This is a genomic window from Blautia sp. TM10-2, assembly GCF_003480845.1.
In the GTDB taxonomy this organism is placed as follows: Bacteria; Bacillota; Clostridia; order Lachnospirales; family Lachnospiraceae; genus Fusicatenibacter; species Fusicatenibacter saccharivorans.
Map to the genome: position 1 here is coordinate 63,210 of NZ_QUJZ01000003.1, position 57,671 is coordinate 120,880.

Here is a 57,671-nt window from a genome sequence, read left to right on the forward strand (position 1 = left end):
TCTGCCTTGCCATTGGAATTGTAATTACGGTGGGCAGTCTGTTTTGGATGCGCCGTCTGTTTGTCTTTCTCCAGACACCGGAGGATATGATGACAGACACTCTGGTTTATTTTGGAACCATTCTGGCGGGCAGTACCGTTACCATTTTTAATAACTTTGCCATGACGCTGCTCCGGTCCGTCGGAAACAGTAAAGTGCCGCTGGCTTCTATGATCGTTTCGTCGGTGGTCAATATTGTGCTGGATCTTCTATTTGTATTTCCGTTTGGCATGGGCGTGTTTGGAGCGGCGCTTGCAACGGTCCTGGCGCAGGTAGTTTCTGCCCTTTACTGTCTGGTATATATCCGGCGCGCCGCAGAACTGCTTCCGCGGAAAACAGACTGGAGGGCAGATGGTGTACTTCTTGGCGCACTCGTTGGAAAAGGCCTGCCGGTAGCTGTGATGAATTCTGTAACTGCGGTGGGCGGTATGGTCCTTCAGGTTTTTGTCAATCAGATGGGAACGGCTTATGTCGCAGCTTATGCTGCATGTATGAAGGTGTGCGGTCTGTTCGAGCAGCCGGGTATAACACTTGGACTTGCACTTCTGACTTTTACAGGACAAAATTATGGAGCCGGAAAATACGACCGGATCAAACAGGGAGTCAGGGCAGGTGTCGTGCTTTCTGTCCTTGTCAATCTTCCTTTTGCAGCACTGGAAATTTTCTGCCCGAAGTTTCTGGCATCCCTGATGCTGAATGATGCGACAGTCATTTCCTATACCTGTATCTTTCTGCCGGTTACCGGAGTTGCCCTGTTCGCCCTTGGCTGGCTGTTTGTCTTCCGAAACGCCTGCCAGGGAATGGGAAAAACAGTTCTGCCGATGGTGTCCGGGATTGTGGAGGTTGCCATGCGTGTCATGGTTGTGCTGCTTTTAGCACCGCGCCTTGCGTTCCGCGGAGTGGCATTCGCAGAAATTTCCGCATGGGTCGGAGCTGGAGTTATGCTTATGATTACCTACTTTTTTTATCAGAGGCGGCTCTCCGGGAAAACTCCAGATGTGAGAGGATAAAAGGAGAAGTTATATATAAAAACCCTGCCTGCACAGCTTTGTAACATAGTCTTTTCAAAGACTGAAAAACTGTGCGGGCAGGGTCTTTTGGTTAAACAAGCGTTCCCATATAGTAGAAGCCGCGGCATTCGTCCAGGGAAACGTTCTGCAGCGTTCCGATCATCGAAGCATCTCCCGGGAAATGAACCAGCGTATTGTTGCTCATACGGCCGGTGACAAGAGAAGCGTCCTGCTCATTGATACTTTCCACCAGAACTTCCTGTACGGTATGAAGATGTCTTGCGGTTACCTCGCGGGAAATTTCCTGAACCTCGGCAAGAAGACGGTCAAAACGGTCTTTTACAACATCCGCCGGGATCTGGTCTTCCATGGCAGCTGCCGGTGTTCCGGTTCTTCTGGAATACTGGAAGGTAAACGCGCTGTCGTAACGAACGCGGCGGACCACATCCAGTGTTTCCAGAAAATCTTCTTCGGTCTCACCAGGGAAACCAACGATAATATCTGTTGTCAGAGAAATATCCGGCACTTTTGCGCGGATTCGGTCTACCAGGTCGAGATACTGCTCTTTGGTATAACGGCGGTTCATCAGTTTTAAGATACGGCTGCTTCCGGACTGGAGCGGAAGATGAAGATGGAGGCAGACCTTCTCACAGTCGCGCATTGCATCGATCAGTTCTTCCGAAAGATCCTTCGGATGTGAGGTCATGAAACGGATGCGTTTCAGCCCTTCAATCTGATTTGCCTTGCGCAGAAGCTGTGCAAACGTCATCGGCTCCTCGAGATTCTTTCCGTAGGAATTGACATTTTGACCAAGCAGCATAATTTCAACAACGCCGTCTGCAACGAGGCGTTTGATCTCTGCGATGATTTCCTCCGGCTTCCGGCTGCGTTCGCGGCCGCGCACATACGGTACGATACAGTAGCTGCAGAAGTTATTGCAGCCGAACATAATATTAACACCCGACTTGAACGGATATTTGCGGTCAACCGGGAGATTTTCCACGATTTTATCGGTATCTTTCCAGATATCGATCACCATGCGGTCCTCTGTCATGCAGCGGACAAGATACTCGGCAAAGCGGTAGATATTATGCGTTCCGAAAATCAGGTTGACGAAATGGTAGCTTTTTTTGAGTTTTTCGACAACAAGCGGCTCCTGCATCATGCATCCGCAGAGGGAAATAATCATGCCCGGATTTTTCTTTTTGTACTTGCCAAGCTGTCCAAGACGACCGTAGACACGCAGATTTGCGTTTTCACGGACGGTACAGGTGTTGTAAACAACAAAATCGGCATCTTCGGTCTCCACAATGTGGTAGCCGACGGTTTCCAGAATTCCCTCCAGTTTTTCGGAATCACGGGCGTTCATCTGGCAGCCGAAGGTTGTGATGCAGGCAGTCAGATACTCTTTTCCGTTTTGTTTTGCACGCTCCGGTACGAGCTGCTGTTTTAAAAGTGCCATAAAGTAATACTGACGCTGCGGTTCTGTCTCCGGTGCCGGAACAGTAATGTCAACATTTGCAAGATCAATGCCGGAAACCTCGGCATCCGGAACGTTTCTGAGATCTATCTTCATAAATGAAACCCTTTCTTTTTCAATATAAAATGCTAAGTACAGTAATAATGAGACGGTATAAAATGCCGTGAAAAAAGACCCGTACAGCCGGATCTTCTTTTTATTTTAGCGTATCTGATACAAAATAGCAAGAAAAACAAGATTGAAAACAGTAAAAATCAGGATATATTTTTTGCGGCAGGAAGCGTCTGCGGCCGTAATCTGGCGATAGGAGATCAGGCTTGCCATAGATGCAATTAAAGTCCCGAGGCCGCCGAGGTTGGTTCCTACAATCAGTTCCGGGATTTCTTTTGTATATCCGGAAAGCAGCATGGCGGCAGGAACATTGCTGATGATCTGGCTTGTGAGGACGGAAAGAAGCCGTTCGTGTCCGGTAATCATCTGTTCCAGATAAATACGAAGCGCTGCCATTTGTTTCATGTTTCCAATAAAAAGAAAGAAAAACACAAAAGTGAACAAAAGGGAGTAGTCTGCTCTGCGGTAAAGGCTGCGGTTCACCAGGCAGATCCCGGCAATCGTGATCAGAAGCAGAATACTATGCGGGAGAAGTTTGGCAACCGTAAGAATACAGCAGAAAAAAAGAGCTGCAAAAACTACGATTTGCCGCGGATGAGTAATCGCTTTTTTCTCCAGGGAAACGGAAATTTTCTTTCCGGAGAAAAACAGAAAAATGCAGATCAGAAAAAGAACTGCAGCACCCAGAGTATAAGGCAGCATCATAAGCAGAAACTGCAAAAGGGAAAGTCCGGAAAGCGAATACAGATAAAGGTTCTGCGGATTGCCGATAGGAGTAAACATACTGCCAAGGTTTGCAGCCATGGTCATAAAGGTGACAAGAAGTATTTTTTTCTGCTCCATATGGCACATTCGCAGAAGCAGAATGCCAAACGGAACAAAGGTAATCAGAGCGACATCATTGGTAATCAGCATGCTGCAGAAAAAGCACAGGGAAATCAGAAGCAGAGCAACCATCCGTTCTGAGTTTACATGCCGGAGAAGACTGGTGCCAAGCCAGTCAAATACGCCACATTCCCGCAGACCCGCGACAATCAGCATCAGACAGAACAGCAGGATCAGAGTATGAAAATCCAGATAGCCAAGATACTGTGGACCGGGAGGACAGAAAAAGCAGGAAAGCACTGCAAGAAAAAAAGAGACGGTAAGCACTGCATCTTTTTGAAAAAAGGAAATCAGTTTTTTTATCATAAAAATCATCCTTTCATGAATAAGCAGGACTGATGTTGGAAGATCGAGATGAAAAATCAGGCTGCATATTTCGGATACCGCAGATTATTATATAAAAGATATGGAAAAGATGCAAGAAAAAGGTCAGAAACCGAAAAAAATGCGGTTTTTCAAAAAATCGACAAATTTTTCCAGCCAATTCTTGACAATCAACAAAAATCGCGTTAAAATTGCTTCTGTCGTGTAAAAGCAAATTCTGAGAAAAGAAAAAGTAAATGCAGACAAATCGTTTTCAGAGAGCTGCCGGAAAGATGCGAGACAGCAACGAATCTGGATTGAAAATCATCTTGGAGAAGGAAAGCCCAACGAATCGGCCGTGTATCGTACTATGTGCCGGAATTCCAGTAGGTTTTCACGGGAGTTTCCCGTTACAGAAACCGCGTATGCTTGTGCGTTGTATTCGTGCTTGTTTCAAAGAAGAGACAAGGGTGGTTGCGGGAAAAGAACAGTTCCGTCCCTCGTTGAGGGGCGGATTTTTTTGTTTGTCAGCTGCAAATTCACCCCGGTAATACAGCCTGGCAAAGAATAGATCCTGCTGGAACATTGTACCCGACAGCGGGAAAAGGGAGGAAACATATGAAAGTGTACAAAAAAATCATGAATGGACTGGCATTTGTTGAGAAACTGGTTCTCGTGCTGTCCACGATCCTGATTGTTGTGCTTACGGTCGGAAATGTCCTGTCCCGTAAGATTCTGCATCAATCCTGGTCATTTACCGAGGAACTCGTTGTTGCGGTATTTGTCCTGATTACACTTCTCGCTGCAGCGCTCGCTGCCCGTGACGGAGAGCTGGTCAATCTTTCTTTACTGCCGGACCGTCTTTCTGCGAAGGCGAGAAGAATCCTGCTGGTTGTCAACACAGTATTTAGTGTTGCCTTTACCGTAGTTCTGTTTAAATACGGCATGGACAAGGTACTGACCCAGCTTGCCAACGGAAAGAGAACGTTCGTTTTAAACTGGCCGGAATGGATTTTCTGGTCTTTCGTACCGATCGGCGCAGCCTGCATGACGCTGCACATGATCGAATATTTGATTGATACATTCGTAAAAGCAAAAGAGGAGGGACAGAAAAAATGATCAGTGCAATTCTTTTTCTTTCATTCTTTGTTTTTCTGATCCTTGGTATCCCGATTGGCATCTGCCTTGGTCTGTCTTCGATCTGCGCGATCCTGTACTCCGGTACATCCCTGACCATCGTAGCAACCAATATGTATTCCGGTATCAGTAAATTTTTGCTCCTTGCCATTCCGTTCTTTGTACTGTCCGGAAACATTATGGCAAAAGCGGGCATTTCCAAACGACTGATTCGTTTCGTCGACACCTGCGTCGGCCATAAAAAGGGCGGTATCGCGATCGTATGCGTTATCGTAGCCTGCTTCTTTGGCGCGATTTCCGGTTCCGGTCCGGCAACCGTAGCAGCACTTGGCATGGTTCTGATCCCTGCCATGATTGAGCGCGGCGGATTTTCTGCTCCGTTTTCCACGGCCCTGATGGCGACGTCGAGTTCGATTGCGATCGTCATACCGCCGAGTATTGCATTCGTTGTTTATGCATCCATCACAGGCGTATCCATTGCCGATATGTTCACAGCAGGTATCGTTCCTGGTATTCTGATGGGTGTGGCCCTTGTCATCGTTGTTCTTCTGGAGGCAAAGAAACACAACATTCAGCCGACCCAGAAAAAAGCAACAGCCAAAGAAAGATGGGATGCTTTTAAAGATGCTTTCTGGGGATTCTTAATGCCGGTCATCATCCTTGGCGGTATCTATGGAAGTGTTTTCACCCCGACCGAGGCAGCTGCCGTTTCCGTTGTATACGGTCTGTTTGTCGGAATCTTTATTTATAAAGAGATCAAACTGAAAGACCTGTGGGATCTGATGGTAGATTCTGCCAAAACAACCGGTGGAATTATGCTGATCGTCGCAAGTGCTTCTCTGTTCTCCTTTGTCTGCACAAAGTTTGGTATTGCGCAGGCAGCATCGGATCTTCTTGGAAGCGTTGCTCATAACCAGTTTGTATTCCTTCTGATTGTCAATATCATTTTCCTGATTGCAGGATGCTTTATCGATGCAAACTCTGCGATGTACATTTTCATCCCGATTATGCTTCCGGTCTGCAAAGCCCTTGGCTATGACCTGGTAGCATTCGGTATCGTGGCAACCGTCAACCTGGCCATCGGACAGGTAACTCCACCGGTTGGTGTCAACCTGTTTGTTGCCATTTCCGTAAAACTGAAAAAAGGAATGGAAGTTACCATTCAGCAGATTTCCAAAGCCGTTATGCCAATGATCGCGGCATCGGTAGCGGTTCTGCTTCTGATTACGTATGTTCCGCAGATTTCCACGTTCCTTCCAAAAGCGCTGGCAAAAGACGGAGCTTATACCGGAACCGTAGCTGCAGCAACGAATTCCGATACTTCCAGTGGCGATGCTGCGGATGGCAGCACAGCAGGAAATTCCTCCGGCAATGAGGATTACAATGATATCGCTGATTACAGTGACCTTGGATGGGCAGAGCAGACCTGGAACTTTACCTGCTCCACCACCGAGACCAGTACCTGGGCAGAAGGCGGACGCAAGTTCGGCGAGCTCATGGAAAAAGCAACCGGCGGCAAGATCAAAGTCAATGTATACGCCGCAGACCAGCTGACCAACGGAAACCAGTCCGAGGGAATCCAGGCACTGATGAACGGGGACCCGGTACAGATTTCGATGCACAGCAACCTGATTTACTCTGCGTTTGACCCGAGATTTAACGTCGTATCTCTTCCGTTCCTGTTTGATTCGGTAGAAGATGCGGATGCAAAACTGGACGGCAAAGCAGGCGAAAAATTAAAAGCAATCCTCGATGAGTACGGCCTGCACTGTATGGGAATCGCCGAGAACGGTTTCCGCCAGCTGACCAACAGCAAGCAGGAAGTCAAAACTGTCGATGACATGAAAAACCTGAAAATCCGTGTCGCAGGAAGTAACCTGCTGATGGAGTGCTACAAACGCTGGGGCGCCGATGCGACCAACATGAACTGGTCCGAGACCTACACCGCCCTGCAGCAGAAAACCGTAGAGGGTCAGGAAAATCCGCTCCCGGCTATCGATGCAGCCAGCGTACAGGAAGTACAGCCGTACTGCTCGATGTGGAATGCGATTTATGACTGCCTGTTCTTCTGTATTAACGGAGATATCTATAACAATCTGACCCCGGAGCAGCAGAAAGTTGTCGATGAGGCCGGACAGAAAGCAGTCGATTACGAACGTGCCATCAACCGTGCCGGTGATGATGAGATTATGGACCGCTGGCAGAACGAGAACGGTGTCAAGATCACAAAATACGAAGATATGGACATCGATTCCTTCAAACAGGCGGTAGATGGCGTGGATGAGTGGTATCAGAAGGAACTGGAAAGCGCAGGTTATGACGATGCCAAAGATCTGATCGAAGCCTTTACAAAGAAAGATACATCTTCTGCAAGCACCTACGATGTAGAAGACAGAAGCGATCTCGACTGGCCGGAGCAGACCTGGAACTTCACCTGCTCCACGACAGAAACCAGTACATGGGCAGAAGGCGGCCGAAAGTTCGGAGAACTGATCGAAAAAGCAACCGGCGGCAAGATCAAAGTCAACGTATATGCCGCAGATCAGCTGACCAACGGAAACCAGTCCGAAGGTATCCAGGCACTGATCGATGGAGATCCGGTACAGATTTCAATGCACAGCAACCTGATTTACTCTGCATTTGATCCGAGATTTAACGTCGTATCCCTTCCGTTCCTGTTTGATTCCGTAGAAGATGCGGATGCAAAACTGGACGGCGAGGCAGGCGAAAAATTGAAAGAGATCCTTGATGAGTACGGCCTGCACTGTATGGGAATCGCCGAGAATGGTTTCCGTCAGCTGACCAACAGCAAGCAGGAAGTAAAAACCGTCGATGACATGAAAAACCTGAAAATCCGTGTGGCAGGAAGCAACCTGCTGATGGAATGCTACAAACGCTGGGGCGCCGATGCGACCAACATGAACTGGTCCGAGACCTATACGGCCCTGCAGCAGAAAACCGTAGAAGGCCAGGAAAATCCGCTTCCGGCTATCGATGCAGCCAGCGTACAGGAAGTACAGCCGTACTGCTCGATGTGGAATGCAATTTATGACTGTCTGTTCTTCTGCATCAACGGGGACATTTACGACAGTATGACTCCGGAGCAGCAGGAAGTAATCGATGAGTGCGGACGTCTGGCAACACAGTACGAGCGTGAAATCAACCGCGCCGGTGATGATGAAATCATGAACCGCTGGCAGAATGAAAATGGTGTTACCATTACCAATTATGAGGATATGGACATCGATTCGTTCAAACAGGCTGTAGACGGCGTGGACGAGTGGTATCAGAAAGAACTGGAAGGACAGGGATATGATGATGCCAAAGAGCTGATTGAGACGTTTACAAAATAATGATAAAAATCCATCCATGACTTGGAGGTCTCCGATGAGACTGTTTCCGGGTATGGATGGATTTTTTATTTGAGTTTTCCAGGAAAACAGGTATACTGGATGGTATCAGGAAACGGGAGATTTGAATTAATGAAACAGAAAAAAGAACGGGAAAAAGAAATCAGCCAATGGCCATGGATTTCCATGCTGCCGTTTGGAATCCTGGCGGGATACTGGGGAGATAAGGAAGTGCGGATCACGGCAATTTCAGAATATGGCTTTCAGACCCGTCTTGCGACACCGACTACAGTTGAGCAGAAAAATGCGCCGTGGGAACTGGCATTTTACGATCAGAAAACAGCAGCCTACCAGCGGATTCTTCTTCGTGATGCGGCTCTGCTACAGGAAAAAGAAGAGGATTTTGATACGGTTTATACATTTGTGACAGACCAGGAAGACTACCGAAATGCGGTACAGCGCCTTGCCCTGCAATACAGCCAGTATATCCGGTGGAAAATGGAAGACGATGATGCCGCGCTTGCAGAAGAGATGACAGGATATCCTGCGGAGCAGGATGCGTTTCATCTGGAAAGCTTGGAAGAGCAGAAAAAGGTATGGTTTTCCGGGATCGGGAAGGAAACATTTACGGCATTGCAAAATGGCTTTGCAGGATCCGGGCAGCCGGTCGAGCTGGCGCTCGAACTGGACCGGCCGGAATGGTATAAGGCGTATCTTTCGATGGAAAGTGCGGTGTTTTTTGATGCTTATTTTCGGAAAAACCAGATTCCGGATCCGCCGGTTTTTCACCCGGATCGGCTCTATATAGGAAATGCTTTCTGTCCACATCTGGCGCCGAAAGAAGAGGAACTGTTTGCACTGCTGAACAAAGCCTGCCGGGAGTCGTTTGCGGTTACGCTGGTCTTTCCTTTCCTGCTGGAAGAAAATCTGTCGGAAACACAAGCACGTCTGCAGCATCTTGCCAGATGGTGTGAACAAAAGAACAAAACCATCGAGCTTGTCGTAAATGACTGGGGAACGGCTCATCTGGCAGCTCAGTTTCCGGTGTTTTCCCTCGGCCTTGGCGTGCTGCTCAACAAGCGGAAAAAAGATCCGCGGATGGCCTATAAGCTGGGGGACAGCACGCTGTTTGAACAAAACAGCGTTCATGCGGCATTTTACCGGGAGTATTTAAAAGAAGAATTTCGGATGGAACGGTATGAATGGGAGAGCTGCGGCGATACCAGTACCGGGAAGTTTCCAAAAGGGAAAAACAGTCTTCATCTTCCCTTTTATCAGACCAATACTTCGCAGTACTGTCCGATGTATGCAGCATGTACTAAAGGAAGCCGCGGCGCCCAGGTGCCGATACGCGAGTGCCCAGAGTTTTGTGAAAGGCAGGCGTTTTTGTATCCGGAGCATTTGCGGATGGTAGGAAGATACAATTCGTTGTTTGGGGTGGTTTTGACTGTTTTGCAGGAACCAGAGGCGATGGGGAAGATGTATGGGTTGTGTGAAATGGACCGGATTGTAGTGAACTTGTTATAGTAACATTATAAGAAGCATGTTCATACATGCCCGAAATAAACAACTTCCAGGGGTGAAAAACGTAGTGCACGCATGTTAATCCGTTTCCCGGGATATTTCTCGAGATTCATTTTGGGTTGCTCTTCGGAATTTGTTTCCGACTTGATAGAGCTATCAAGTCGTGATAAGATGAAAAATAATAAGAAAAAACTATCAGAAATTTTACAAGATAACCCACGTATGATGCTCGACTGGGAGGCAGCGGTGGTTATCAAGAACATTACTAACACACCCATAGAAATTCCAGAAGAGATGGATGTGATTGATGTGTGCAAAGCTGTGGAAGATATGTTGAAAGAAAGCAGAGAGGAAGGTATCGAGATCGGTGAAATTCAGATGCTTGTGAAACTTGTAAAGGAAGGTGATTTAAAGATAGAATGTGCCGCTGTCAAAGCCAAAATGACGGTTGATCAGTTTCAGAAAATGATGGAGAATGCGCCGGCATAATACGAATGTATCAAATGCTACGAGAATTCATTCGCAAGAGTGGGATCTTTTTTATGTTGTGCCGAGTCCATTTTTTAAAGAAAAGAAGGTTATGATCATGAGAATACTATTTTGCAATATCGCATGGATGAATTATTATAAAGGAATTATATGGGGAAAAGATGAACCACAAAATGGTGGATCCTATGTAAAAGAAACTCTGGATGCACATGAAAAATACAATTTTGAAGCGGTAACGCTTACAGAAGAATCCGGATATCCAAAAGGGGAATATTGTCTTGGCTTCGTGGAGACAAAATCAACCAATAAATAAATGCGAAATCAGTTAAGAATTGAGAAGATTTATGGCTGTGAGGGAATGAATGAAGAAACTTCTGTAGATGATGTGCTTGTCGTATATTGTGCACTGTATCCGGATGCAATAGAAAAAGAAACATATGTAGTTGGCTGGTACAAACATGCAACCGTATATCGCAATTGCAAAGTGATGCGTTTTTCATCGGATGCAGAGGAAGAACATTATGACCAGGCATATAATGCTATTGCTAAAAAAGAAGATTGCGTGCTGCTGCCAAGAGGGGCAAGGCGAAAAGCAAACACATGGAAAGTGTCAAGAAGATCAAAAGGTGTGGCGTATGGATTTGGACAGTCTAATGTATGGTATGCACAGGGAAGAGAACAGAATAATTTATTAGATCAGTTCCTTGATAGAATTGTAAGTCAGATAGAGGATTATGATGGGGAAAACTGGATTGATAAATATGCAGAGGGAATGGAGTGAGCAAGACCATTACGAACACATTCATAGAATTTGTTCCTCTGAATTTATTTATGACACAAGAAAAGACGGAACAACTTGATTTTCCGCGAGGTTTGGAGTACAATTATTATGAATACATGTAGAATTTGCTCGGATTAGATCGGAGAATTGTATGGGCTATTTATCAATCAGACAGACAGCGGAAAAATGGGACCTTTCGGCAAGGTGGATCAGTGATCTTTGTAAAGCCGGACGAATCCCCGGAGCAACGAAAATCGGTTCATACTGGGCGATTCCAGCGGATGCGGAAAAGCCAGCTGACGCAAGAATTAAGAGTGGTCGCTACGTGAAGACAAAAGAAAACCAAGAAAGGGGTCGTACCAATGGCTGCAATCAATGATTTAATTAGCCAGATCCAAGATGAGACGCTTCGAAATAGAATCCAGGAAGAAGTGAGCAAAATGGCCAAGCAGAAGAAATTCGGCTTGGTTTTTGAAGAACATATGCCAGAAAGCACGCCTCTCTATGATATGCCTATCAAAAGAGGATGTAATGTTATGCGTCGTGACAGCAAGGACGACAAATCCATCTATGTTGTGCTGAAGGTTGAAGGCGATACTGCTGTGTGCGTTAAACCGGAACAAAAAGATGAAGCAGTCACCTTTGAACTGAAGGATATCGTTCGTGTTGCAGAATTCGGAGAATCCATCTATCCCTATTTGAAGCCAGTGGATTCAGTTTGCAATGCGCCGGATAGCGATCTGTGGCATACACTGATCGAGGCAGACAACTATCATGCCCTGCAACTGTTGGAATACCTGTACGCAGGCAAGGTGGACTGCATCTACATCGACCCGCCCTACAATACCGGCGCTAAGGACTGGAAATATAACAATGACTATGTGGACGGTAATGATGCTTATCGCCACAGCAAGTGGTTATCGTTTATAGAGAGGAGACTTCGTATTGCAAAGCGTTTATTGAATCCTAAAACGGGTGTCCTTATTGTTACGATTGATGAGCATGAGGTGCATCATCTTCGAGTCCTATTGGAAGAGCTTTTTGCCGAGTACTATATTCAAATGACTACAGATGTCATTAATCCTAAGGGGGTTACTCAGGGACGGTTTTCTCGTGTTGAAGAATACAATATTTTTTGCTTTGCGCCAGATGCATATGTTGCCGATAGTGAAGACAACTTGTTAAATCTACCAGATAAGAAAAAGGTTCCACGGTGGAAAGGACTTTTGAGATCTGGAACAGACGCACAAAGAGAAGATAGAGAGAATATGTTCTATCCGGTTCTCATAGATGCTGAATTAGGAAAGGTTGTAGGAGTAGGGCAATCACTGCCACTACCTCTAATTCCTAATCTCGACGAAAAGATTGCCGGGTATTCTGTAGCTTGGCCAATTAGAAACGATGGCTCCTATGGGAGATGGAGCGTAGGTGCTGAAACCCTGCGTGATCTCATTGCCAAGGGCTATGTCTCTTGTGGAAAGTTTGATTCTCTACGAAAAACATGGGGGATTTCTTATATAAGTCAACCTAACCAAAAACTGATTGACGAGGGACGAATTATCATTGTTGGTAGAGACCCAAAGACAAATGTCGTTTCAGTAGAATATGCCAGTGATAATAACAGGGTTATCAAGACAGTGTGGCATCGGACATCACATGATGCTGGCGCATATGGCACAGACCTCATTAGCGAGATAATAGGACAGACGAATGCATTCTCTTTTCCAAAATCTCTTTACGCAACACACGATTCGATTGCATCAGTTGTTCGCGGAAAGAAGAAGGCATTAATTTTAGATTTCTTTGCAGGTAGTGGTACAACCCTAAATGCTGTTAATTTACTTAATTACGAAGATGGTGGTTCGAGGAGATGCATTCTCGTAACCAATAATGAGGTATCCGATTCAGATGCCGAAGCGTTAACTGAAGCTGGCGATACCCCAGGAACGCAAACGTGGGAAAACCATGGAATTTGCAGAGCGGTTACGTGGCCAAGAACGAAGTATAGCATTTTAGGCTTTCACAGTGACGGTAGTCCTTTGCAAAAGGACTATACTACTACGCGAACCGTTGAGAAAGAAACTGAAAGAACCATTAAACAGATAAGATTAAATCCAGAATATATTTCTGACATCAAAGTGCGCAAAGATATTGTTGCGTTGATTGGAAAAGATAAGTTGCCACAGAGCCTAGTTAAGCCTGATATAGACTATTTAGTGTCCGAGAAACATTGTGCATCTATTTTGTTTTCACCATCTGCTTATGGTGATTGGATTGCGGCTTTGGATGGGCAGGATCATGTGTCGGAGTTATATGTGGTTACTTCCAATAATAAAGAGTTTAAGATGATAAAAGAATTACTCATCGATTCTATGGGTGCAATGAGTGTGTCAAAGGCAGAGAAAATACCAATGTCGGATGGATTCAAAGCAAATGCTGCATTCTTCAAACTTGGCTTCTTAGATCCGACGGCGGTTTCTCTCGGTATGCGTTTTTCGGAAATGCTGCCTACGTTGTGGTTGAAGACTGGAGCAAAAGGAAAATGCCCACAATTGGTCGGAGAGCAAGTCCCGGACATGCTGATCTTACCGGAAAATCAATTTGCAGTTTTGATCAACGAAAATACCTTTGCCGATTTCGCGGAAAAGCTTGCAGAACATCCTGAAATCCAAACGGTATTCTTGGCAACTGATTATGAAGTGAATTATCAATCTATGGTAAAAAATCTGAATGTTGTAAATGCGTATCAGCTTTACCGGGATTACTTAGATCACTTCCGTGTGAACAGAGGGAGAAACTAAGAATGATTTGTGAATTATTCCCATTTCAAAAACAGGCGGTCAATGAAATGCGCCTCCGCGTGGCGATGGCGCTGAATAACTATCGTATGCTGAAGATCCCTCAGGTGGTTTCGCTCCAGGCACCAACGGGTTCCGGCAAGACAATTATCATGTCTGCCCTGATCGAAGATATCTTTTACGGCTCAGAGCAGTTTACTGAACAGCCGGAGGCCATTTTTGTATGGCTTTCGGATTCTCCGCAGCTGAATGAGCAGTCCAAGCAGAAAATCGAGCTAAAGGCGGATAAGGTCCGCATGGATCAGTGTGTAGTGATTTCAGATGAATCTTTCGACCGCGAGATTCTGGAGGACGGTCATATCTATTTTCTGAATACGCAGAAGCTTGGCAAGGCTGGTAATCTGAGCCGCCATTCGGATACGCGACAGTATACGATTTGGGAGACCATTGAAAATACAGCAAGAGAAAAAGCTGACCGGCTGTATTTCATTATTGATGAGGCACACCGCGGTATGCAGGGACGCCAAGCGGGAACGGCAACCACCATCATGCAGCGATTTATCAAGGGCAGCAGCGAGCAGAATCTGTCGCCCATTCCGGTTGTTATCGGAATGAGTGCAACTGCCGAGCGTTTTAATTCCCTTGTCGGGCAGGCAACAAACTCTACACTGCATAAGGTTGTTATTTCCCCGGCCCAGGTTCGCCAATCTGGATTGCTCAAAGATCGTATTGTAATCACTTATCCGGAAGATCCAATCAAACACGGTGACATGGCCGTTCTCCAGGCTGCAACAGACGAATGGCAGGATAAGTGCAAGCACTGGTATCAGTATACCTATGAGCAGCATTACACCAATGTAAATCCGGTGTTCGTTATTCAAGTCTGCGCTGGTTCCGATACGAAAGTATCTGACACCGATCTGGACGATGTAATTGCGAAAATCGAAGAGCGTATGGGCGATAGCTTCAAAGAAAATGAAGTTGTGCATACTTTCGGTTCTACGGGCACATTGTCGATTCACGGATTGACCGTGCCACATATCGAGCCATCCGAGATCGCAGAAGATCGCCGCATTCGTGTTGTCTTATTTAAGGAAAATCTGTCCACTGGCTGGGACTGCCCTCGTGCAGAAACTATGATGTCCTTCCGGCGTGCGGAAGACGCAACCTATATTGCGCAGCTGCTCGGACGTATGGTTCGCACACCGCTTCAGTGTCATGTTCTCGTGGATGATTCCTTAAATGATGTGCGGCTATTCCTTCCGTATTTCAACCAGGATACCGTTCAAAAGGTCATTGATGAATTGCAGGCAACCGAAGGCGGAGAAATCCCGACAGTTGTCGATGGTGAATCTCTGGAAGATCAGACCTATGATACATGGTCGGTTCACAACCAGCGAAAGAAAACGCAAAAACAGACGGTTGGTCAGCTGAGTATTTTTGATTACCCGAATGGCTTCCAAGAAGAGCCTGCTGCGGCACCTTCCACAGCAGTTGGAGATATGTCAAATTCTGGAGCTGTGGCAGCGAATCAAGGTGGAGCAGATTCAGAAATTCCTGCAGAAGGACAACACCAGACGATTCCGCTGGAAACAGTGTCTGGAAACGATGTACATACAGGTCAAGAAACGGAGAGAACCAGTGGAGGCAACCAATCTGTGAATAAAGAGCAGCCAGTGCTGACACCGGCTGTATCGCAGATGTCGATGCTTCCAACAATAGATCGTGAAGGAATCACAAAGTTCATCAATGAACAGGGATATCTGACTTATATCGTCCGTGCGGTAAAAATCAACAGCTATTTGAAGTCTTTGATGAGCTTGGCAGGGCTGTTATCGCAGTTCAATATCTGTATTACGGCGGCTGAGGATGTGAAAAACGATGTTGCTGAACTTATCCGCAACTATGTGAACGGTCTGCATGATGCTGGAAAATATGACGAGCTTACAAAGCAAGTCATGGAGATGAAACTGTCTGTTCAGATATTCGATGTTTTCGGTGAGAAAATACAAAGCGATAACCAGATAGATATGTTTACTGCATCCGAGTCTGACCTCGATCGTCAGCTAAGAGTAGCAGACGCAAAAATGGGTGGATGCGGTTTCCACTTGGCATATGGGCGTAAATATATCGACTTCGACAATCCGAACGCCTTTAAGGTGGATTGTATTCTGTTCGCATTCGACAGCGAGTGTATTGCGGAATTAAATAAATACGCTGAGAAGAAGTTTCATGAATTGAACGACCAGTATCGTAAATATATTGTGGTCAAACCGGAGAAGTGTCAAAAGCAGTATAGCGATATTGTTGCTAACGGCGATGAAATCAGTAAGCACAACTTTACTCTTCCGGAGACAATCAGTGCCAAGGTCGAAGCAGATGGAATAAAGTACACGGATCATCTTTTTGCCAATGCAGATGGAATAGCAAAAATTAAGTTGAATGGCTGGGAACAGACTGTTTTGGCAGAAGAGCAAAAACGAGAGGATTATGTTTGCTGGCTGCGGAATCCGTCCCGACAGTCATGGTCACTGCGGATGCCTTATGAAATGGACGGGAAATGCAAGGAGCTTTATCCGGATTTCATCATTGTTCGCCAAGATCCAATTCTCAAGTATATCGTTGATATTTTGGAGCCGCACAATCCGGATTTCAAGGATAACTTGGGCAAAGCTAAGGGACTTGCAAACTATGCTGCAAATGAACCAAGAATTGGCAGAGTGCAGCTGATACGTATTGGAAAAGACGCAGCAGGAAAAAATCGCTTTAAGCGGCTGGATCTTGCAAAAGGCAGTATCCGCAATAAGGTGCTTGCCGCAATCAATACGGATGAGTTAGACCATATTTTTGACACAGACGGTGTGTTTGAAGACTAAATTAATTATACAGATAGGGGTTTATCATGGAACGTATCAACGCCACAACAGGCTCTTACAATTTTATAGATTTATTTGCAGGAGCTGGTGGATTGTCCGAAGGCTTCATCCAAGCGGGCTTTTCACCTGTAGCGCATGTGGAGATGAACCCATATGCTGCTCAAACATTGGAAACGCGAACGGGATACTATTATCTCAAAGCACAAGGGAAGCTTGATATCTACAAGGATTATATTAGCGGAAAAATCACCCGCGACGAATTTCTGCAACATATTCCAGAGGAGCAGCTACAATCCGTATTTTGCGAAACGATGTCAAATGAAACTCTTCCAAGGTTATTTGAAAATATAGATAGGATCCTTACGCAAGGAGGCATCAAGCAAGTAGATGTCATTATTGGTGGACCGCCTTGCCAAGCATATTCTTTGGTGGGAAGGGCGCAAAGCAAGCATATGGAAACGCCGATGTCGGCGGATCCTAGAAATGATCTCTATAAGCTGTATGCGAGATTCCTTCAGAAATATCAGCCAAAGATGTTCGTTTTTGAGAATGTTATGGGAATCAAGTCAGCAAACGGTGGTGCAACCTGGCTGAAAGTCCAAGAAGCGTTGCGTTCCGTTGGCTATGAGATTGAATGTCATGAGCAAAATGCAAAGAATTTTGGTGTGCTGCAAAACCGAAGAAGAATGATCATTGTCGGGTGGCTGAAGAATAGTGGGCTTTCTTATCCGCAGTTTGAGCAGACAATAGCAGATGCTACGGTTAACGATATTCTCAGTGATCTGCCAGCGTTGCAGCCAGGAGGAAAATCGGGTGAATACAGATCAAATGATTTCAGCGATTATTTAAGAAGCACTGGAATCCGCAAGGATTCTGACATTCTGACGCATCATTGCGCAAGACCCAATAAAGACAGGGATATTGAGATTTATCGGCGTACAATTGAACTCTGGAATGATGGGCACAAACGGCTGAACTATAATGATCTGCCAGATGAGCTGAAGACACATAAAAACCGGAAGTCATTTCTGGATCGATTTAAAGTTGTAGAGGGCGACGAGGCGTACTGCCACACCATGCTGGCTCATATCTCAAAAGATGGACATTACTTTATTCATCCGGATATTGAGCAACACCGTTCGATTACTGTCCGGGAGGCCGCTCGCATCCAATCGTTTCCGGATGATTATTTCTTTGAAGGCCCGAAAACGGCTCAATTTGTACAGATAGGCAATGCCGTTCCTACGTTAATGGCTAAAGGCATCGCAGAAGGAATCGCCAATGAATTAAGTAAGGAGGGTATCGATGGAAAGCAATCTCCTACTTGAACAATATAGCTGGTATAAGAAGCAACAATTGGCCAAGGCTCCATTTGAATGTCTACTGAATGCGGATATTGAACCGAATCCCCATCAGGTCAATGCTTTTTGCGCGGCCATTCAAGCATTAAAGACAGGCGGTATCATTCTGGCAGATGAAGTTGGTCTGGGCAAAACAATCGAAGCTGGATTAGTGCTTAACTATGTTCTGGATAACGGAGCAAAAAAAGTACTGATTTCTCTTCCTGCTACTTTGAGAAAACAATGGGAAGTAGAGCTTTTGGAGAAGTTTAGTCGCCAAGCTGTTATTCTGGATCGGTACACGGTTGAGCATGATCTTGCCAATGTGCGAACGCACCTTGGAAATGCAGATGAGGTTAGTATTGTCATTGCTTCCTATGATTATTCATCGAAACTAATTAAGCGTTTTCCTCATGTCAAATGGGACTTCCTGATTATTGATGAGGCTCATAATCTGCGGAATGTTTTTCATGGCACAAAGCGGGCAAAAAATCTATATGATTTGACACATGGGATTCCTAAAATTCTTTTGACTGCTACGCCGTTACAGAATTCCCTTACAGATCTTCATGGACTGGTTTCCTTTATCGATCCACGTATTTTCGGGTCAGAAAAGGTTTTCAACCGTCGATTTGTGGATGGCTGTGATTATGAGGAATTGAAACAGGAACTTCTTCCAGTGTTATATCGCACCCTTCGACGCGATGTCGGAAAATACATGGCCTTCAGCAAGAGAATCTGTATTACGGTCGATTTCCATTTGAGTGCAGAAGAAAAAGAACTCTATGATGTGACCAATGATTTTCTGCGTCGTGATCCGCTGTATTCTATTCCGAATGCGAATCGTGGGCTGATTATTCTTGTTATTCGAAAGTTGCTTGCATCTTCTAGCTTTGCTTTGATAGAGACCTTTGAAGTATTAGAAAAACGTCTTGAAAAACTCTATGAAGGCACTAAATCTGCTTATGCCCAGGAGGGATTCGATTTATTCTGGGGGTTTGTAGAAGATGAAATCGATGAGGATGGTTTCAACGAATACGATGATGAAGAAACAGCAGAGAAGAAACAGGCTATTCAGGCTGAGCTCAAGATTGTAAGACATATTCTTGAAATGGCAAGGGCTATAAAGACGAATGCAAAGATCGCCGCGTTGAGGGAAGCACTGAAATATGCATTTGACCACCAGATTTCTGAGGAATTGAATCAGAAGGCTGTTGTCTTTACAGAGTCTAAGCGAACACAGAAATATATAGCTGCAGAACTAAGAAGATCTGGCTATAGCGAGGAAGATATCCTTCTCTTTAATGGTGACTTTGATGATGCTATGACGAAGGAAATCTTTCGAACATGGCAGGTCAAGAATTTTGGTAAAACAAACTATGGCAGAAGTGTGGAATATAAGCACGCAATTGTCGATTATTTCAAGAGTCATGCCAAGATTTTGATTGTTACAGATGCTGGTTCAGAAGGTCTAAATCTACAATTTTGCAATACAATCATTAACTATGACTTGCCTTGGAATCCGCAGAAAATTGAGCAGAGAATTGGACGTTGTCATCGCTATGGACAAACTCACGATGTGGTAGCAATCAATCTGTTGAATACGGACAATGAAGCAGATCGCAGAGTATATGATATTCTTTCTAAGAAGTTTGAACTGTTCGAGGGCGTGTTTGGTGCATCGGATATTGCGCTAGGCGCACTTGAATCTGGTGTGAGTTTTGAAAAGCGTATTCTGGAGATTTACCAGAATTGTAAGAATATCACTGCGGTAAGGAAAGCATTTGCAGCTTTGAACAGGCAGCTAGATGCAAGGAAGAATGCTCATGCAGCAGAACTTCGCTCAATTCTGCTTACAGAAAGTAGAGAGGCGAAGGGGCAAGCGTTGGAAAAGACCAAGGCTGATATTGATAAATATCTACGTGATGTTGAATATTGGAACCAGTTTGAAGAACCAGAAGTAGATCACAAGCTACATTACTGGAAAATCGACAACTGGGGTGAAAAGATATTTGGTTCACATGGCGTTTTGTTTCTTGGAGCATTCATGGACAATACAAAACTCCTCTTCCCAGTTTTACTACTTTGTGATGAAAATGGTGAGTATATCAATTTTACTGAAGATGAGATTGTTTCCGCATTGGAGGAGGCTAATGATTCGGATGTTCGCTATTTTAAACCGACAGAAGAAGAACAATCTTATTTTCACCGGATTTATGCTCGCTTGATTTCAGAAGTTCAGGATCAGCATGATAAAACTGTAGCCCCTACTATCGCATATAACAAGAAGAAGATTGAAAACTGGGTCAATGTCCAACAAGAACAGCTTCATGTTCAGCTTACTGATGCTCAAAAAGAAGTTGAGGAGTACATACTTGCTGAAATGGCGGCTACTGACACGCTGGAAAAAAAGGATATCCGAAAAAAAGCGGCTGAAGCGAAGAAAAAAATGGATAAGCTGCAACACGACCTGCCTAAGCGCAGAAAAGAGATTCAAGACGAGGCGCAGGCTGAAATTGATCGATTTAATCAGTCTCAGGAAATCAATCCATTGCTTCTGATTAACATTGTCCTTAAATTTTAACAGGAGGCACCACATGGCAGATAGATTTAAGTTTGCTGAGGTTCGCCAAGAAGTCATAGAAATGTTAAAGAAAGACTTGTTGGGACCGAGTAGTGAAAATGAAATACTGAATCAAAACCCGCGCTTTGAATATATCGTGGGTATGCTTGCGCCACAAACCAGTGAAAATGATTCGAATGAGCAGGAAGTCGATGGAGATGCTTCTTTCGAAGGGGATGCAGATTATACTGTGGGCGAAGACGATGATAATGAGCCGGTCTTTACAAATCGATTTAAAACACCGTCTTCCATTGGCATCAGCTTTTACCTAGAAAGTAGTACAAAATCTTTCAATGTGGATGTGACTTGGGGCGATTACACCAAAGCTTCTGATAAAACCACTAACAAAGAGGGAAAAAAAGTTGATGTAAGCACGTATACACGTCATCCGCAGAAAGAGACAGTTGTTATTGATCTGCAAGAGTTTAGTAAGAACAAAGAATACCCTTTGGTTTGTGATTCAAATGTAATTTTATATATTTCTAAAATCAGCCTCAAGCAGGGGTATACCTTGGTAACAGCATATGTTATCAACAAGCGCAAAAATCCTGAGAGTGATATTGCTGGAATGATGTTCCAAGTCAACTTGTGTGCCTATTCCCAAGAAAAAATGGATATCTTCGTGGCAGAACACATATGCAGAAAAATCCTTGCCGTCGATGAATTTTACTTTGCCCAGCGACCTATTTTAGGAAGGGGACGTGGTTGCGCAGCAACTTGGAAAGCCAATAAAAATGGACGTGCTTCTGAAATTGTATCGACATTTATTCCAGAGTACGAATTTCCAGGTGTTAGTGCTGCTTTGGAAGGATTTGACCCGTTCTTCTTCTCTATGAGAACTCTTTCTGTTGCAAAGAAAAAAGATGACATCATTAACCGGCTGAATGTCTTGGCGGACTCCTATGAGGATTGGATTCAGAAAAAATTGGTTCATGACTCAAAAATGGATGATGCTAAGTTCAAGAAAGAAATTGGCGACACAGTAGTAAATAAATGTATAGAAGCTCTTGGAAGAATCCGCGCGGGCATTCAGCTACTTGTAGAGGATGATATTTCGTTTGATGCCTTTTGCTTTATGAATCGTTCCATGATTCTTCAGAGAAATATTATGAATTTCTCTAAGAAGCATGGAGCCGGTATCGAGTGTGCCTTTAGGGATTTTGTAGATCCTCGCAATCCTTCCAATAATTTTGGCTGGAGACCTTTCCAGATTGCTTTTATTCTCATGAATCTGAAAGGTATTGTAGATCCGGAGCATGATAACCGTGAAGTCGTGGATCTTCTCTACTTTCCCACTGGTGGAGGCAAGACCGAGGCATATCTGGGCCTTATGGCATTTGTTATTGCTAATAGAAGACTGCGCACTAACGAGAGCGATGAATACAATCGTGACGGCGGTGTAACTGCAATTTTGCGATATACTTTGCGCCTGCTTACTACACAGCAGAGAGACCGTATCACCAAGATGATTTTGGCCGCGGAACTGATCCGGCAAAAAGAATATCCGAAATACGGAAAAGAACCCATCAGTATTGGTTTCTGGGTTGGTGGTACTGTGACTCCGAATACCTTTAAAGAATTGGAAGAAGATCCGGAGGATCCAGCTAAAACAAGAACAGCAAGAAGCAAGAAAAACTCTATCTACAAACAGCTGCTTACATGTCCATTCTGTGGGAAGCCACTTACAGAGGAAAATTTTTATATAGATATTCCTACAAAATCGGTTAGCATCTATTGTTCGGATGATAAATGCATGTTCTATAGGTATAAACCCAGCAATAAGATGAAAATCCCGGTTTATCTGGTAGATGAAGAAATTTATGCTAAGTGCCCGACCATTATTCTGTCAACAGTTGATAAGTTTGCCCGCCTTCCGTGGGATGTGAATACAAATGCTCTGTTTGGTCGTGTTGATAGAATTTGCAGTCGCGATGGCTATGTTGCTATTGGAGCGGACCATGCTCGGCATACTCGTACAGAAGAGTTATCCACAGCTACGCTTAGATCGATTAAACCATTCCTTCCGCCGGAGCTGATTATCCAAGATGAGCTGCATCTTATCACAGGACCTCTGGGAACCGTATACGGTGCATATGAAACGGTTATTGAAGATCTGTGTTCCTACACGATTGGAGGTAAGAAAATCAAGCCAAAGTATGTTGTTTCTACGGCAACTATCAAAAATGCTGCTGAGCAGACAAAATGCTTATATGGCAGAAAAGTAACTGCGCAATTTCCACCAAATGGGTTTGAAATCGGTGACAGTTTCTATATTCGTGAGGTACCGGTTGAACAAGATCCGTTTAGAAGATACGTTGGTGTCTGCGCACCAGGCCAGTCTGTAAAGACAGCTTTGCTGCGTGTATATTCGATTATCCTTCAAAGTGCTTATAATCTTTCGCTGGATGATGAGTACAAGGATGTTATTGACCCTTACTATACCCTTGTTGGGTATTATAACAGTATTCGAGAACTCGGCGGTGCCGTTCGATTGTTACAGGATGATATTCCTGACAGAATTCAACGTATTAAGAAAAAATATGGAATGAGTAGGCAGCGTTTCCTTAATCATAAGGTTGAAATTACTTCTCGCATGGCTTCTTATGACATTCCGAAGAAACTAAGTCAGTTGGAAACTCCATATACAGATAGAAATTGCCTAGATACGGCAATTGCAACTAATATGATTGCTGTTGGTATGGATGTGGATCGGCTTGGTCTCATGGTGGTAACTGGTCAACCGAAGCAGAACTCCGAATATATTCAGGCAACTAGCCGTATTGGACGTTCCTATCCAGGCTTAGTAGTTACTTTATATAACCCTTATCGCCCCCGCGACTTGTCGCATTATGAGAATTTTACCGGTTATCATGCTCAGCTATATCGTTTTGTTGAAGGCACAACAGCGACACCGTTTTCTGCACGTGCAAGAGATCGCGTGCTGCATGCGCTGGTTATTTCTGCAATTCGTTTGCATTATCCGGAATTTGCAAGCAATGATGGAGCAGCAGCTATTGATAAGCTAACCGATGAGCAGCTTAATGAAGTGAAGGCTCTTATCATGAATCGATTGAACATCATCAAGCCTTCTGCTAAGGCAGATGCCGAACATGAGATTGATGATTTTATAAGTAATTGGAAACTGCTGGCAACTCAATCCAAGGAACTTAGATACTATGTATATACAACTAAAACGTATAATCGCCTAATGAACACTTATGGCGAAGTTTGTACTGATCTTGAAAAGCCAACTCTTCGTTCTATGCGTGATGTTGAGAGTGCAGCAAATATGTTCTATTACACGGAGGACTAAAAGCCTATGTTTGATAATAATAAATTAGGTGAGATTCGTCCTAATCAGTTGATAACTACATTTGGTCCAGGTTCTATTGTGGATGCCGTGAAAGATTCCGTCACGGTTCTGGATTTGAACTATTGGAAGGAAAAAGGAAAGAAAATTATAGATGGCAGATTGGCCTCATATCTTGGCGTTGACTGCTTTTATATGCCACGGACTTCTTATAGCGGAGATATTCCTGTGGTCTCATTCCCTTATATGCATGTTTGTTCCAATGTGAAATGTGGGAGAATATTTGATTTAAGAGAGAATTTTGACCTGGATCGATATCTGAAGTTTGGTGTAACTTGTCCAGAATGTCATAGACAGGCTTATCCTTCTCGTTTTATTACTATTTGTGAGAACGGCCATATGGATGATTTCCCTTGGAGCTGGTGGGTTCACGGTGGCAATACAACCTGCAAAGGTACGATGAGGATGTATTCAACTGGCAATACATCAACGCTTGCAGATATGTGGGTTGAATGTTCCTGTGGGGCACGACGGAGTATGAGCGGCGCAACGCAGCATGAGAATTTTGAAGGTATGAAATGTTCCGGACATCATCCGTTCCGGCCAAATCATAAAAATGAAAAATGCGATAAGGAAATGATTCCTTCTCAGCGTGGCGCGTCGAATGTGTATTTTCCAGTAATGAGAAGTGCCATATCCATTCCACCTTGGATCAATCCGCTTTATAACTTGATTGATGAGCATTTGCGCTTAATTGACAGCTATGAAGAAGATTTTGGAGAGATGGGATTAGACAAAGTGTATCAAAAATATTTCTCTGCATTTACAAGAGAAGAATTTGATGCAGCTTTATTGCGCAGAAGACAAAACATCAAAGAGTTCACAGAGATTAAGCAGATGGAATACAACGCCATTACGCATCACGCAGATCCTGTGTACGCCTCCAACAAAAAACATTTTAAAGCTGAGGAGGATCCGCTTCCGGATTATCTGCTCCCGTATTTTAAGAGAGTCATTCGCATTACACGATTAAGAGAAGTGAGAGTGCTGCTTGGCTTCACCCGTGTAGATGCTCCGGATCCAGATGCCGATGAGCAGACAAATATCGTTTATCTAAATAAGGGTAAGACTGAAAAATGGCTTCCTGCTGCAGAAGTGCACGGTGAAGGTGTCTTTATTGAGTTTAATAGGGATAGTATTGATGCGTGGTTGAGAGATCCAGAACTGGGAGCACTTTCTCAGAAATATGCACAGTGTTATAAGGAATTCTGTGAATCTAAAGAATGGACTGTTACCACATTACGAGATGCAAGGTATGTCCTGATGCATACATTCGCACATTTGTTGATTAAGCAGATGTCAATGTCCTCGGGGTACTCTTCATCCGCTATTCGTGAGCGTATTTATTTTGGGGATGATATGTCTGGTGTGTTGCTCTATACCGGAAGTGCCGATAAAGAAGGCTCACTTGGTGGACTTGTAGAATTAGGAAATATTGATCAGCTTATTGTTTTGATGAAAGACGCTTTCCAGGAAGCACTGGTTTGCACAAATGATCCGGAATGCCTTAACAATGTGCCTGCTGGTAATAATTCAAATGGTGCGGCGTGCCATTCCTGCTGTATGATCTCAGAAACAGCTTGCGAGAATGGAAATCGCATGTTGGATCGCGGATTAATTGTGCCTATTGACGGAAGAGAAAATCAGTCTTATTTTAAAACTTTGGTGGAAGAACTATGTCAACTGGAAGTATAAGCTTAGATATTTTGTTAAACAAAATTCTCACAGATGCTATATCTGGTGGAAATGAGTCTATTAGAGCCATTCAGAAGAGATATCCATCCCTTTCTGAAAAAGAAGCTCATGAAATTCTTGCTATGGTTTCAGCGACTGCCCAAAGTAACGATGATAGCGCTGAATTAGTTGTTACAGCGCCACCTTCTTTTGCGTTGAAAACAAAACCGACAAAGGTTACCGTAAGAGAAATGCTTATGGGAGCTAGGAAGAGCATTCTAATTACCGGGTACTCCCTCTCGGATTATTTTGCCGAGTTAGTTGATTGTGTAATTCAAAAGAGCCAAGAAGGCGTTCTCGTGAAATTTTTTGTGAATGACATTGAGAGTCAGAAGGCCTTTGACCGTTTATGCTGCTATAAGGGAAAATTTCTGCGAATTTATAACTATCCAAAACAGGAAGATAAAATGTCTGCTCTTCATGCAAAGGTAATTTCTGTTGATCAAACAGATACGCTGATTACATCCGCAAATCTTTCATATCATGGACAGGAAGGAAATATCGAGCTGGGGGCACGAATCCATTCGAAAGAATTGGCTAAACAAGTAGAGGATATATTTACTTCACTGGTATTCAAAAGGATATTTGTTGAACTGTAAGCTTTATGGAGGTGTGTCAATGAATTTAAGCTTGAAACATAAGCTAATGCTGCAATCATTGAGTCCATTGGCTTTTTTGACTATTGTACGCAATTTCAAATTTACCCCCGTCACTAAACTTGTTGAAAATCAGTCATATTGGGGAGAATTTGTCCGCCTTAACAATGTGCTGATTGTTGTGTTTTTGTTATGTGCTACATGGATTTTAGCAGCAGTCAATACGTACATTGAACGCGCGTAATAAATATTATGAGTGGATATTCTGACAGCTACTTTTACGTATTCTCCATTTATGTAGTATTCTTTTGTGAATTCTATAGAATCATCTTTAGCGCTTTTTTCAACATAATCAGGATTGGCAATGATATTACTTAATTCGCTACCGTATTGTGCGAAATTATCAGGATGGGAAGTTTTAATATGTTCTATATTGGAATCTGCTATATAAATAGGTGTTCCAGCTGGAATGTTCAATTCAAGTATTTCTATGAGTTGCGCTGAAAAAACGCCGATTTTCTTTCGCATGTTTTTCGAAACACCTCTTTTCGATATTATGCTTACTGCGGAATAAGGAAGATCTGACTTATTTTATATATCAGTTGTTTTCAGTTTTTTCTCTTTTATTCAACATCTTAAGGATATCATGAAAATAAAAAAATGAGCAAGTTCTGTCAGGTATGAGCCCTACCCAGTGAAAACTCATTTCTTAATTTGTATGATAAGTCACACAGAAAAAGTCAAGATAAAAGTATGAACAAATAACGTGAGTGTTTAACGAAAGGAATTCAGTCGGTAAAAGATACAAATAATGGTGATAAAAAGTTTTCTGAAATAATAAAAAGAGATCGGCTTGCGATTTGATCTGCCAAATGTTAAAATTAAAATGCATTGTGGTAGATGAAAGAAAACAGACAGTTTACTCCAGAGATTAGCTTCGGAGAGGAGCATGTAGATATGGCAGAATGGAAGAAATTGCCGGTTGGACTTGAAAATTTTCAGGAAATTCAAAAATCCGGGTTCTACTATGTAGATAAAACAAAATTAATTGAACAGCTTCTTGAAAACTGGAGCAAGGTGAATCTTTTTACCAGACCACGCCGATTTGGAAAAACCTTAAATATGAGTATGCTTAAGAGTTTTTTTGAAATTGGAGCAGATCGAACGCTGTTTGATGGTCTCTATATTTCCCGGAACCAAAAGCTGTGTGAGGAATATATGGGAAAGTACCCTGTTATTTTCCTGTCGCTCAAAGGAATTGACGGCTTATCCTTTGAAGCCGAAAAATACCGTTTAACGGAGTTGATCGGGGTGGAAGCAGAGCGATTTGCATTTTTAGCGGACAGTGAAAATTGACGGAAAATGAGCGGAGCAAATATCGGGCGATCATCCATTTAGTGAATGGTAAATATTCCATGGATGAGGATATGCTTGTCTCCAGCCTGCAGACATTATCACAGCTGTTATGCCGACATTATGGTCAGAAGGCCATAATTCTGATTGATGAGTATGATGTTCCTCTCGACAAAGCGTTTCAGCATGGATACTATAAAGAAATGGTTTCACTGATTCGGGGATTGTTCGGCCAAGCGCTGAAGACGAATGATGATCTGCAATTTGCTGTACTGACAGGATGTCTCCGGGTTTCCAAAGAAAGTATCTTTACAGGATTGAACAACTTCAAAGTTTATGCAGCAGACGACGTTCGCTATGATGAAGAGTTCGGCTTTACGAATGAAGAGGTAAAAAAACTTCTTGCAAATTACAATCTGCAGGAACATTTCGAGAAAGTGAAAGAGTGGTATGACGGTTATCATTTCGGCGACGCAGATATCTATTGTCCCTGGGATGTGATCAACTATGTGGACGATTTATTGAGTGATCCAAATGTACAGCCTAAGTCCTATTGGATCAACAGCAGCGGAAATGATCTTGTGAAACGCTTTATTGAACAGGCTGATATCACGACAAAAGACGAAATCGAACAGTTGATTGCGGGAAATGCAGTTGAAAAGAGAATTCGTTCGGATTTGACGTATGACGAAATTGATAACAGCATCGACAACATATGGAGTGTGCTTTTCACAACCGGATATCTCACACGGCTTGGAAAAGCTGACAATGGCGTGTACAAGCTGATCATTCCGAATCAGGAAATCCGCGAATGGTTTAATCAGATCGTTGCGAACAACAGAGCATCTATAGATAAAATTAATCAGGGATTTCTGGAAGGAAAGGCGGAGACGATCCAGCGGGAACTGACGATGTTTCTTGGAGAAACGATTCGTGTTTTCGATACAAAGGCACGGAACGAAGAAAAGGAAATTTTTTATCACGACATTTTGCTTGGTATTTTGAAAAATTATCCTGGCTGGGTTGTGAAATCAAACAGGGAATCTGGAGATGGTTTTGCGGATATTCTGCTTAAACCGAAAAATCCGGATGCGGGAATCATCGTGGAATTGAAAGATGTCCGCTCCCTGCATGATCTCGATCAGGCGTGTGAAAGAGCGCTGGAGCAGATCAAGGACCGCAGATATGATACAGAACTTCGCGAGGATGGACGAAATGATATTCTTGCATATGGAATTGCATTCTGCAGAAAACGGTGTAAAGTGGTGGTGGAAAAACTATGAAAATCACAGCAGGCCTAGGCTCCATTGATGACTATCCCCGTTACGTCCGCGCCGGAGCAGACGAGCTGTTCTGCGGTTACGTTCCGTTTTCCTGGTCAGAAAAATACGGAACGGTTCTGCCGCTGAATCGGAGAGAGGTCTTAAACTATAATGTACAAATCGGATCGTTCAGCGAACTGGAAATTCTGGCCAATATGGTGCAGAAATACCAGAAGCCAGTGCACCTGACGTTCAATTCATTGTATTATCGGCCGGAGCAGTATGAAGAAATTGCACGGATCATCCAACAGTGCCGCAGCATAGGGTTTGAAAGTTATATTCTTGCGGATCCCGCGCTGCTTGTGTACCTGCGAAAAGAAAAGATTGACTGTGAGGTACATCTGAGCGGGGATTTGGGAACGGTGAATTCTGCGATGACAGAGGTTTTTGCGAAAGAATACCCGAAGAGGATCATTTTCCAGCGCAAAAATACGATTTCGGAAATGCGTGCAGTGATCCAGCATATAACTGCGCAGAAAGAAGCCACTCGAAAAGAATGGACTTATCCAACGGAGTTCGAGGCATTTGCTTTGAATGAACTGTGCCAGTTCAGTGGTGCTTTCTGCAATTCCCTGCACTGCGATGAAATGGGATATCTTTGCCGGGTTCCTTACTGGAAGAAACCGGTGTCGCTTTCAGAATCTAAATTAGAAAAACAAGAAAAAAATCGTCCAGGAGAAAATATTTCTATATCCGAATGGGATTCTGCATCAGAACTGACGAATCCTGTATCGGAAGATGGTTACCTCTGCGGCGCAACCGGCTGCGGCCTGTGTACATTAAAACAGCTTTCCGATGCCGGAATCACTCATCTGAAGCTGGTAGGCCGAGGAAATTATACCAATTTTATGGAGCGTGATATCCGAAATCTGCGCCGCATGCTGGAGATTCTGGAGGATTCTTCTACGGAAGAAGAATATATCCGAGCGATGAAAGCAGAGCTTTTTCCAAATGGATGCAGTCACATGTGCTATGCCAGATAAAATATGTCAACTCTTTCTGAAGTAATGCATTTGGAATTGACATATTTTCGTATCACATATAATATAATGTTAAAGACAGGCAACTTGAGTGTCTGCCAAGCGGTAAAGTAAGATGTTGTGCCAGAAAGCAGTGTCTTATGAGCTTTATAAGGGTTTAACACAATCTGGCTATAGGTTAGTCCTCGAAAGAAAATGTAAGAAAGGCTCTGCGTATGCAGGGTCTTTCTTAATCTAAAGAAATAGTGGAGAACGTAATAAGAAGTGTTTTCCCAGCACGCTTTAATAATTAACATAATGATGAATCGTCTTCTGCGCCAGATGATACTGCTCCAGCGTCATGGCGATTTTTCCTTTTTTTAGGGAAATTAGCTTTGCAGCATTTCTGATTTCCGGCATTCTAGGATCGGTAAATTATTATAAGAGCGGGAACCTTGACCTGAAAACGGCAGGTGTGCTTTCGGCCGGAAGTTTTGTCGGCACGCTTGCCGGTGTCAAGATCAACCTTCTGATTCCGGCGGACACGATGAAAATAATTCTATATCTCGTTGTTCTGCTCTCCGGAATTTCCATCCTGATTCGGAAAGACAAGCCGGGAAATACAGAGAAAAAAGCAGTCCAGAGCGTTCCGTTTTACCTGGTACTTGGTGCTGTAACCGGTGCTGTCTGTGCCGCCTCCGGTGCAGGCGGGCCGGTGCTTGTAATGCCGATTCTGACACTGCTCGGTATTCCGGCGCACACCGCGGTCGGTATTTCCTTGTTTGATTCGATTTTCATCGCCGTACCGTCTGCGGCAGGCTATCTGATCGCGGCCGCCGGAAACAAAGAAGTCTTTTTGCTTTTACCGGTACTTCTGGTCGCACATGGCATCGGTGTCTTTGCCGGAAGCAAAAATGCAACGAAAATCAACCAGACGCTGCTGAAACGGATCGTGGCTGTGGCTTCGATTGCGATCGCGTGCATCAAACTCTTTCTCTGATTGAAAAACTAGAGTGTGTTTGAAAAACCATTTCCGCAGCCTGCACGCCCCAATTTGCGGTATATTTTGCCCTCATTCAGTCGCCGTAGCCCGCTACGCCTCCTTCATTCAGACAAAATCTCCCACAAATTGGAACATGCAGACTACGAAAAGCCTTTTTCAAACACACTCTAGCGCTTTGCACACAAACTTTAGTTAGAAGCGTATCCCAATTGTTCTTATTGACTAAATATTTCCTCAGGGAATACAATATAGAAAAAGTAAAAAGGAGGGATACCATGCAGGCACTTTCAAAGAAAAAAACCGGTGATATCTGTACCATCAAATGGATGTTTGGAATCCCTGATGTTCTGGATTTCCTCCGAAGCCGTAAAATCAAAGAAGGCAGCACCGTACAGGTCATCCAGAGAATAAACGGTGGATTGATCCTTGGCATGGATGGAAAACGGATTGCAATGTGTGATGCAGCTGCAGACCGGATTCAGGTATGAAAGGAAGAAAAATCAAAATGAGCGGAACCTTGGAAGAGGAGCCGCTCATTTTGATTTTCCAAATACCCACAAAAGAATTTTCGTAGATAAGTGTGCAGACTGCGGAAATGATTTTTAATAAATATGCGCCAGGAAGTTTTCAAACTTTTCTTTACATAGAACCGTTGCGAAACAGCCGCCAGATAGAGTAAAATAGAGCAGATCTTAAGAAAAAGGAAGTTGGAATTTTATGACATTATTAGAACAGATACAAAAAGAACATGCCGCTGCTTTTACGCACGGCGGAAAATTTCATGCGGATGATGTGTTCTCTGCGGCACTGCTTCTGCATTTTAATCCGCAGCTTACCATCCAGCGCGGAAATCGTGTGCCGGAGGATTTTGACGGGATTGTTTTTGATATTGGGAGAGGAGAATACGACCATCACCAGAAAGACAGCCGGATCCGGGAAAACCAGGTTCCGTACGCGGCGTTTGGCCTTTTATGGGAGGCACTTGGCACAGAAATTTTAAGTCCGGAGATGGCCGCGCGGTTTGACGAGAAGTTTGTACAGCCGCTCGATCTCAATGATAATACAGGAGAAAAGAATGAACTCGCCAGTATGATCGGCATGTTCAATCCGGTATGGGATGATAACAGCGGAAGCGATGCTGCTTTCCTGGAAGCGGTGGCAGTGGCCGGACGGATTTTGGAACATAAATGGGAGCGTTTTCGTGCGGATGAGCGGGCGGAGCAGCAGTTTGCAGCTCTTCTTGCCGAACACAGGAAGCGGATCGCAGCGGAGAAAAAGGCAGGAACAATGGATGAAAAGATTCTGATTCTGTCGGAATTTTTTCCATGTCAGAAACAGCTTTCCGCGACTGAAATTGCATTTCTGATATTCCCATCGAATCGCGGCGGTTACTGCGTGCAGCCGGTTCGAAAAGAAAATTCATTCAATTACAAGTATGATTTTCCGGAAACATGGCTTGGCCTGGAAAAAGAAGCACTGCAGGAAGCGACGGGGCTTTCCGATGTGTCTTTCTGCCACAAAGGAGGATTTCTTCTCACCGCAGAAACGCTTGACGATGCCGTCGCTGCCTGTCGCATCAGCCTTGCGGGAATGCCAAAAGCACCGGTTCTGATCCACATCGGTACCGATGCGATTGATGCGGATGACGCGCTTTTGCGGCAGATGCCGGGCATGGAGCATGCAGTTATTCTTCATAAACCGCTGCCGGAGGCCCCGGAACTGAACATCTGTGGCAGTTATGCCGTGTCATCACTTGAAAAAGCAGAATGGAAGATACGCCTGCGGGAATACCTGTCGGACTTGTTAAAAGAAAAGCCGGAGGCTGTCTGTGTCAGCGGTGATCTCTTTGCGGCCTATCCGGTCATGCACCAGCTCCGCAAGAAACATATTCCGGTTCTGACGGTATCAGAGCAGAATGGAAAACGGCTTCTGATCCGCATTCCGTCCGGTTCCTGAGAATTTACAGAGAATCTCTCTCAATTTCACGCGTTAAACAGAAAAATTCCTCAATATGTGATTTGTTTCTTTGCATCTGCTGTTGTCTGTGATACAATATAGAAAATACGTGAAATTTTTGCACAATGAAAATGAATGATATCATTTTTGGTTTATCTTCAAAAAAAGAGGCCAGACTTTACAGGAACGATACATTTTCGTGATTTCATTCGAACGGCCTCAAAAGCAGAAAATGGCAGGCAGAAATCGACAAACAGCAGAGAGGAGAGCAAAACATATATGATTTCAAAGAAAAAATTTGGCACAACGGTAACAGCGTTCGGCGTGGCAGCCGGAATGCTTCTCGGTTCGGCTGCACCGGCGCATGCAGAGGAGACAGCGAAAACGGTGCAGGAAACGCAGAAAGATCAGGCGGATGCACCGGCCACGCAAAGTGAAACGGAAAACGGAAACACAGAAGAAGCCGTTGTTCCGGCTGTAGAAACACAGGAAACCGAGACACCAGCAGAAGAACCGTCCGTACCATCTCAGGATGAAAATGCCGCTTCCACAGAGGAGCCAAAAGTACCGGAAACGCCAGAACCGACAGAGGATCCGACTCCAACGGAGACACCGGAAGACCCGAATCCAGGCGAGATGCCGGAGCCATCTCCAAGTGAAACCCCGGAACCAACTCCAGGCGAAACTCCAGAACCGTCGGTAACGCCATCCCCAAGTGAAACGCCGACTCCAGCCCCGTCCGAAACCCCGGAACCAACAGAAACACCGGTGCCAACCGAGACGCCTGCACCAGCACCGACAGAAACACCGAAAAATGATGAGACACAGGCGGATGACTGGATTCAGACGATTGATTACGGAAAATATATCAGCTCCATGAAAAAAGATCTCCGCGCAGGTTTCGCACAGGTCGACAAAGCGTACGCCTACGCAAAGGTCGATACCAGATTAAACGTCCGCGAAAGCGGTTCCACCAGCGCACGGATCGTGGGAACACTTCCGGCAAAGGCACTCTGCTTTGTGATCGCCGATGCGGATCAGGAGTGGGTTTATATTGAATCGGGCGACGTCCGCGGTTTTGTCCGTACGGATTATCTGCAGCAGGGAAAAGAGGCGCTGGAATATGTAACCGGCACCGGAGAGGATCAGATGAAACTGGCGGATCAGGTGATCGATCCGTCTGAAAATGAAGCCTTTCCCTATAAAAAAGAAACGGTTTATGAAGTAAAAACCTCAACCGGAAACGGTATTATCACATTTGCAAAACAGTTCGTTGGCAGACCATACGTCTGGGGTGGAAACTCCCTGACGGACGGTATTGACTGCTCTCATTTTGTATGGCAGATTCTGACCCGTTGCGGTGCGTACGACGGTGAATATACGACCTCCGGCGGATGGCGCAGCCTTGGAACGGAGGTTGCAAGCCTGGATGAGGCACGCGCAGGCGATGTTATTTGCTATAATGGCCATGTGGCGCTGTATGACGGAGAAGGAAAAATCGTAGAAGCGCTGAATGAAAACGCCGGTATCACCTGCGACCGCCCGGTGGACTGTGACACGATTCTGACGATCCGTCGTTTTGCAGCCGACGATGAAATCGGCGGAACGAACGCAGAAAAGATCTGGAATTACTTCCTGATGCACGGATTTACAAAAGAAGGAGCCGCCGGTATTATGGGAAATATTGCAAACGAGGCATCCACAGACCTCAATCCGACACTGCTTGAGTATGGCTCTACCAGCCGCACAAGCCTGAGCGGAGAGCAGTACACGAACCTTGTTGACGCCGGAATCATTTCCCGTGACGAAGTGATCCGAAGTTCCCGTTTTGGCCTTTACAGTGGCGGAAGATATGGATATGGTCTCTGTGGTTTTACAGATCCAACGATCAAAGAGTATCTGTGCCGATATACCATTGATCTTGGAAAGAGCCTTGGAAGCCTGTCCGGCCAGCTCGACAGTCTGATGGCCTACCTTTCCGACTACAATCCGAATCTGCTGGACAGACTGAAAAATGCCGAAGATGTTGACACCGCAGCAACTGCCTTCATGCGTGAATACGAAAAATGCGCAAACCAGAGCACACAGCAGAAACTGCGTACAACAGCAGCAGAACAGATCTACAATGTTATGGAATCGTATGATTCGCCGGTAGATGTAGAATAAACGAACAGATGATGAAAACGTGTTAAAGAAAGTCCTCCGCAGCAGAAAGATTCTGTGTGGAGGACTTTCTTACAGTAAAATAATTGAATTTATGTATGATTTTTTACTTCCAGCTTTTCAGTTTGTCCGCTTCCGGAGTCTGCAGCAGAATTTCTTTACAGGTCAAAAGAGAAGGACTCACATAATCACAAAATGGAAAAAGCTCTTTTGTATACGGTGTCAGATCCGGGATCATGCAGGAGATGGCGCCAGCTGCACGCGCGGCCTTCAGACCATTGATGCTGTCTTCGGCTACCATGCATGCAGCAATCGGAACTTTCAGAAGAGACGCTGCTTTTAAGAAAATTTCCGGATCCGGCTTGCTGTTGATTACCTCATCCCCGCAGACTGAAGCATCGATATACTGGTCAATGCCAGACTGTTTCCAGTATCCTTCCGCAACGCGCCGTGTTGTGGAAGTGGCAACCGCAACTTTAATCGAATGTTCCTTCAGCCAGGAAAGAAACTCGTGAAGTCCCGGCTTTTCCGGTACACCATTTCGCTGAATATAATCATTCAGATACGCCGAGCGGATCGCGCGTCCCTCATCGTATGTCACCTTTCCGTGAAACCACTCCTCAAACAGCTTTCTGCTCCGTGGAAGCGCGCTGCCGCGCATCTGTGAGAGATGTTCCTCCGTGAGCGTAAAATTCAGCTCCCGGGCAGCTTTTTGCCAGCCCTCTTTCATTACAATCTCGGTGTCAAACAGGATACCATCCATATCGAATAATACTGCCTTTATCATAAATGCGACCTCCCAGGGAGTAAAAGAAAACAGACGGTTTTCGTTTACTCTGTACTCTGATTTTTTTAAAACTACCTTCAGTATACGAAAAATCCTGAAAAAAGACAAGTGCATGAACTTTACAGAATACTACAAATCTTCCTTTTACGAAGCAAAACTTTCTATGAGGACTGCAAATATTACAGATTGCTGGGTAGCAGTAAACTGTAACATTCGGGCATGACTGGATCCATGCATATTACAATCACACTTGACTTCAAGTAAGCTTAAAGTGCTATTCTGATAAAAAAGGACAAATTAGGAGGAATAACAGAATGGAAAAGTCAACGGTTTATTTTACCGACTTTCGATGTCCTGTGGGAACGAGTCAGCTTGACAAGCTGAAAAAACTCTGTATCGCTGCTGGCGTCAAAGACATTGATATGGAAGGTAAATTTGTTGCAATCAAAATGCATTTTGGCGAACTGGGAAACATGGCGTTTCTTCGTCCGAATTATGCGAAAGTGGTTGCAGATCTCTGTAAAGAGCAGGGAGGTCTTCCGTTCCTGACAGACTGCAATACGTTATATCCGGGCAGCAGAAAAAATGCCCTGGAGCACCTTGACTGCGCAAATCTGAACGGATTCAATACCATTACCACAGGATGCCAGATTATCATCGGAGATGGACTGCGAGGAACCGATGAAATTGAGGTTCCGGTTGTCAACGGAGAATACTGCAAAACAGCATTGATTGGCCATGCGATCATGGACGCAGATATTTTTATCAGTCTGAGCCATTTCAAAGGCCATGAAGCAACGGGCTTTGGCGGTGCACTGAAAAATATCGGTATGGGATGCGGAAGCCGCGCCGGAAAGATGCAGCAGCATGCCAGTGGAAAACCGGCGATCAATACGGATGTCTGTCGTGGCTGCCACCGCTGTGCAAAAGAATGCGGAAGCGATGCAATTTCCTATGTGGATAAAAAAGCAGTCATTGACTATGACAAATGCAAAGGATGCGGCCGCTGCATCGGTGCCTGCAGTTTTGATGCGGTTTATAATCCAAACAGCAGTGCAAACGAGCTTCTCGACCGGAAAATGGCTGAGTATGCACAGGCTGTCTGTCATGGACGTCCGTGTTTCCATATCTCTCTGGTACAGGATATCAGCCCGAACTGTGACTGCCATGGGGAGAACGATGCTCCGATCCTGCCGGATATCGGAATGTTTGCAAGCTTCGACCCGGTTGCCATTGACCAGGCGTGTGCCGATGCCTGCCTGAAGGCAACTCCGATCGAAAACAGTCAGCTTGGCGAGCATCTTGCAGAGCCGGGATGGCATTGCCACCACGATCATTTCAAGGATTCCAATCCGAATATTGAATGGCAGGCAACCCTTGACCAGGCAGAGAAAATTGGTCTTGGTACGAGACAGTATGAACTGAAACGTATCAAATAATAATACAAAAAAATGCTTTAGGGCAGATGAACAACAGCGGAAAGCTCCAGCTTCTCGAATGAAAAATCAACGAGAAGCTGGAGCCTTTTAAGGCCAGATTGTATTTTCTTCAGAAATAACAACGGTTTTTTTCATCCATTTGCGTGATCGCCACCGGATCAGATAATTTACACCACGGAACGCCTCATCCATGCCAAAAGCGATCCAGCATCCGAATAATCCGAATCCCATTTTTACACCAAGCAGATAGGAGAAGAATACACTCATCAGCCAGCAGGAGAGAATGGAAACACCCATAGGGAAAACCACATCGCCTGCTCCGCGCAAGGAATTTTCCTCAATGTGATTAAAGCCTCGAAAAATTTCCACGAAAATATCAAAAAACAAAATGGTATGTCCGATCGAAAGGATCGCAGGATCGTCTGTAAAGATCCGCAGCAGCACGGAACCAAAGCAGGCAAGGAGCGTGGATAGGCAGGCATTCAGCAAAATTGTGATTTTTAAATTCTGCAAATTCAGCTGATAAGCCTGTTCGTATTTTCCGGCGCCGGTAAGCCAGCTGATCAGCAACGAGGTCGAAAGACCAAGGGAGAGGCCTAGGACATACACGTAAAAAACAAGTGTGGAAACATAAATTTTGGCGGAAACAGCCTGCACACCGACAAGTGCAATAATGGAGGTTGTCACTACCTGGGATACAGAATAGGAAAGCGTACTGATACCGCCTGGAATTCCGATTTGAAGCACTTTTGGTAAAATCCGGAAACTGCTGCGTATGGACTTATGACGGAAGTCAAGGCCAAGCGGAAGAACCAGGAGCAGCAGAAGCATGGTAAAAGCGGCACAGCCCTCACTGAAGGCATAGGCACAGGCAATCCCTTCTACGCCGTGAAGCGGCAGTTCGACCGGCTGAAAGACGATCAGATAATTTAAAAGGGCATTCAGCGCATTCATTCCAAGGGTAACAAATACCGATATTTTGGGCTTTCCATAGCTTTTAAATATGGCACTGCAGATGGACACGAACGCGGCAAAAAAGGAAACACGAATGCAGATTCTCAGGTAAGAAGAGGCATATGTTAATACCTGGCCGGATAAATTCATCTGCCGCATCAGGGGCATGGAAAAGAACGAAAGTGTAGCACCAAGGAGAACGCTTAACCCGGCACCTGCAAACAGCGCACAGAAAGCAGCATCGGATGCATTTTTTTCCTTTTTGGCACCAAGATTCTGGCTGATTACGATGGACGCACCGGTACTGATTACGGAATAGAAATTCAGAATCATGCCCATAAACTGTCCGGCGGAACCAACGGCAGCAACTGCTTCATCGGAATAAAAGGACAAAGTAAAAGTATTGACGGTGCTCATCAGATTCATCAAAAACATTTCCAGAAACAGGGGAAGAAAAATCTTTGGGAGAGTCATCGTTCCCTGTGGCGTTTCTACTTTGCCCAGATCTGGATTGTAAAAGGATTTCCACATAAAGTCTGTCGTTACTCCTTTCAGAAAATAGTAACAGAATTGGATTTTAGCAGTTCTGAAGAAACCTGCACGGTAACCGGGTGATCTGCAAAAGAGCGGCGGACATAGAAAATCAGTCGTCCATGGTACAACCGGCGGCAGGAAGAAGCATACTCGGTGCAGTCTGCAGCATTTCCGTTTTCAATTCCAAGAAGGACGCCTCCGTCTGTCGTTACCTGAACCATGGAGGAATCTCCGAAGCAGAAAGCACCATCTCTGTCGGCGGCATAAACTTCGAACTGCAGAAGCGGATTTTCCGGTAAAACAGCGGAATTTTCTTTGGACGGCTTCCAGGGTCGGATCTGCAGGGCACAAGGCATAGAAGTCGTTTTCAGCTCATCCTTTGCTTCAAAAGTACAGGAAGCCCCGCCCTTTTGTGCCGCAAGCTTTCCAGAAGCAAGAACCATCAGCGTGCCCGGCTGAAAGGGAACGATCCAGCGAATCGAATCTTCAGTATAGGAAGCCTCCTTTTTGCCGAGACTGATTCCGTTTAAGAATAATTCCGCTTCGGAAAGGTTTGTGTAGCAGCGGACTTCGATATCTTCTCCATCACAGTAATTCCAGCTTTCGAATAATGGCTGCCAGCTTTCTCTCATGGAGTCTGCCCGCTGTGTGGAAAGATGGCACATCGGTTTGGATGACCAGAAGCTCATCCGCCGGTAAAACCCGGATTTTTCAAAGCCAGCCATCGTAAGAAGCCCGGCTTCAGAAGCTCGAAGCGGCCATCCGTGTGCCTCTCCCATATAATCAATGCCTGTCCAGAGAAACTGTCCGCTGATATATTCGTTTTCGGTTACCGCATGCCAGGCAGCAAGATCATGTCCGTTTTCGCTGCCTAAAAATGGGAGCGAAGGAAAATCACAGTGGCTTTCCTCGTATAAATGTTCTTTATAATTGTATCCGGCAACATCGAGGGCATCCAGAAAACCGATCTTTGCAGAGAGCTCCGGAAAAGCGGCAGCCAGTGTAACCGGGCGCGTAGGATCCACTGCGCGTACTTCGTAAGCAAGCATGGAAGCCAGTGCTTTTAATCGCTCTGCATTCGGCCGATCCGGATTGTATACGCGCTCTGCGGCAGGCTTGTTTGCATCATTGTTTCCGGTCATGGTCTGAAACAGAGGATGGCAGTAAGGATCATTTGGATAATCAATTTCATTTCCAATGCTCCAGAGAATTACACTTGGATGATTTCGGTCGCGCAATACCATAGCAGACAGATCTTCTTTCTGGTACTGAGGAAAGTACTTGTAATATCCCTGATGCTTTGGAGGATAAACATTATGACCGGTAGACCATTTGTTTTTTGGCCCTTCCCACTCATCAAATGCTTCATCCATAACAAGAAAGCCCATTTCATCACATAGATCGTACAGTTCCGGCATATGCGGATTATGGCTCATACGGATGGCATTGCAGCCCATTTCTTTGAGCTTTTCAAGGCGGCGTATCCAGATTTCTTTTGTAACGGCGGCACCGAGTGCACCGGCATCGTGGTGAACGCAGACCCCCTTAATTTTCATGGGGATTTCATTCAGAAAGAATCCATAATCGGCATCAAAACGGAAGGTGCGGATACCTACACGGAACTTGTCTGCAAGAAAGGCGGAGTCATCCTTGGCTTTGTGGAGCCATGTTTCGAGTGTATATAAAGATGGATGTTTCGGAGACCACAGTGTTGGCTGTGCTACCGTTCCTTCAGTCTTTAGTTTTGCGGTTTCTCCAGGAAGAAGAGTGGCTCTCTGCTCGGCGAAAAACACCGTGTTTCCATTTTGATCACGCAGATACTGGACCAGTGAAAAAGAGGTTTCCTGATCTTCCATATTACAGATCTCTGTTGTGATAGAAAGATCCGCTGAGATTTTATCTGCCCTGTTTATGGAAAAGCAGGTGCCATATGGTGTAACGTGAAGAAGATCTGTAACAAGGAGCGTTACCTTTCTTGTGATTCCGGAACCGGTAAACCATCGGGAATCTGAAATCTCTGTCCGGTCTACACGGACGCTGATTTCATTGATACCATCTGTACCAAAAACAGCCTGGGATGTTATGTCATAGAAAAAAGGTGTGTATCCATTGGGATGAAAGCCGTGATAATAACTGTTGAACCAGACCTGGCTTTCTTTGTAGACACCGTCAAACAGCAGCACGATGCGTTTTCCACGATACTTCTCAGGCAGGGAAAAGGTTCCACGATACCATCCGATGCCGCCGGCTGCATATCCGGTGCCGCTGGAATAGGATCTGGAAAATGGCATTGCAACAGACCAGTCATGTGGAAGCTCGACAGCTGTCCAGCCAGTATCATCATAGTCTTTTTTCCAGGCATCCGGCTCTTCGCCATAGTGAAATTTCCAGGAATGATGGAGATAAATTGTTTGGGTATTCATAGATTTATAACCTCCTGTTTTTATCATGATATTTCAATTTTTATACGTTCCTATGGTTTTTATTATAAAGAGTTCATCTGAAAAATCCATGGAAAAGAGAGGGATTTTTTGTAAAATAGCGACTTTAGGATTGACTTTTACGTGCAAAAAGTCTATCCTTGAATTTGAAATGAAAAGGGTTTCAAAAAATTGGAATAGAGTAAGAGTTTCAAGAGGGCGATTTATGAAAAAAGAAAAAAACATTTATACTATTGCAAAAGAAGCAGGCGTTTCGCCGGCGACGGTGTCTCGGGTCATGACGAAAAATGCCCGGGTAAGCGAGGAAAAAAGAAAAAAAGTGGAGGAAATCATACAAAAATATGATTATCGCCCCAATGCGCTAGCACAGGGGCTGACAAATGCAAGAACAAAAATCATTGGCATTCTTGCAGCGGATATGATGAATCCCTTTTATGCACAGCTTGTGGACGAATGCGTAAAGGAAATTGGTGCAAGTGGATATGTTCCCATGATATTTTCATCTCAGAGCAGTTATGAAATGGAAGAACAGTATTTGCAGAAGATGTTTGACCTGCGTGTGGATGCAATTATTTTAATGGGAGGAAAATCAGACCAGCTCGTTACAGATTTGGAATATGTGGATTTGCTTGATCGAATCACAGACACTACACCGATTATTACAACTGGAAAAATAGAAGGATCTCTTTGTTATCAGGTATGCATTGATGAAATGGCGAGTGTAGACCTTGCCATGGAGCATCTTTTTTCGCTTGGCCATCGGCATATTGCACTGATCGGCGGGAAAAATCACATCCGGTCAACATATGATAAACGAATGCGGTATCGTATGCTGCTTCGTAAAAATGGAATCACATACAGAGAACGCTATGTAACGGATTCGGATTACAACATCGAAGGGGGGTACCAGTGTATGGAAAAGCTCTTTCAGGAAAATCGTACGATGCCGACTGCCGTAATTGCAATCAATGATTTCAGCGCAATCGGAATTCTTCGGTGTATTGAGGAACATCATTTGTCTGTTCCGCAGGATATATCGCTTGTCAGCTTTGACGGAACCTTTCTGTCAGATATTGTTAACCCGAAGCTTACCAGCGTTTGCTATGATTATGCTTCTTTTGGAAAAATGCTGGCTGCGTCTGCGGTAAAACTTCTTTCAGGAGAAGAGATTCCGAAAATTCAGCAATGTGTGTCGCGTTTAATCGTACGCGAATCCACGATATTGCAATAATATCACATTATCGATTCAGAAGCATGTAATTTCATATAGCCAGATAATTCTTCTCTTTGATTTTAAAAGACCATCAGAGAGAAGAATTTTTTTGCACTAATTTTGGAATGTTTGCAGACATGGTGATATTGATCCTGGAACAGATTTTGGCTTTTGTAAGAGAGATACCGACAGATCAAAATGGCGGTAAATAGCGCGTTTTCAGAAAGAAAAAAAGTGGATATACATAGAGGAATAAAGGGGTGATTTGTCAAATTGTCAACTAATTCAGATGGCTTTAAAAAAAAGAAAGCAAATTATACAAAAAACAAGTTGACAAATCAAAGCGGAAGGAGTATAGTACGAAATATGAAAAGGGTTTCACGAAAGTGCCAATTAAAAAGATATGTGATTTGGAAAGATGTATAAGTTAAGTGCTTTTTAGATGGAATTATCGTTATAATATACAGGAAAAGCAGTAAAAACAAAGATACATTCATCATGATCACTTTTATTTTTGGAAAAACGTGAAAACGGTTTCATATAAAGGCTGCAAATTATGTGCAGACAAATTTTCACAAACTGCAAAATAGGAGGAACGCAACGTGAAAGGAAAAAGGAACCAAACGACAGCAGCTCTTCCGGCTGTCCCCAGTAAAAAGAATCGAGCATGGAAGACTTTTCGCAACAACAAAACACTTCTTCTGATGTGTTTGCCAGCAGTCATCTTTTTTATCGTGTTTAACTATTGCCCATTGCCGGGCGTATGGATTGCATTCACGAGTTACAATTTTCGGGATGGTATTTTTGGAAGCCCTTTTGTAGGATTATCAAACTTTGAATTTTTGATTTCTTCCGGTGAATTGTGGACTTTAACGAAAAATACAATTTTATACAATCTGGTTTTTATTCTTCTTGGAAATGTTTTTCAGATCGTAATTGCTCTTATGCTGAATGAAATCAGAAGTAAATTTTTTAAAAAGGTATCACAGACAATCATGTTCCTTCCGTATTTTATTTCTGCTGTACTGATTGGGGCGATCGCATTTAATATTCTGAATTATGACACGGGTGCATTAAATGCACTTCTTCGTGAAACGGGTGCTGACCCAATACAGATTTACAGCAAAGCTGGTTTATGGCCCTTCATCATTATTTTCTGTAACATGTGGCAGCAAACAGGTTATGGTTCTGTTGTTTATTTCGCGGCAATCTGCGGTATTGATTCCAGTATGGTAGAAGCAGCAGAGGTAGATGGCGCTACCAGCTGGCAGAGAATTCGTTACATCATTCTTCCTTCCCTGAAAGGAACCTTTATCATTCTGCTTCTGTTTGCGCTTGGCGGAATCATGAAAGGAAACTTTGGTTTGTTCTGGAACCTGACAGGTGGTGCGAATTCACAGTTGTTCCCGACAACTGATATCATTGAAACCTTTGTATACCGTACAATGACGACACAGAATAACTTTGCAACATCTTCTGCCGTAGGTTTGTATCAGTCTATTTTTGGATTTGTTCTGGTTATGTTCAGCAACTGGGTGGTAAAACGACTTGATCCGGACTATGCACTGTTTTAGGAGGAGAAGAAAATGAAAAATCGTAATAAAATCAAACTGGATCCAGGGACGCGAGCTTTACGAATTATCTCCTACGTATTTGTGAGTATTTGGGCGCTCATCTGCTTACTTCCATTTATCCTGGTTATTTCTGCATCTTTCAGTACCGAGAGTATTGTAGCGAAAGAGGGATTTGGGCTTTTACCCAAAGGGTTTACTCTGAGTGCATATGAACTGGTATTTCGTTCACCTAAAATGATTCTTGGCTCATACGGAGTTACCATTGCACTGACGGTATGCGGAACAGTTGTTGGTCTGTTTATCATTGCGATGACCGGTTATGCATTACAAAGAAAGGACTTTCCGTTTCGAAATGCATTGTCATTTTTTATTTACTTTACAACACTGTTTTCCGCCGGTATGGCACCAACCTATATCTGGGTTTCCAGGTACCTGAAATTAAACGGAAGTTATATGGCAGTATTTTTACAGCTGTTAATGTCTCCGTGGCTGATCATTCTGATGAAGAATTTTGCAAAATCGGTACCATATGAAATTACAGAATCCGGAAAAATTGACGGAGCGGGAGACTTTAAAATTTTCGTATCACTGATTTTCCCGATGTTAAAGCCGGCACTTGCAACGGTAGGACTTTTTCTGGCACTGGGATACTGGAATGAATGGTATCTTTCTTCTCTGTATCTGAACAGTTCTGTAACCTATAAACCATTACAGTACTACTTATATCAGATCATCAATACAGCAAATGCACTGAAAAACTCTGTAGCAGGTGCAAATGTCAGTGTGGCAGACCTTCCATCTAACACATTGAAAATGGCAACAGCAGTTGTTGCAACCGGACCGATCATCTTTCTGTATCCGTTTGTACAGAAATACTTTATCTCTGGTATTACAGTAGGCGCGGTCAAAGGCTGACCATGGAAAAAGTATGATGTGAGATTCCCCTGTGTTTTGATGGGGATTCACATAAAATTCCGAAAAAGCAGGAAAAGAAGGAGGACGCTATGAGAAAACGCGTAACAGGTAAAAAGGCAGTAGCACTGGTAATGGCTTCCCTGATGATTGCAAGTATGGCAGGATGCGGAAGCAGTGGGTCCGAAAGCAGCGGATCCGGCAACACAAGCGTAAAGGAAGATGGAAGTATTGATACTTCCAAGCATGAAGTAATTAACATGCTGGTGCTGGGAAACAAACCGACCAATGGCAGACTGGAAGCCATGCTGGACAAACTGAATCCGATTTTGACGGAAAAAGTAAATGCAGAACTCGAGTTTACGTACATAGAATGGACAGACTGGCAGACACAGTATAATCTGAAGCTGTTGAGTGGAGACAGCAGTCTGGATTTGATTTGTACGGCAACGGACTGGCTGTACGGATGGGAAAATACAAAGAAGGGCGCATTTCTTCCACTTTCCGAGGATATGCTGAAAACATATGCGCCAAAGACCTGGGAACAGGTATCCGCAGACGGAGACTGGGATATCTGCAAATATAACGATGAAATTTATTTCATACCGGAAGATCACTATACACAGTATACGAACCATGGTATGTTCTATCGTGGAGACTGGGCAAAAGAAGCAGGTCTGGAAAATGGAAAAATTACAAAATTTGAAGATCTGACGACGTATTTCCAGTATATTAAAGATAATAAGGAAGATGTTATTCCGTGGGATATCGCTGGCAAAAACCAGACGGGAGGTATTCTTGGCGGCTATATTACTTCGAAAAAGGAATATACGGCATTCAATTGCGCCAGTGTTGGTATTTACACAGACTTCTGGGGTGTTATGCAGGACGATCCGACAACCGTTATGTCTCCGTATGTAGAGGATGACAGCCTTTATGATGCGGCAGAGCTGATGAAAGAATGGAATGACATGGGTGTATGGAGAAAAGATGTCCTGAACTTTGACGGAGACACCAGAGAAGAGTTTTATGCCGGAACAACCGGTGCGGATCAGCATCATGCCCAGACCTATTATTCTACGATTGTTCCGAATATGGAGAAGAAACAGCCGGGTTCCGATCCGCAGTTCTATTACTGGGGCGAAGAAAATCAGAACGTACAGCATCCGCTGAAAGAGCATGGTGCATGTGCTATCAGTGCAAACTCCACACATCCGGAACGCGCCCTGATGGTATATGATCTGTTAAGAAATGATGAAGAGTGCTATCGTCTGTTAAACTATGGTATTGAAGGTGAGGATTATATTGTAACAGAAGATGGCAAGCTGGGCAGACCAGATGGATTTGATTCCAGTACAGATGCCCTGGATTCCAATTTCTGGATGGGACGTAATGATGATCTGGAACTGCAGGATGAAAGCTGGTGGGATGGAACCGATGATCTGATCAGTTCGCTGGATAAAATCGGTTATGATTATCCATTTGAAAACCTGATTGTTGATACAACTGCAATTGAGGCAAAGCAGGCAGCACTGGCTAATGTTCTCGCAAAATATATCCCGCAGCTGGCATATGGTCAGGTAGATGATCCGAAGGCAACTGTCGATCAGATGAGAGAAGAACTGAAAGCGGCCGGTTATGACGATGTAAAGGCAGCAATTCAGAAAGATTTAGATGCTTTTGTAGAGGAAAATGGAACACCGGATTTCACAAGAGGTGAATAAAAAAGGTGTTCACTTGACCGTAGAACAAGAAAGGTTAGCGACAAAACCTGGCAGATAATTCTGTGATTTCATGATAAGCAAGATAAGGGAGATACCGGAAAAGACATGATGCCTCTGGTGTCTCCCTTTTGCGAGTCAAATGTTTCCGTTCCGGTCACGGGAAATTTGGCAGACATATTATTTTTAACATAAAAAAGATGGAAATTTCAGAAACAGGAGGAACTATGAAGACGTTTGAAGTAAAAGAAGATTTTTATCTGGACGGAAAGAAAGTAAAAATCATTTCCGGAGGTATGCATTATTTTCGTACTGTGCCGGAATACTGGCGCGACCGACTGGAAAAATTAAAAGCTCTGGGCTGCAATACGGTGGAAACGTATATTCCATGGAATCTTCACGAAAAAGAGAAAGGAAAGTTTGATTTTTCCGGAATTCTGGATATTACCAGATTTGTAAAACTGGCCCAGGAGCTTGGTTTGATGGTGATTCTCCGGCCATCTCCCTATATTTGTGCAGAATGGGAGTTTGGCGGATTGCCATACTGGCTGCTGAAGGAAGACGGCATGCGCCTTCGCTGTTTCTATCCGCCATTTCTACAACATGTGAAAGAATATTATGAAAAATTATTTGAAGTGATCGCACCGCTTCAGATTACACGGGGCGGTTCTGTTATTCTGATGCAGGTGGAAAATGAATATGGATATTTCGGAGATGACAAATCGTATCTGGATTACATGAAACAGCTGATGATTGACTGCGGCTGTGAAGTGCCGATGGTTACATCGGATGGTCCTTGGGGAGATGCTTTTGACTGCGGAAAAGTGGAAGGTGTTTTACAGACCGGAAATTTTGGTTCCAAAGGAAAAGAGCAGTTTGCCGTCATGAAAAAGAAAATCGGCGATAAACCGCTGATGTGTATGGAATTCTGGGTTGGATGGTTTGATAACTGGGGTGTAGAAACGCATCAGACCGGTGATTTAGAAGAACATGCAAAAGATCTGGACGAAATTCTTTCCGAGGGCCATGTGAATATCTACATGTTTGAAGGTGGAACCAATTTTGGTTTTACGAATGGATCCAATTACTATGATGAGCTGACACCGGATGTTACTTCTTATGATTATGATGCACTGCTGACGGAAGACGGTCAGATTACGGCGAAGTATACGGCATTCCAGAATGTAATCCGGAAATATACCGAAATTCCGGAAGTAAAACTTAGTACAGAAATTCGCAGAAAATCATATGGAAAACTTCGTGTCAAAAGAAGCACATCTTTATTCGGAAACAAAGACCGGATTAGTAAAGCGATGGAGAGTGTATACCCGGTGTCAATGGAAAAACTGGATCAGGGATACGGATATATTTTATACGAAAGCCAGTTGAAAGATGAAGGGCCATTGGAAACACTGCGGCTGTGGGGAGCTAACGACAGAGCTAACATTTTTGTGGATGAAATCCCAACTGTTACACTGTATGACAGAGAACTTCTTGATGAAATAAAATGGGAGGAGAATAAACCGGAAGGACAGAAACTTTCTATTTTGATGGAAAATATGGGAAGAGTAAATTTCGGTCCGAATCTCGAAAGACAGAGAAAAGGGATTGATGGAAGCGTACAGGTTAATGGTCATAATCACTATTATTGGAAAGAATATACGCTTCCGATGGAACATCTGGAACATCTTGATTTTACAATTCCATCCGTTCCTGGTACACCGGGATTTTATGAATTTAGCTTCGAAGCAGATGAGACGGGAGATACCTTCCTTGATTTTACCGGATGGGGAAAAGGTTGCATTCTTGTAAATGGATTTAATATTGGAAGATTCTGGGAAATTGGGCCACAGAAACGATTATATATTCCGGGTCCGCTTTTAAAAAAAGGAACGAATACGATTCTGATTTTTGAAACAGAAGGAAAAGTGCCGGGAATCATTACACTCTGCGATGAACCGGATCTTGGCTAAAAGAATGAAGGAAAACATTTATTATCAGTATGACAGCAGTCAACTACCGGAAATTAGCCTGGCAGATACGGCGGTGATTGAACCGCCGTATATTCATAAAAGAAGAATGCCGTTGGAATACATTATTTATCTGGTGCGTCAGGGTGAGATGTTTCTTTTGGAGGATGGTGTACGGTATCATTTAACACCGGGGGATTTTTTAATTCTGGATCCGGATAAAATACATGTGGGGGAAAGAGCAACACATTGTGAATACCATTATATTCATTTCCATCAGAAATCCATAAAAAAAAACAAGATGACAAATGAGCAGACAACTGAGATAATTTTAAGAAAGAGAACGCAGTCCATGCAAAGTGATTCCTGTACCCTTTCCGGACAGGAACGCGTCAGTCTTTCGCTTCTTGCGTTGCCCAAATATATGCATCTTTCCGACACTTCTTCTTATTCTGAAATTCTGCAGAAAATCAATGATGGAATTACCTGTCAGAAAAATCGTATGGAAGGTTATTACAATTTGTGTGCCTGTCAGATTTTGGAGATGATGATTTTGGTTTCCAGACAGTTTGTAACATCGCTTGCCCAGGAAAAAACCGGAGTGGTCGGAAGCTACCGGAAAATATATGATCTTTTGGATTATCTGAATAACTGCTATCGCGAGCCAATTTCCGGAGTATTGATTGAAGAGCAGCTTGGTGGAAACTTTGATTATCTAAATCGGATTTTTCGTCAGACAACAGGAAAAACGATTTTTCAGTACCTGACGGAAGTCAGAATTTCCCATGCCAAGGAGCTTCTTGGTACAACTTCGCTTAAAATTTCGCAGGTCAGCGAAAAAGTCGGATTTTCCGATGAAAGTTATTTCAGTAAAGTCTTTAAAAAAATGACTGGAATGACACCTATGAACTATATGAAAAGCAGATAAGGAGAACAAAATATGGCAGGCTATTTATTTGTACATTTTACCGGAGAACAAAAGGATGGAGAACAGATTTATTTTTCCATCAGCAGGGATGGACTTCACTGGGAGGATCTGAATGACGGACAGCCAGTCTTATATTCTCATCTTGGAATGCAAGGTGTTCGCGATCCGTTTCTGCTGCGTGATCCAAAGCAGAAGAAATTTTATCTGATAGCAACCGATTTACGGATCGAAGCAGGAGAAGGCTGGGATACGGCACAATATCGCGGAAGCCGTGATCTGATTGTCTGGGAATCGAAGGATCTGGTTCACTGGAGTGCGGAGCGTGCCAGTACCATAGGTGTTCCGGGAGCCGGATGCGTCTGGGCACCGGAAGGAATCTATGACTCAAAAAGAGAGCAGTTTCTGGTTTTCTGGGCATCTATGGTAAAACTTTCCGGTGATACGGAAGCCAAACAGCGGATCTATGCATCCTGGACATCTGATTTTCAAAGTTTTTCCGAGCCATTTATTTACATGGAGCGGAAAGAACATGTGATTGATACAACGATGGTAGAATCAGAAGGTGTATACTATCGGATTTCCAAGGATGAGACGAATAAATGTCTGCTGTTGGAGTCCTGTGACTCCCTGACGGGCAATTTTCAGGAGATCCCATCAGAAACACTTTCTTCGCTGTTTGGCGTAGAAGGACCGGAATGTTATCTGCTACCGGATCAGAAGACATGGTGTCTGATTGCGGATCAGTTTGCGGAGGGAAAAGGATATCTTCCTCTTTTAACGGATGATCTTTCTTCGGGAAAATTCCGTATTTTAAAGGAAAAGGAATATGCTCTTGGAAAAACAAAAAAACGCCACGGTGGCGTTCTTGCAGTTACTGACGAGGAGCTTGCCTTGCTGGAACGATTTTTTGATCACAAAAAGCCGGTCGTAGAAGGGCTCTTTGCAGATCCGGATCTTGCCTGTTTTGACGGAACGTATTACCTGTATCCGACAACGGATGGCTTTACCGACTGGTCCGGTACGAAATTTTCTGTTTTTGCATCGAAGGATCTGAGAAAATTTCAGAAGGCTGCTGATATTTTCGACATGGCAGATGGAGATGTTCCGTGGGCGGTAGGAAGTGCCTGGGCGCCGTGCATTGCAGAAAAAGATGGAAAGTATTACTACTATTTCTGTGGAAAGCGTGTTGATGGCAAATCCTGCATTGGAGCAGCAGTATCTGATTATCCGGAGGGAACGTTTGTGCCTGCAGCAGAACCCATGATCACCATGGAAATGATGGAAACGTATCAGATCCAGATGAGTCAGACGATTGATCCGTCGATCTATCAGGAAAACGGCGAAACATATCTCCTGTTTGGAAATGGTTATGCGGCCATTGCAAAACTGACACCGGATATGATGCATATTGTTCCGGAGACGATGAAAAATCTGGAAGGACTGTACGATTTCCGTGAGGCGGTTACGGTTCTGAAGCGGGATGAAATTTACCATTTTACCTGGTCCTGTGATGATACAGGAAGTGAAAATTATCATGTAAACTATGGAACGTCCGATTCCCTGTACGGACCGGTTCGGTTTGAAAAGACGATTCTTCAGAAAGATGTGCAAAAAGGTGTTCTTGGAACGGGTCATCACAGCATCTGTAAGGTGCCTGGAAAAGATGCATACTGGATTGCTTACCATCGTTTTGGCACACCGCTTGCGCAGTATCCGGAGGGAAAGGGATTCCACCGGGAAACCTGCGTGGCCCCGCTGGAGTTTGACGAAGCCGGAAAAATGATGGAAGTGATTGTCTAGGTTTACGGAGAAAAAATATATGAACGGAAGAACAGAACAAGAATTGCAGCAGTATCTTTTCTAATATGAAACAGAGCTTTCAAGAGAAGCCGAAACGCTTTCTCTTTTGGATTTCCCTGTTTTGACAGAGGAGCTTTTTTCTCTGTTTGAAAAGACGGGGAACCGGCTGCGGTATGAAGAAGCTTACTTTGGACGCCGGAAATACCTCGTTGCTTTTGCGTTCAATGCATTGTTTGCAAAAGAGAGGGACATTTCTATGGATCTTTCCGGCCTGGAATGGGTTCTGGAGCAGATTTGTGCGGAAACTTGCTGGGCGCTGCCGGCACATGTGAACCGGAAAAAGGATGAAAAGTGGAAGATTACATTGGATCTTTTTGCGTGCGAGACTGCACAGTCACTTCTGGAAATTGCGTTTCTACTTCGAAACGATCTGCGGCCGGAGTTACTGTGTCGGATCTGGAAGGAAAGCAGCAGGAGAGTGTTGCAGCCGTTTCTTATACAGGAAAACGGTGCATTCTGGTGGGAAACGAGTAAAAGTAACTGGAATGCTGTTTGCTGTGGATCCGTAGGAGCAGCCGCCTGCTATGCATCTGAGCTTTTTCCTGTTCTTTTTCCGAATGCGGAAAGCATCGAGAGTATCAATCAAAACTGTGAACAGATCTTGACGCGCGTGACCCGGGATCTTTCCTGCTTTCTTGCGAGCTTCGGCGAGGACGGCGCCTGCATGGAAGGTCTTGGCTATTGGGAATATGGAATGAGTTATTTTTCCATGTTCGCGGAACTTCTGAAAGAAAAAACGGGCGGGAAAACTGACTTGCTGGATGGAAAAAAGCAGCGGAAAATCATGGAATTTCAGCAGAAATGCTATTTCCCGGGCGGAAATACGTTAAGCTTTTCTGACGGAGACAGCAAAAGCCGTTACCGGATGGGACTTACCTGCCATTTTGCAATGCTGGATCCAAATGTTAAAATCCCGCCGCTGGTACGGGCAATGCATTTTGGGGAAGATCCGTGTTATCGCTGGAATGCCGCATATAGGGACTGGATCTGGACGAAGCAATATCTGAATGTGTTAAAAAGCAGGTCGGACGGTTCCGAGAATGCTGCAGAGGAACGGGTATGTTCCGGCACGTTTACTTATCTGGCGGATGCCGAATGGGCAATTGCAACTGGAAAGCATCAGACCGCATTCGCAATCAAAGGTGGAAACAACGGGGAGCCGCACAATCATAACGATGTCGGCAGCTTTCTGTATTTTATCGGGGAAGAAGAAATTATCAGTGATCTTGGAGCCGGAGAATACACGAAAGCATATTTTGGCCCCGAACGATATTCCGTACTCTGCTGTAGTTCACGTGGCCATAGCGTTCCGATTTTGGATGGAAAGGAACAGTGCAAAGGGGAAACATATCGTGCCGATGCAGTGAATTACTCCGAGACAGGAGAAATTTCGATTTCCTTTGCTGGGGCATATGAGAAAGAAAGCAGGAAAAAACTGATACGGACTGCTGTTTTTTGCAGGGAAACCGGTGAACTTCAGATCAAAGATTGCCTGAAGACCGCTCCTTTGGATAATGGCTTCACGGAAAATCTTGTCACACGGCAGAACGTAAGTCGGGAAAAAGACCGGATTCGAATCGGTGACAGGGGAACTCTGAAAATAGATGGTGTTTCTCCGGAAAAGATTCAAATTATTCCATGCATTCATAGAGATCATCAAGGAAAAATGGAAACTGTGTTTCTGATTCAATGGGAAGCTGACGGAAAAGAAAATATCTGGCGAAGCCGATTTGTACTTTGCCCGGAATAATACAAAAGCTCCTGACGTTGTTAGAAGGAAGATATTCAGTGAGGCTGCATTGCGGTACGAAAACAGAGCAAAAGACTGTGCAAATGAATTTATGATTTGCACAGTCTTTTGCTTTATACGTTGCTGATCATCGAAAGAAATGTCTTATGAATCCTCATATCCGGGTCGAGTTCTGGATGGAAGGAGAAGGCCATCTGGTTTTTATATTTTACACCGACAATCCGCTCTTCCACAACCGCGAGCACTTCCACGCCGTTCCCCACAGATGCAATATACGGCGCACGGATAAACGTCATCGGCACTGTTCCGATGCCCGCAACCGGTGCTTCTGTGTGGAAGCTGCCTAACTGGCGGCCGTAGGCATTCCGCCTGATGCACATCGGAATCGTGCCGAAATACTGTTCCGGCTGTCCCTTGATCTGTCCGTCGATCGTTTCGGCCAGAAGAATCGCACCGGCGCAGGTTGCGAGGACCGGCATGCCGTTTTCAATCTGGCTTTTCATGATATCGAACATGCCAAGCTCTTTTAAAAGCTTTCCCTGAACGGTACTCTCGCCGCCCGGTAGTACAAGTGCATCGTAAGGCTCGGCAAGATCGCGGGCCTGACGCAGTTCGATGCATTCGGCGCCAAGCTGCTCTAATACTTTTTCATGTTCTGCAAACGCACCCTGCAGTGCAAGCACTCCAATTTTCATTATTTTCCTCTTTCTGCCATCAGTAAGGCGATTTCCTGCTCGTTGATGCCGACCATAGCCTCGCCGAGATCAGCGGAGAGTTCTGCGATCAGTTTCGCATCGGTGTAGTTGGTAACGGCTTTTACGATGGAAGCCGCACGTTTTGCCGGGTTGCCGGATTTGAAGATACCGGAACCAACAAAAACACCCTCTGCTCCAAGCTGCATCATCAGCGCTGCATCGGCAGGAGTTGCCACACCGCCGGCTGCAAAGTTGACAACCGGGAGACGGCCGTTATCATGAACATACTGAACAAGATCGTACGGAACCTGCAGGACCTTGGCTGCCTCAAACAGCTCATCCTCACGCATTGAGGTCAGTTTCTGAATTTCGCTGTTCATTTTTCTCATATGGCGGACCGCCTGTACGATATCGCCGGTTCCCGGCTCACCTTTGGTACGGATCATAGACGCTCCCTCGTTGATCCGGCGGAGTGCCTCGCCGAGATCTTTTGCACCGCAGACAAACGGTACTTTGAAATTTCGTTTGTTAATATGGTAGACATCATCCGCCGGGGAGAGAACCTCACTCTCGTCGATGTAGTCGATTTCGATGGCTTCAAGAACCTGTGCCTCTACAAAGTGGCCGATGCGGCATTTTGCCATAACCGGAATGGAAACGGCTTCCTGAATGCCGCTGATCATCTTCGGATCACTCATACGGGAAACGCCGCCGGCTGCACGGATGTCTGCAGGAATCCGCTCCAGTGCCATAACGGCACAGGCACCAGCTTCCTCGGCAATATGCGCCTGCTCCGGAGTGGTAACGTCCATGATCACGCCACCCTTTAACATCTGTGCCAGTTCTTTGTTCAGTTTGTATCTCTCATTTGCTGCTGTCATAATAAGTTCCTCCGTGTCTGAAAAATTTTAGTTTCTGTTTTGGCTTTACTTTTGCTCTGCCTCACAGTATACTGGTAAAGTGACTATAAAAAAATTGCCAAAACAAATATATTCAGTAAGGTCAGATGAGAGGAGAGCGGTCGGATGCTGACGTATAATTTTTCCAATATAGGGTCAGATTCCCTGTATGAATATTTATATAAATGTATCAAAAATGACATATTGCTGGGAAATATCCGCCCTGGAGAGAAGCTGCCGTCGAAACGGACGTTCGCGAAAAATCTGGGTATCAGCGTCATTACCGTCGAGAATGCCTATGCGCAGCTTGTTGCGGAAGGCTATCTGTATTCCATGCCAAAGCGCGGATTCTATGCGGCTGATCTGGAAATTGAGGATTCCATGCGGGATGCGGTGCCAAAAGAGATCCTGCAGGTAGCAAACGGGGAGACTTCCTATTTTGCGGATTTTTCCAGTAACCAGACGGACAGCGAGATTTTTCCGTTTACAATCTGGACGCGGACGGTGCGTGCTGTCCTGAATGACAACCGGATCCAGCTCATGATCAATTCCCCGTGCGCCGGGATTTTAAAGCTGCGCAGTGCGATTGCAAAATATCTGCGAGAGTTTCGTGGAATGCAGGTGCTGCCGGAGCAGATTATTGTCGGCGCAGGAACGGAGTATCTGCATAACCTTCTGATTCAGCTTCTCGGAAACGATCTTGTTTATGGAGTAGAGGATCCCGGGTATCACAAAATTGCGCGGATTTATGAGAGCATGAAGGTACGGTACGAGCCAGTGCCGCTCGATCAGAACGGTGTTTCGGTGCAGGAGCTGGAAAAAAGATCGGTTGATATTATTCATACATCCCCGTCCCATCACTTTCCAACCGGGACAGTCATGCCGGTCAGCCGCCGTTATGAACTGCTCGGCTGGGCGGCAAAATCGGATCATCACTATATCATTGAGGACGATTACGACAGTGAGCTGCGTCTCGGCGGAAAGCCGTTTCCAACGCTGCAGAGCATCGATGTATCGGACAAGGTCATCTATATGAATACGTTTACGAAAACACTTGCCTCCACGGTACGGATCAGCTATATGGTGCTGCCGCAGACACTGGCAGAGAAATTTTACCGCGAGCTGTCGTTTTATTCCTGCACCGTTTCCAACTTTGAGCAGTACACACTGGCAGAGTTTATTGAGAACGGCAGTTTCGAAAAACATATCAACCGGCTGCGGAACTATTATCAGAACAAACGAGATCTGATTTTACGGGCGCTTGAAAAGAAGCCGCTCGGTGATTATGTGACCATCGAGGAAGAAGAAGCCGGCGTTCATTTTCTGATGCATCTTCGCACGGATTTGAAAGAAGAGTCGATTGTCACGCAGGCGAAATCCCGTGGTGTGAAATTAAAGCCGCTCTCCGGCTATTACGCGGATGCGGCGGAGGCAATAAAGCAGGAAAATACGTATGTCATGAACTATTCCTCTATCGATCCGGCTGCAATGGAGCGGGCGGCGGGAGTGCTGCTTCATATTCTGCGGGCGCATACGACGGAAAACACATTTGAGGCAGAGATGAAAAAGAGCCAGGAATAATCATAAATTGATCCACAGAAATAACTGCAGGGAATGAGCTTCTCTGATGCCCAGCAGTTTCTATTACAAACTCATAAAGGAGAAAAGCATATGACGAATCGTGAAATGATGGAGATTGCCATGAGGCAGTCTGCGGAAGATATGGGGTGCCGTGTGGAAGATCTCAAGGCGGACAAAAATGTTGTTGTTCCCATAAATTTAGGAAAGAAGGCCCGCAAATATTTGAAAGAGCCTATTACCTGCAATCTGGTTTCCTATGGAAGTAATATCATGGCGGCTTCCATACCGGAGACTATGGATCTGGTATCTGCGTATGTAGACAAATTCGAATTTTACCACTGTTTTGAGACACCAAACATGCATTGGCTGAATGAACGTTTAACTGAAAAAGGGCACAAAATATGTTTCATGGCAGAATACTATCTGCCGGACATCAGCCGGATACCGACTCTTTCCTGCGCCTATGAGACACGAGTATTGACACAGGAAGATTTTGCGGATTTGTATCGACCGGAATGGAGCAATGCGCTTTGCGAAGATCGGAAGAATCTGGATGTACTTGGCGTCGGCGCATATGATGGAAGTACGCTGGTGGGACTTGCCGCCTGTTCTGCCGATTGCGACGATATGTGGCAGATCGGTGTGGATGTCTTGCCGGAATACAGACGACAGGGGATTGCCTCTGCACTGACAAGCAGACTTACAAAAGAGATCATAAACAGGGAAAAAGTACCTTTTTACTGTACCGCCTGGTCTAATGTCAGATCTGTAAGAAACGCTGTTAAAAGCGGTTTTATACCAGCATGGGTAGAAATGACTGCAAAACCGGCAAATATTGTTGATGAGATGAATTTATGAAGGAACCTTTCCTGTCGATTCCCGCTGAATCAGCTGTGCATGCAACAAATACGTACTGATTGGGATGTGATTGAGAAGACTTGACAATGCAAAAAATCCACTTTTTCCGAGCTCCAGCCGATCTTGTCTGATGGTTGTAAGGGGCGGTGACGTACAAGCAGCAATCGGCAGATCATCAAATCCGATAATGCTGATATCATCAGGAATCTGGAATCCCAGCTGCTGACATTGCGTGAGCGTTGCACTAGCAAGGGTATCCTGGTTGCAAATAATAGCAGTGATTCCGTTTTCCAGAAAACGGGGAAGATGCTTTTCCATACATTCTGACAGATAATAAGAACAGCCGATCGCAG

At 44.5% G+C, this 57,671-nt stretch carries 41 protein-coding genes and 3 pseudogenes (2 of these 44 cut by a window edge); 34 read left to right on the plus strand and 10 right to left on the minus strand.

What is annotated here, in order from left to right; translation table 11 throughout:
* Window positions 1-1,049: the 3' portion of an MATE family efflux transporter gene (locus tag DXD92_RS03705; RefSeq protein ID WP_117802303.1), read on the plus strand. 301 nt of this gene lie to the left of the window's left edge; the window shows 1,049 of its 1,350 coding nt (coding positions 302-1,350); its start codon lies off the left edge, out of view; it ends in the stop codon at window positions 1,047-1,049.
* Between the two features lie 91 nt (window positions 1,050-1,140).
* Here DXD92_RS03705 and miaB read toward each other — a convergent pair whose 3' ends face one another.
* Together miaB and DXD92_RS03715 are read right to left on the minus strand one after the other, a co-directional pair.
* Window positions 1,141-2,625: a tRNA (N6-isopentenyl adenosine(37)-C2)-methylthiotransferase MiaB gene (gene miaB, locus DXD92_RS03710; protein WP_055266015.1), complete on the minus strand. Its 1,485-nt coding sequence runs from the start codon at window positions 2,623-2,625 to the stop codon at window positions 1,141-1,143.
* A 105-nt stretch (window positions 2,626-2,730) separates the two neighbouring features.
* A complete protein-coding gene (locus DXD92_RS03715; RefSeq protein ID WP_118640099.1) occupies window positions 2,731-3,831 on the minus strand; it encodes an SLC13 family permease in 1,101 nt (366 codons plus the stop codon).
* 48 nt (window positions 3,832-3,879) lie between these two features.
* On the opposite strand from DXD92_RS03715, the gene DXD92_RS18460 reads away from it, so the two are divergent.
* From DXD92_RS18460 to DXD92_RS18795, 15 genes are all read left to right on the plus strand, one after another.
* Window positions 3,880-4,038: a hypothetical protein gene (locus DXD92_RS18460; protein ID WP_156327599.1), complete on the plus strand. Its 159-nt coding sequence runs from the start codon at window positions 3,880-3,882 to the stop codon at window positions 4,036-4,038.
* A gap of 408 nt (window positions 4,039-4,446) precedes the next feature.
* Window positions 4,447-4,947: a TRAP transporter small permease gene (locus DXD92_RS03720; RefSeq protein ID WP_118640100.1), complete on the plus strand. Its 501-nt coding sequence runs from the start codon at window positions 4,447-4,449 to the stop codon at window positions 4,945-4,947.
* Window positions 4,944-8,318 carry a TRAP transporter large permease subunit gene (locus tag DXD92_RS03725; RefSeq protein ID WP_118640101.1) on the plus strand — a complete coding sequence of 1,125 codons (3,375 nt, stop codon included), beginning with the start codon at window positions 4,944-4,946 and terminating at the stop codon, window positions 8,316-8,318. The genes DXD92_RS03720 and DXD92_RS03725 overlap by 4 nt, the downstream gene beginning before the upstream one ends.
* Window positions 8,319-8,447: 129 nt before the next feature.
* The gene (locus DXD92_RS03730) at window positions 8,448-9,842 is read left to right on the plus strand and encodes a hypothetical protein (RefSeq protein ID WP_118640102.1); all 1,395 of its coding nucleotides are present in this window, start codon (window positions 8,448-8,450) and stop codon (window positions 9,840-9,842) included.
* A gap of 168 nt (window positions 9,843-10,010) precedes the next feature.
* Window positions 10,011-10,328, plus strand: coding sequence for a hypothetical protein (locus DXD92_RS03735; protein WP_147399284.1), 318 nt, complete (start codon window positions 10,011-10,013; stop codon window positions 10,326-10,328).
* Between the two features lie 97 nt (window positions 10,329-10,425).
* Window positions 10,426-10,641, plus strand: coding sequence for a hypothetical protein (locus DXD92_RS18890; protein ID WP_243104833.1), 216 nt, complete (start codon window positions 10,426-10,428; stop codon window positions 10,639-10,641).
* Window positions 10,642-11,109, plus strand: coding sequence for a hypothetical protein (locus DXD92_RS03740; RefSeq protein WP_243104834.1), 468 nt, complete (start codon window positions 10,642-10,644; stop codon window positions 11,107-11,109).
* A gap of 151 nt (window positions 11,110-11,260) precedes the next feature.
* Complete coding sequence (locus DXD92_RS03745; RefSeq protein WP_118640104.1) at window positions 11,261-11,488, plus strand: helix-turn-helix domain-containing protein; 228 nt, start codon at window positions 11,261-11,263, stop codon at window positions 11,486-11,488.
* Window positions 11,472-13,910 carry a site-specific DNA-methyltransferase gene (locus DXD92_RS03750; RefSeq protein ID WP_118640105.1) on the plus strand — a complete coding sequence of 813 codons (2,439 nt, stop codon included), beginning with the start codon at window positions 11,472-11,474 and terminating at the stop codon, window positions 13,908-13,910. The genes DXD92_RS03745 and DXD92_RS03750 overlap by 17 nt, the downstream gene beginning before the upstream one ends.
* 2 nt (window positions 13,911-13,912) lie before the next feature.
* Window positions 13,913-16,783, plus strand: a complete 2,871-nt coding sequence (locus tag DXD92_RS03755) for a DEAD/DEAH box helicase (protein ID WP_118640106.1) — start codon at window positions 13,913-13,915, stop codon at window positions 16,781-16,783.
* A gap of 26 nt (window positions 16,784-16,809) precedes the next feature.
* On the plus strand, window positions 16,810-18,111 hold the full coding sequence (locus tag DXD92_RS03760) for a DNA cytosine methyltransferase (protein WP_118640107.1): 1,302 nt from the start codon (window positions 16,810-16,812) through the stop codon (window positions 18,109-18,111).
* A complete protein-coding gene (drmD, locus tag DXD92_RS03765; RefSeq protein ID WP_118640108.1) occupies window positions 18,089-20,707 on the plus strand; it encodes a DISARM system SNF2-like helicase DrmD in 2,619 nt (872 codons plus the stop codon). The genes DXD92_RS03760 and drmD overlap by 23 nt, the downstream gene beginning before the upstream one ends.
* A 13-nt stretch (window positions 20,708-20,720) precedes the next feature.
* Complete coding sequence (gene drmA, locus DXD92_RS03770) at window positions 20,721-24,059, plus strand: DISARM system helicase DrmA (protein WP_118640109.1); 3,339 nt, start codon at window positions 20,721-20,723, stop codon at window positions 24,057-24,059.
* Between the two features lie 6 nt (window positions 24,060-24,065).
* Window positions 24,066-25,811, plus strand: a complete 1,746-nt coding sequence (gene drmB, locus DXD92_RS03775; RefSeq protein ID WP_118640110.1) for a DrmB family protein — start codon at window positions 24,066-24,068, stop codon at window positions 25,809-25,811.
* Window positions 25,793-26,449: a phospholipase D-like domain-containing protein gene (locus tag DXD92_RS18795; RefSeq protein WP_181968255.1), complete on the plus strand. Its 657-nt coding sequence runs from the start codon at window positions 25,793-25,795 to the stop codon at window positions 26,447-26,449. Before drmB ends, DXD92_RS18795 begins: the two co-directional genes overlap by 19 nt.
* A gap of 129 nt (window positions 26,450-26,578) precedes the next feature.
* Here DXD92_RS18795 and DXD92_RS03785 read toward each other — a convergent pair whose 3' ends face one another.
* Window positions 26,579-26,974, minus strand: a complete 396-nt coding sequence (locus tag DXD92_RS03785) for a PBECR3 domain-containing polyvalent protein (protein WP_118640111.1) — start codon at window positions 26,972-26,974, stop codon at window positions 26,579-26,581.
* A 429-nt stretch (window positions 26,975-27,403) separates the two neighbouring features.
* Here DXD92_RS03785 and DXD92_RS03790 point away from each other — a divergent pair.
* From DXD92_RS03790 to DXD92_RS03800, 3 genes and pseudogenes are all read left to right on the plus strand, one after another.
* A pseudogene (locus DXD92_RS03790) lies at window positions 27,404-29,082 on the plus strand (AAA family ATPase).
* Window positions 29,079-30,104 (plus strand): U32 family peptidase, encoded by a 1,026-nt coding sequence (locus DXD92_RS03795; RefSeq protein WP_055228277.1) that lies wholly within the window; start codon window positions 29,079-29,081, stop codon window positions 30,102-30,104. The pseudogene DXD92_RS03790 and the gene DXD92_RS03795 overlap by 4 nt, the downstream one beginning before the upstream one ends.
* A 337-nt stretch (window positions 30,105-30,441) precedes the next feature.
* On the plus strand, window positions 30,442-31,080 hold the full coding sequence (locus DXD92_RS03800) for a sulfite exporter TauE/SafE family protein (RefSeq protein ID WP_118640112.1): 639 nt from the start codon (window positions 30,442-30,444) through the stop codon (window positions 31,078-31,080).
* On the opposite strand, the pseudogene DXD92_RS19455 reads toward DXD92_RS03800, so the two are convergent.
* Window positions 31,064-31,210: pseudogene (locus DXD92_RS19455) on the minus strand (DUF6783 domain-containing protein). The gene DXD92_RS03800 and the pseudogene DXD92_RS19455 sit on opposite strands and share 17 nt — an antisense overlap.
* Here DXD92_RS19455 and DXD92_RS19460 point away from each other — a divergent pair.
* The 4 genes and pseudogenes from DXD92_RS19460 to DXD92_RS03820 all read left to right on the plus strand — a co-directional run.
* Window positions 31,160-31,279: pseudogene (locus DXD92_RS19460) on the plus strand (DUF6783 domain-containing protein); the annotation flags it as partial. The pseudogenes DXD92_RS19455 and DXD92_RS19460 overlap by 51 nt on opposite strands.
* Before the next feature lie 79 nt (window positions 31,280-31,358).
* Window positions 31,359-31,571 carry a ferrous iron transport protein A gene (locus DXD92_RS03810; protein WP_022461118.1) on the plus strand — a complete coding sequence of 71 codons (213 nt, stop codon included), beginning with the start codon at window positions 31,359-31,361 and terminating at the stop codon, window positions 31,569-31,571.
* A gap of 229 nt (window positions 31,572-31,800) precedes the next feature.
* Complete coding sequence (locus DXD92_RS03815) at window positions 31,801-33,039, plus strand: MYG1 family protein (RefSeq protein WP_118640113.1); 1,239 nt, start codon at window positions 31,801-31,803, stop codon at window positions 33,037-33,039.
* A gap of 279 nt (window positions 33,040-33,318) precedes the next feature.
* The gene (locus tag DXD92_RS03820) at window positions 33,319-35,205 is read left to right on the plus strand and encodes a phage tail tip lysozyme (protein WP_118594452.1); all 1,887 of its coding nucleotides are present in this window, start codon (window positions 33,319-33,321) and stop codon (window positions 35,203-35,205) included.
* A 103-nt stretch (window positions 35,206-35,308) separates the two neighbouring features.
* Here the strand turns inward: DXD92_RS03820 and DXD92_RS03825 are convergent, their stop codons facing one another.
* Entirely contained in the window at window positions 35,309-35,989 is a 681-nt protein-coding gene (locus tag DXD92_RS03825) for an HAD family hydrolase (RefSeq protein ID WP_118594451.1), read from the minus strand.
* 314 nt (window positions 35,990-36,303) lie between these two features.
* On the opposite strand from DXD92_RS03825, the gene DXD92_RS03830 reads away from it, so the two are divergent.
* Window positions 36,304-37,428, plus strand: a complete 1,125-nt coding sequence (locus DXD92_RS03830; protein ID WP_117804955.1) for a DUF362 domain-containing protein — start codon at window positions 36,304-36,306, stop codon at window positions 37,426-37,428.
* Window positions 37,429-37,515: 87 nt separating this feature from the next.
* Here DXD92_RS03830 and DXD92_RS03835 read toward each other — a convergent pair whose 3' ends face one another.
* Both DXD92_RS03835 and DXD92_RS03840 read right to left on the minus strand, forming a co-directional pair.
* Entirely contained in the window at window positions 37,516-38,913 is a 1,398-nt protein-coding gene (locus tag DXD92_RS03835; protein ID WP_117508901.1) for an MATE family efflux transporter, read from the minus strand.
* A 20-nt stretch (window positions 38,914-38,933) separates the two neighbouring features.
* Window positions 38,934-41,339 (minus strand): glycoside hydrolase family 2 TIM barrel-domain containing protein, encoded by a 2,406-nt coding sequence (locus DXD92_RS03840; RefSeq protein ID WP_117804956.1) that lies wholly within the window; start codon window positions 41,337-41,339, stop codon window positions 38,934-38,936.
* A gap of 223 nt (window positions 41,340-41,562) precedes the next feature.
* Between DXD92_RS03840 and DXD92_RS03845 the strand changes: the two genes are divergently transcribed.
* The 8 genes from DXD92_RS03845 to DXD92_RS03880 all read left to right on the plus strand — a co-directional run bounded on the left by DXD92_RS03845 (window position 41,563) and on the right by DXD92_RS03880 (window position 53,285).
* Window positions 41,563-42,588 carry a LacI family DNA-binding transcriptional regulator gene (locus DXD92_RS03845; RefSeq protein WP_117508903.1) on the plus strand — a complete coding sequence of 342 codons (1,026 nt, stop codon included), beginning with the start codon at window positions 41,563-41,565 and terminating at the stop codon, window positions 42,586-42,588.
* A 686-nt stretch (window positions 42,589-43,274) separates the two neighbouring features.
* Window positions 43,275-44,144 (plus strand): ABC transporter permease, encoded by an 870-nt coding sequence (locus DXD92_RS03850; RefSeq protein WP_118700447.1) that lies wholly within the window; start codon window positions 43,275-43,277, stop codon window positions 44,142-44,144.
* A 12-nt stretch (window positions 44,145-44,156) separates the two neighbouring features.
* A complete protein-coding gene (locus DXD92_RS03855; protein WP_117508905.1) occupies window positions 44,157-45,059 on the plus strand; it encodes a carbohydrate ABC transporter permease in 903 nt (300 codons plus the stop codon).
* 89 nt (window positions 45,060-45,148) lie between these two features.
* Complete coding sequence (locus DXD92_RS03860) at window positions 45,149-46,780, plus strand: extracellular solute-binding protein (RefSeq protein ID WP_117508906.1); 1,632 nt, start codon at window positions 45,149-45,151, stop codon at window positions 46,778-46,780.
* A gap of 224 nt (window positions 46,781-47,004) precedes the next feature.
* Entirely contained in the window at window positions 47,005-48,750 is a 1,746-nt protein-coding gene (locus DXD92_RS03865) for a glycoside hydrolase family 35 protein (RefSeq protein WP_117508907.1), read from the plus strand.
* A 4-nt stretch (window positions 48,751-48,754) separates the two neighbouring features.
* Window positions 48,755-49,675, plus strand: a complete 921-nt coding sequence (locus DXD92_RS03870; protein ID WP_158565001.1) for an AraC family transcriptional regulator — start codon at window positions 48,755-48,757, stop codon at window positions 49,673-49,675.
* 12 nt (window positions 49,676-49,687) lie between these two features.
* Complete coding sequence (locus tag DXD92_RS18895) at window positions 49,688-51,475, plus strand: family 43 glycosylhydrolase (protein WP_118594450.1); 1,788 nt, start codon at window positions 49,688-49,690, stop codon at window positions 51,473-51,475.
* A gap of 121 nt (window positions 51,476-51,596) precedes the next feature.
* The gene (locus tag DXD92_RS03880) at window positions 51,597-53,285 is read left to right on the plus strand and encodes a heparinase II/III domain-containing protein (RefSeq protein ID WP_117804958.1); all 1,689 of its coding nucleotides are present in this window, start codon (window positions 51,597-51,599) and stop codon (window positions 53,283-53,285) included.
* 113 nt (window positions 53,286-53,398) lie between these two features.
* On the opposite strand, the gene pdxT is transcribed toward DXD92_RS03880, so the two are convergent.
* Complete coding sequence (pdxT, locus tag DXD92_RS03885) at window positions 53,399-53,980, minus strand: pyridoxal 5'-phosphate synthase glutaminase subunit PdxT (protein WP_118594449.1); 582 nt, start codon at window positions 53,978-53,980, stop codon at window positions 53,399-53,401.
* Entirely contained in the window at window positions 53,980-54,861 is an 882-nt protein-coding gene (pdxS, locus tag DXD92_RS03890) for a pyridoxal 5'-phosphate synthase lyase subunit PdxS (protein ID WP_118594448.1), read from the minus strand. The genes pdxT and pdxS overlap by 1 nt, the downstream gene beginning before the upstream one ends.
* Before the next feature lie 144 nt (window positions 54,862-55,005).
* Here pdxS and pdxR point away from each other — a divergent pair, with 144 nt between their 5' ends.
* The gene (pdxR, locus tag DXD92_RS03895; protein WP_118594447.1) at window positions 55,006-56,460 is read left to right on the plus strand and encodes a MocR-like pyridoxine biosynthesis transcription factor PdxR; all 1,455 of its coding nucleotides are present in this window, start codon (window positions 55,006-55,008) and stop codon (window positions 56,458-56,460) included.
* Between the two features lie 90 nt (window positions 56,461-56,550).
* The gene (locus DXD92_RS03900) at window positions 56,551-57,318 is read left to right on the plus strand and encodes a GNAT family N-acetyltransferase (protein WP_118594446.1); all 768 of its coding nucleotides are present in this window, start codon (window positions 56,551-56,553) and stop codon (window positions 57,316-57,318) included.
* Here DXD92_RS03900 and DXD92_RS03905 read toward each other — a convergent pair.
* On the minus strand, window positions 57,313-57,671 hold the end of the coding sequence (locus tag DXD92_RS03905; protein WP_117804963.1) for a LacI family DNA-binding transcriptional regulator. 643 nt of this gene lie beyond the right edge of the window; only the last 359 of its 1,002 coding nucleotides appear in the window; its start codon lies off the right edge, out of view — the gene reads right to left on this strand; the stop codon is at window positions 57,313-57,315. The two genes, DXD92_RS03900 and DXD92_RS03905, sit on opposite strands and share 6 nt — an antisense overlap.

Coding starts and splice junctions, on each gene's coding strand:
- DXD92_RS03810 (WP_022461118.1), top strand. CDS start 31,359: ATGCAGGCACTTTCAAAGAAAAAAACCGGTGATATCTGTACCATCAAA.
- DXD92_RS03845 (WP_117508903.1), top strand. CDS start 41,563: ATGAAAAAAGAAAAAAACATTTATACTATTGCAAAAGAAGCAGGCGTT.
- pdxS (WP_118594448.1), bottom strand. CDS start 54,861: ATGACAGCAGCAAATGAGAGATACAAACTGAACAAAGAACTGGCACAG.
- DXD92_RS03745 (WP_118640104.1), top strand. CDS start 11,261: ATGGGCTATTTATCAATCAGACAGACAGCGGAAAAATGGGACCTTTCG.
- DXD92_RS03755 (WP_118640106.1), top strand. CDS start 13,913: ATGATTTGTGAATTATTCCCATTTCAAAAACAGGCGGTCAATGAAATG.
- DXD92_RS03740 (WP_243104834.1), top strand. CDS start 10,642: ATGCGAAATCAGTTAAGAATTGAGAAGATTTATGGCTGTGAGGGAATG.
- DXD92_RS03735 (WP_147399284.1), top strand. CDS start 10,011: ATGAAAAATAATAAGAAAAAACTATCAGAAATTTTACAAGATAACCCA.
- DXD92_RS18795 (WP_181968255.1), top strand. CDS start 25,793: ATGTCAACTGGAAGTATAAGCTTAGATATTTTGTTAAACAAAATTCTC.
- drmB (WP_118640110.1), top strand. CDS start 24,066: ATGTTTGATAATAATAAATTAGGTGAGATTCGTCCTAATCAGTTGATA.
- miaB (WP_055266015.1), bottom strand. CDS start 2,625: ATGAAGATAGATCTCAGAAACGTTCCGGATGCCGAGGTTTCCGGCATT.
- DXD92_RS18895 (WP_118594450.1), top strand. CDS start 49,688: ATGGCAGGCTATTTATTTGTACATTTTACCGGAGAACAAAAGGATGGA.
- DXD92_RS03850 (WP_118700447.1), top strand. CDS start 43,275: ATGTGTTTGCCAGCAGTCATCTTTTTTATCGTGTTTAACTATTGCCCA.
- DXD92_RS03820 (WP_118594452.1), top strand. CDS start 33,319: ATGATTTCAAAGAAAAAATTTGGCACAACGGTAACAGCGTTCGGCGTG.
- DXD92_RS03730 (WP_118640102.1), top strand. CDS start 8,448: ATGAAACAGAAAAAAGAACGGGAAAAAGAAATCAGCCAATGGCCATGG.
- DXD92_RS18460 (WP_156327599.1), top strand. CDS start 3,880: ATGAAAAATCAGGCTGCATATTTCGGATACCGCAGATTATTATATAAA.
- DXD92_RS03830 (WP_117804955.1), top strand. CDS start 36,304: ATGGAAAAGTCAACGGTTTATTTTACCGACTTTCGATGTCCTGTGGGA.
- pdxT (WP_118594449.1), bottom strand. CDS start 53,980: ATGAAAATTGGAGTGCTTGCACTGCAGGGTGCGTTTGCAGAACATGAA.
- DXD92_RS18890 (WP_243104833.1), top strand. CDS start 10,426: ATGAGAATACTATTTTGCAATATCGCATGGATGAATTATTATAAAGGA.
- DXD92_RS03760 (WP_118640107.1), top strand. CDS start 16,810: ATGGAACGTATCAACGCCACAACAGGCTCTTACAATTTTATAGATTTA.
- DXD92_RS03785 (WP_118640111.1), bottom strand. CDS start 26,974: ATGCGAAAGAAAATCGGCGTTTTTTCAGCGCAACTCATAGAAATACTT.
- DXD92_RS03800 (WP_118640112.1), top strand. CDS start 30,442: ATGGCGATTTTTCCTTTTTTTAGGGAAATTAGCTTTGCAGCATTTCTG.
- DXD92_RS03720 (WP_118640100.1), top strand. CDS start 4,447: ATGAAAGTGTACAAAAAAATCATGAATGGACTGGCATTTGTTGAGAAA.
- DXD92_RS03870 (WP_158565001.1), top strand. CDS start 48,755: ATGAAGGAAAACATTTATTATCAGTATGACAGCAGTCAACTACCGGAA.
- DXD92_RS03860 (WP_117508906.1), top strand. CDS start 45,149: ATGAGAAAACGCGTAACAGGTAAAAAGGCAGTAGCACTGGTAATGGCT.
- DXD92_RS03825 (WP_118594451.1), bottom strand. CDS start 35,989: ATGATAAAGGCAGTATTATTCGATATGGATGGTATCCTGTTTGACACC.
- DXD92_RS03865 (WP_117508907.1), top strand. CDS start 47,005: ATGAAGACGTTTGAAGTAAAAGAAGATTTTTATCTGGACGGAAAGAAA.
- DXD92_RS03900 (WP_118594446.1), top strand. CDS start 56,551: ATGACGAATCGTGAAATGATGGAGATTGCCATGAGGCAGTCTGCGGAA.
- drmD (WP_118640108.1), top strand. CDS start 18,089: ATGGAAAGCAATCTCCTACTTGAACAATATAGCTGGTATAAGAAGCAA.
- DXD92_RS03815 (WP_118640113.1), top strand. CDS start 31,801: ATGACATTATTAGAACAGATACAAAAAGAACATGCCGCTGCTTTTACG.
- DXD92_RS03750 (WP_118640105.1), top strand. CDS start 11,472: ATGGCTGCAATCAATGATTTAATTAGCCAGATCCAAGATGAGACGCTT.
- DXD92_RS03795 (WP_055228277.1), top strand. CDS start 29,079: ATGAAAATCACAGCAGGCCTAGGCTCCATTGATGACTATCCCCGTTAC.
- drmA (WP_118640109.1), top strand. CDS start 20,721: ATGGCAGATAGATTTAAGTTTGCTGAGGTTCGCCAAGAAGTCATAGAA.
- DXD92_RS03715 (WP_118640099.1), bottom strand. CDS start 3,831: ATGATAAAAAAACTGATTTCCTTTTTTCAAAAAGATGCAGTGCTTACC.
- DXD92_RS03835 (WP_117508901.1), bottom strand. CDS start 38,913: ATGTGGAAATCCTTTTACAATCCAGATCTGGGCAAAGTAGAAACGCCA.
- DXD92_RS03855 (WP_117508905.1), top strand. CDS start 44,157: ATGAAAAATCGTAATAAAATCAAACTGGATCCAGGGACGCGAGCTTTA.
- DXD92_RS03725 (WP_118640101.1), top strand. CDS start 4,944: ATGATCAGTGCAATTCTTTTTCTTTCATTCTTTGTTTTTCTGATCCTT.
- pdxR (WP_118594447.1), top strand. CDS start 55,006: ATGCTGACGTATAATTTTTCCAATATAGGGTCAGATTCCCTGTATGAA.
- DXD92_RS03840 (WP_117804956.1), bottom strand. CDS start 41,339: ATGAATACCCAAACAATTTATCTCCATCATTCCTGGAAATTTCACTAT.